The organism is Halopenitus persicus, assembly GCF_900107205.1.
GTDB lineage: Archaea > Halobacteriota > Halobacteria > Halobacteriales > Haloferacaceae > Halopenitus > Halopenitus persicus.
Genome location: NZ_FNPC01000006.1, coordinates 110,755 through 165,403 on the forward strand (window position 1 = coordinate 110,755; position 54,649 = coordinate 165,403).

Annotated in this window: 55 protein-coding genes and 1 tRNA gene (1 of these 56 cut by a window edge); 28 read left to right on the forward strand and 28 right to left on the reverse strand. The window is 70.1% G+C overall.

The genetic code is table 11. The features are described 5' to 3' along the window. Positions 1-580, reverse strand: partial view of a TVP38/TMEM64 family protein gene (locus tag BLV25_RS11105; protein ID WP_021075309.1) — the 5' portion only. Its footprint begins 71 nt before the window's first position; 580 of the gene's 651 nt are visible here — the first part of the coding sequence; it begins with the start codon at positions 578-580; its stop codon lies beyond the left edge, outside the window. Positions 581-743: 163 nt separating this feature from the next. On the opposite strand from BLV25_RS11105, the gene BLV25_RS11110 reads away from it, so the two are divergent. Further along, entirely contained in the window at positions 744-1,139 is a 396-nt protein-coding gene (locus tag BLV25_RS11110) for a DUF5830 family protein (protein ID WP_092733230.1), read from the forward strand. Positions 1,140-1,184: 45 nt separating this feature from the next. On the opposite strand, the gene BLV25_RS11115 is transcribed toward BLV25_RS11110, so the two are convergent. Next, on the reverse strand, positions 1,185-2,471 hold the full coding sequence (locus tag BLV25_RS11115; RefSeq protein ID WP_092733233.1) for a DUF7115 domain-containing protein: 1,287 nt from the start codon (positions 2,469-2,471) through the stop codon (positions 1,185-1,187). 138 nt (positions 2,472-2,609) lie between these two features. Here BLV25_RS11115 and BLV25_RS17465 point away from each other — a divergent pair. The 3 genes from BLV25_RS17465 (at position 2,610) to BLV25_RS11130 (ending at position 3,718) form a co-directional block, all read left to right on the forward strand. Beyond that, positions 2,610-2,765: transfer RNA gene (locus BLV25_RS17465), tRNA-Met, on the forward strand. A gap of 111 nt (positions 2,766-2,876) precedes the next feature. Next, on the forward strand, positions 2,877-3,203 hold the full coding sequence (locus BLV25_RS11125; protein ID WP_021073236.1) for a cupin domain-containing protein: 327 nt from the start codon (positions 2,877-2,879) through the stop codon (positions 3,201-3,203). A gap of 2 nt (positions 3,204-3,205) precedes the next feature. Then, positions 3,206-3,718, forward strand: coding sequence for a rhodanese-like domain-containing protein (locus BLV25_RS11130; RefSeq protein ID WP_092733236.1), 513 nt, complete (start codon positions 3,206-3,208; stop codon positions 3,716-3,718). A gap of 52 nt (positions 3,719-3,770) precedes the next feature. Here the strand turns inward: BLV25_RS11130 and BLV25_RS11135 are convergent, their stop codons facing one another. Continuing rightward, positions 3,771-5,885 (reverse strand): CARDB domain-containing protein, encoded by a 2,115-nt coding sequence (locus BLV25_RS11135; RefSeq protein WP_092733239.1) that lies wholly within the window; start codon positions 5,883-5,885, stop codon positions 3,771-3,773. Positions 5,886-6,062: 177 nt separating this feature from the next. On the opposite strand from BLV25_RS11135, the gene BLV25_RS11140 reads away from it, so the two are divergent. Next, a complete protein-coding gene (locus BLV25_RS11140; protein WP_021073239.1) occupies positions 6,063-6,467 on the forward strand; it encodes a ribbon-helix-helix protein, CopG family in 405 nt (134 codons plus the stop codon). Between the two features lie 68 nt (positions 6,468-6,535). On the opposite strand, the gene BLV25_RS11145 is transcribed toward BLV25_RS11140, so the two are convergent. The 3 genes from BLV25_RS11145 to mch all read right to left on the reverse strand — a co-directional run bounded on the left by BLV25_RS11145 (position 6,536) and on the right by mch (position 9,502). Next, entirely contained in the window at positions 6,536-7,741 is a 1,206-nt protein-coding gene (locus tag BLV25_RS11145) for a potassium channel family protein (protein WP_021073240.1), read from the reverse strand. Between the two features lie 83 nt (positions 7,742-7,824). Beyond that, complete coding sequence (locus BLV25_RS17470; protein WP_176819480.1) at positions 7,825-8,508, reverse strand: hypothetical protein; 684 nt, start codon at positions 8,506-8,508, stop codon at positions 7,825-7,827. A 34-nt stretch (positions 8,509-8,542) separates the two neighbouring features. Then, positions 8,543-9,502 carry a methenyltetrahydromethanopterin cyclohydrolase gene (mch, locus tag BLV25_RS11155; protein ID WP_021073242.1) on the reverse strand — a complete coding sequence of 320 codons (960 nt, stop codon included), beginning with the start codon at positions 9,500-9,502 and terminating at the stop codon, positions 8,543-8,545. A 136-nt stretch (positions 9,503-9,638) separates the two neighbouring features. Between mch and BLV25_RS11160 the strand changes: the two genes are divergently transcribed. Beyond that, on the forward strand, positions 9,639-10,310 hold the full coding sequence (locus tag BLV25_RS11160) for a hypothetical protein (RefSeq protein ID WP_092733242.1): 672 nt from the start codon (positions 9,639-9,641) through the stop codon (positions 10,308-10,310). 26 nt (positions 10,311-10,336) lie between these two features. Here the strand turns inward: BLV25_RS11160 and BLV25_RS11165 are convergent, their stop codons facing one another. From BLV25_RS11165 to BLV25_RS11175, 3 genes are all read right to left on the reverse strand, one after another. Next, the gene (locus tag BLV25_RS11165) at positions 10,337-10,672 is read right to left on the reverse strand and encodes an MTH1187 family thiamine-binding protein (RefSeq protein ID WP_092733245.1); all 336 of its coding nucleotides are present in this window, start codon (positions 10,670-10,672) and stop codon (positions 10,337-10,339) included. A gap of 175 nt (positions 10,673-10,847) precedes the next feature. Next, the gene (locus tag BLV25_RS11170; protein WP_021073245.1) at positions 10,848-11,795 is read right to left on the reverse strand and encodes an alpha/beta hydrolase; all 948 of its coding nucleotides are present in this window, start codon (positions 11,793-11,795) and stop codon (positions 10,848-10,850) included. Further along, positions 11,792-12,163, reverse strand: coding sequence for a hypothetical protein (locus BLV25_RS11175; RefSeq protein ID WP_092733248.1), 372 nt, complete (start codon positions 12,161-12,163; stop codon positions 11,792-11,794). Before BLV25_RS11175 ends, BLV25_RS11170 begins: the two co-directional genes overlap by 4 nt. A gap of 292 nt (positions 12,164-12,455) precedes the next feature. Between BLV25_RS11175 and BLV25_RS11180 the strand changes: the two genes are divergently transcribed. The 4 genes from BLV25_RS11180 (at position 12,456) to BLV25_RS11195 (ending at position 14,927) form a co-directional block, all read left to right on the forward strand. Then, the gene (locus BLV25_RS11180; RefSeq protein WP_092733251.1) at positions 12,456-12,656 is read left to right on the forward strand and encodes a hypothetical protein; all 201 of its coding nucleotides are present in this window, start codon (positions 12,456-12,458) and stop codon (positions 12,654-12,656) included. Positions 12,657-12,811: 155 nt separating this feature from the next. Further along, positions 12,812-13,762 (forward strand): selenium cofactor biosynthesis protein YqeC, encoded by a 951-nt coding sequence (gene yqeC, locus BLV25_RS11185; protein ID WP_092733454.1) that lies wholly within the window; start codon positions 12,812-12,814, stop codon positions 13,760-13,762. A gap of 46 nt (positions 13,763-13,808) precedes the next feature. Further along, positions 13,809-14,468, forward strand: coding sequence for an HAD family hydrolase (locus tag BLV25_RS11190; RefSeq protein WP_021073249.1), 660 nt, complete (start codon positions 13,809-13,811; stop codon positions 14,466-14,468). 54 nt (positions 14,469-14,522) lie between these two features. After that, on the forward strand, positions 14,523-14,927 hold the full coding sequence (locus tag BLV25_RS11195; RefSeq protein ID WP_092733254.1) for a thioredoxin family protein: 405 nt from the start codon (positions 14,523-14,525) through the stop codon (positions 14,925-14,927). Positions 14,928-15,073: 146 nt separating this feature from the next. On the opposite strand, the gene BLV25_RS11200 is transcribed toward BLV25_RS11195, so the two are convergent. Together BLV25_RS11200 and BLV25_RS11205 are read right to left on the reverse strand one after the other, a co-directional pair. Beyond that, complete coding sequence (locus tag BLV25_RS11200; protein ID WP_021073251.1) at positions 15,074-15,991, reverse strand: DUF106 domain-containing protein; 918 nt, start codon at positions 15,989-15,991, stop codon at positions 15,074-15,076. Between the two features lie 197 nt (positions 15,992-16,188). Beyond that, the gene (locus BLV25_RS11205; protein WP_021073252.1) at positions 16,189-16,815 is read right to left on the reverse strand and encodes an adenylate kinase; all 627 of its coding nucleotides are present in this window, start codon (positions 16,813-16,815) and stop codon (positions 16,189-16,191) included. A 93-nt stretch (positions 16,816-16,908) separates the two neighbouring features. Between BLV25_RS11205 and BLV25_RS11210 the strand changes: the two genes are divergently transcribed. Beyond that, on the forward strand, positions 16,909-17,787 hold the full coding sequence (locus BLV25_RS11210) for a DUF63 family protein (protein WP_092733257.1): 879 nt from the start codon (positions 16,909-16,911) through the stop codon (positions 17,785-17,787). Between the two features lie 55 nt (positions 17,788-17,842). On the opposite strand, the gene BLV25_RS11215 is transcribed toward BLV25_RS11210, so the two are convergent. Beyond that, complete coding sequence (locus BLV25_RS11215) at positions 17,843-19,729, reverse strand: aldehyde ferredoxin oxidoreductase family protein (protein WP_092733260.1); 1,887 nt, start codon at positions 19,727-19,729, stop codon at positions 17,843-17,845. Between the two features lie 200 nt (positions 19,730-19,929). Between BLV25_RS11215 and mobA the strand changes: the two genes are divergently transcribed. Both mobA and BLV25_RS11225 read left to right on the forward strand, forming a co-directional pair. Next, positions 19,930-20,622, forward strand: a complete 693-nt coding sequence (mobA, locus tag BLV25_RS11220) for a molybdenum cofactor guanylyltransferase (RefSeq protein ID WP_021073255.1) — start codon at positions 19,930-19,932, stop codon at positions 20,620-20,622. 79 nt (positions 20,623-20,701) lie between these two features. Next, positions 20,702-21,583 (forward strand): CehA/McbA family metallohydrolase, encoded by an 882-nt coding sequence (locus BLV25_RS11225; protein WP_092733263.1) that lies wholly within the window; start codon positions 20,702-20,704, stop codon positions 21,581-21,583. A 107-nt stretch (positions 21,584-21,690) separates the two neighbouring features. Here the strand turns inward: BLV25_RS11225 and carA are convergent, their stop codons facing one another. Then, positions 21,691-22,764, reverse strand: a complete 1,074-nt coding sequence (gene carA / locus BLV25_RS11230; protein WP_092733266.1) for a glutamine-hydrolyzing carbamoyl-phosphate synthase small subunit — start codon at positions 22,762-22,764, stop codon at positions 21,691-21,693. A gap of 96 nt (positions 22,765-22,860) precedes the next feature. Between carA and BLV25_RS11235 the strand changes: the two genes are divergently transcribed. Both BLV25_RS11235 and BLV25_RS11240 read left to right on the forward strand, forming a co-directional pair. Next, positions 22,861-23,274, forward strand: coding sequence for an Lrp/AsnC family transcriptional regulator (locus tag BLV25_RS11235; protein WP_021073258.1), 414 nt, complete (start codon positions 22,861-22,863; stop codon positions 23,272-23,274). Between the two features lie 93 nt (positions 23,275-23,367). Further along, a complete protein-coding gene (locus BLV25_RS11240) occupies positions 23,368-23,985 on the forward strand; it encodes an NUDIX hydrolase (RefSeq protein ID WP_092733269.1) in 618 nt (205 codons plus the stop codon). A 23-nt stretch (positions 23,986-24,008) separates the two neighbouring features. On the opposite strand, the gene gpmI is transcribed toward BLV25_RS11240, so the two are convergent. Next, positions 24,009-25,523, reverse strand: a complete 1,515-nt coding sequence (gene gpmI, locus BLV25_RS11245; RefSeq protein WP_021073260.1) for a 2,3-bisphosphoglycerate-independent phosphoglycerate mutase — start codon at positions 25,521-25,523, stop codon at positions 24,009-24,011. A 284-nt stretch (positions 25,524-25,807) separates the two neighbouring features. On the opposite strand from gpmI, the gene BLV25_RS11250 reads away from it, so the two are divergent. Together BLV25_RS11250 and BLV25_RS11255 are read left to right on the forward strand one after the other, a co-directional pair. Continuing rightward, positions 25,808-26,740 (forward strand): replication factor A, encoded by a 933-nt coding sequence (locus BLV25_RS11250; RefSeq protein WP_092733271.1) that lies wholly within the window; start codon positions 25,808-25,810, stop codon positions 26,738-26,740. Between the two features lies 1 nt (position 26,741). Then, positions 26,742-27,371 (forward strand): RPA family protein, encoded by a 630-nt coding sequence (locus BLV25_RS11255; protein ID WP_092733274.1) that lies wholly within the window; start codon positions 26,742-26,744, stop codon positions 27,369-27,371. Between the two features lie 248 nt (positions 27,372-27,619). Here BLV25_RS11255 and yciH read toward each other — a convergent pair whose 3' ends face one another. The 3 genes from yciH to BLV25_RS11270 all read right to left on the reverse strand — a co-directional run bounded on the left by yciH (position 27,620) and on the right by BLV25_RS11270 (position 29,982). Continuing rightward, a complete protein-coding gene (gene yciH / locus BLV25_RS11260; protein ID WP_021073263.1) occupies positions 27,620-27,913 on the reverse strand; it encodes a stress response translation initiation inhibitor YciH in 294 nt (97 codons plus the stop codon). A 45-nt stretch (positions 27,914-27,958) separates the two neighbouring features. Continuing rightward, entirely contained in the window at positions 27,959-29,284 is a 1,326-nt protein-coding gene (locus tag BLV25_RS11265; RefSeq protein WP_092733277.1) for a dihydroorotase, read from the reverse strand. 86 nt (positions 29,285-29,370) lie between these two features. Next, positions 29,371-29,982, reverse strand: a complete 612-nt coding sequence (locus BLV25_RS11270) for a DUF6149 family protein (protein WP_092733280.1) — start codon at positions 29,980-29,982, stop codon at positions 29,371-29,373. Between the two features lie 194 nt (positions 29,983-30,176). Between BLV25_RS11270 and BLV25_RS11275 the strand changes: the two genes are divergently transcribed. Then, positions 30,177-31,415: an NAD(P)/FAD-dependent oxidoreductase gene (locus tag BLV25_RS11275; protein ID WP_021073266.1), complete on the forward strand. Its 1,239-nt coding sequence runs from the start codon at positions 30,177-30,179 to the stop codon at positions 31,413-31,415. Positions 31,416-31,487: 72 nt separating this feature from the next. On the opposite strand, the gene BLV25_RS11280 is transcribed toward BLV25_RS11275, so the two are convergent. Together BLV25_RS11280 and argS are read right to left on the reverse strand one after the other, a co-directional pair. After that, positions 31,488-32,738 carry an RNA-guided endonuclease InsQ/TnpB family protein gene (locus BLV25_RS11280; protein ID WP_092733283.1) on the reverse strand — a complete coding sequence of 417 codons (1,251 nt, stop codon included), beginning with the start codon at positions 32,736-32,738 and terminating at the stop codon, positions 31,488-31,490. A gap of 219 nt (positions 32,739-32,957) precedes the next feature. Next, positions 32,958-34,802 carry an arginine--tRNA ligase gene (argS, locus tag BLV25_RS11285; RefSeq protein WP_092733286.1) on the reverse strand — a complete coding sequence of 615 codons (1,845 nt, stop codon included), beginning with the start codon at positions 34,800-34,802 and terminating at the stop codon, positions 32,958-32,960. A 353-nt stretch (positions 34,803-35,155) separates the two neighbouring features. On the opposite strand from argS, the gene BLV25_RS11290 reads away from it, so the two are divergent. The 5 genes from BLV25_RS11290 to mptA all read left to right on the forward strand — a co-directional run bounded on the left by BLV25_RS11290 (position 35,156) and on the right by mptA (position 39,309). Further along, the gene (locus BLV25_RS11290; RefSeq protein ID WP_092733289.1) at positions 35,156-35,995 is read left to right on the forward strand and encodes a DUF120 domain-containing protein; all 840 of its coding nucleotides are present in this window, start codon (positions 35,156-35,158) and stop codon (positions 35,993-35,995) included. Then, positions 35,995-36,672 carry a 3,4-dihydroxy-2-butanone-4-phosphate synthase gene (ribB, locus tag BLV25_RS11295; protein WP_092733292.1) on the forward strand — a complete coding sequence of 226 codons (678 nt, stop codon included), beginning with the start codon at positions 35,995-35,997 and terminating at the stop codon, positions 36,670-36,672. Before BLV25_RS11290 ends, ribB begins: the two co-directional genes overlap by 1 nt. Positions 36,673-36,807: 135 nt before the next feature. Continuing rightward, on the forward strand, positions 36,808-37,737 hold the full coding sequence (locus BLV25_RS11300) for a branched-chain amino acid transaminase (RefSeq protein ID WP_021073270.1): 930 nt from the start codon (positions 36,808-36,810) through the stop codon (positions 37,735-37,737). 102 nt (positions 37,738-37,839) lie between these two features. Next, the gene (locus tag BLV25_RS11305; protein WP_092733295.1) at positions 37,840-38,253 is read left to right on the forward strand and encodes a DUF7124 domain-containing protein; all 414 of its coding nucleotides are present in this window, start codon (positions 37,840-37,842) and stop codon (positions 38,251-38,253) included. A 114-nt stretch (positions 38,254-38,367) separates the two neighbouring features. Beyond that, on the forward strand, positions 38,368-39,309 hold the full coding sequence (gene mptA, locus BLV25_RS11310) for a GTP cyclohydrolase MptA (protein WP_021073272.1): 942 nt from the start codon (positions 38,368-38,370) through the stop codon (positions 39,307-39,309). Positions 39,310-39,318: 9 nt separating this feature from the next. On the opposite strand, the gene BLV25_RS11315 is transcribed toward mptA, so the two are convergent. From BLV25_RS11315 to BLV25_RS11325, 3 genes are all read right to left on the reverse strand, one after another. Beyond that, a complete protein-coding gene (locus tag BLV25_RS11315) occupies positions 39,319-40,128 on the reverse strand; it encodes a TrmB family transcriptional regulator (RefSeq protein ID WP_021073273.1) in 810 nt (269 codons plus the stop codon). 76 nt (positions 40,129-40,204) lie between these two features. Then, positions 40,205-41,860 (reverse strand): DUF255 domain-containing protein, encoded by a 1,656-nt coding sequence (locus tag BLV25_RS11320; RefSeq protein ID WP_092733298.1) that lies wholly within the window; start codon positions 41,858-41,860, stop codon positions 40,205-40,207. 118 nt (positions 41,861-41,978) lie between these two features. Next, a complete protein-coding gene (locus BLV25_RS11325; RefSeq protein WP_021073275.1) occupies positions 41,979-42,683 on the reverse strand; it encodes a helix-turn-helix domain-containing protein in 705 nt (234 codons plus the stop codon). 109 nt (positions 42,684-42,792) lie between these two features. On the opposite strand from BLV25_RS11325, the gene BLV25_RS11330 reads away from it, so the two are divergent. Further along, on the forward strand, positions 42,793-43,368 hold the full coding sequence (locus BLV25_RS11330) for a GNAT family N-acetyltransferase (protein WP_092733301.1): 576 nt from the start codon (positions 42,793-42,795) through the stop codon (positions 43,366-43,368). A gap of 43 nt (positions 43,369-43,411) precedes the next feature. Here the strand turns inward: BLV25_RS11330 and BLV25_RS11335 are convergent, their stop codons facing one another. Continuing rightward, entirely contained in the window at positions 43,412-44,023 is a 612-nt protein-coding gene (locus BLV25_RS11335; protein ID WP_021073277.1) for a GNAT family N-acetyltransferase, read from the reverse strand. A gap of 149 nt (positions 44,024-44,172) precedes the next feature. On the opposite strand from BLV25_RS11335, the gene BLV25_RS11345 reads away from it, so the two are divergent. Continuing rightward, positions 44,173-45,714 (forward strand): hypothetical protein, encoded by a 1,542-nt coding sequence (locus BLV25_RS11345; RefSeq protein WP_176819481.1) that lies wholly within the window; start codon positions 44,173-44,175, stop codon positions 45,712-45,714. Between the two features lie 111 nt (positions 45,715-45,825). Next, complete coding sequence (gene arcS / locus BLV25_RS11350) at positions 45,826-47,658, forward strand: archaeosine synthase subunit alpha (RefSeq protein ID WP_092733307.1); 1,833 nt, start codon at positions 45,826-45,828, stop codon at positions 47,656-47,658. A 54-nt stretch (positions 47,659-47,712) separates the two neighbouring features. Here arcS and BLV25_RS11355 read toward each other — a convergent pair whose 3' ends face one another. The 3 genes from BLV25_RS11355 to BLV25_RS11365 all read right to left on the reverse strand — a co-directional run bounded on the left by BLV25_RS11355 (position 47,713) and on the right by BLV25_RS11365 (position 50,144). Beyond that, positions 47,713-48,036: a DUF7091 family protein gene (locus BLV25_RS11355; protein WP_092733310.1), complete on the reverse strand. Its 324-nt coding sequence runs from the start codon at positions 48,034-48,036 to the stop codon at positions 47,713-47,715. Between the two features lie 74 nt (positions 48,037-48,110). Further along, a complete protein-coding gene (locus BLV25_RS11360) occupies positions 48,111-49,784 on the reverse strand; it encodes an ABC1 kinase family protein (protein WP_092733313.1) in 1,674 nt (557 codons plus the stop codon). 3 nt (positions 49,785-49,787) lie between these two features. Next, positions 49,788-50,144: an Hsp20/alpha crystallin family protein gene (locus tag BLV25_RS11365; protein WP_021074621.1), complete on the reverse strand. Its 357-nt coding sequence runs from the start codon at positions 50,142-50,144 to the stop codon at positions 49,788-49,790. Positions 50,145-50,361: 217 nt separating this feature from the next. Between BLV25_RS11365 and BLV25_RS11370 the strand changes: the two genes are divergently transcribed. Both BLV25_RS11370 and BLV25_RS11375 read left to right on the forward strand, forming a co-directional pair. Further along, complete coding sequence (locus BLV25_RS11370; protein WP_092733315.1) at positions 50,362-51,696, forward strand: molybdopterin molybdotransferase MoeA; 1,335 nt, start codon at positions 50,362-50,364, stop codon at positions 51,694-51,696. Further along, the gene (locus BLV25_RS11375; protein WP_092733318.1) at positions 51,693-53,762 is read left to right on the forward strand and encodes a molybdopterin biosynthesis protein; all 2,070 of its coding nucleotides are present in this window, start codon (positions 51,693-51,695) and stop codon (positions 53,760-53,762) included. The genes BLV25_RS11370 and BLV25_RS11375 overlap by 4 nt, the downstream gene beginning before the upstream one ends. Before the next feature lie 16 nt (positions 53,763-53,778). On the opposite strand, the gene BLV25_RS11380 is transcribed toward BLV25_RS11375, so the two are convergent. Together BLV25_RS11380 and BLV25_RS11385 are read right to left on the reverse strand one after the other, a co-directional pair. Beyond that, positions 53,779-54,171, reverse strand: a complete 393-nt coding sequence (locus tag BLV25_RS11380; protein ID WP_021074617.1) for a universal stress protein — start codon at positions 54,169-54,171, stop codon at positions 53,779-53,781. 90 nt (positions 54,172-54,261) lie between these two features. After that, positions 54,262-54,630, reverse strand: coding sequence for a hypothetical protein (locus tag BLV25_RS11385; RefSeq protein WP_092733320.1), 369 nt, complete (start codon positions 54,628-54,630; stop codon positions 54,262-54,264). Between the last annotated feature and the right edge of the window lie 19 nt (positions 54,631-54,649).

Below are 54,649 nucleotides of genomic sequence, written 5' to 3' on the forward strand. Positions count from 1 at the left end.
CCGCGACGCCGGCCATCCCGAGCAGCAGGACCGGGTCGAACGTCGCCGCGTCGCCGGCGAGGAGGCGGTCAGCCGACACCCCGACCGCAATCCCGGCGACCACCCACGGCGTCTCGCCGAGCGCGGTCCCGAGGAGGAAGGGGCGGACGTCGACACGGGCGAATCCGGCCGCGATCGAGACCGCGTCGGACGGGACCGGCAACAGCCGGCTCGCGGCGATCGTTCGCGTCGCGCCCGCGGCCGCGACGAGGCGCACGCCGGCACGCGAGAACCGACTCCCGGCCGGGTCCCAGCCGGCACGTGCGAGCGCGTACGGCGGGAGCGCCGTGGCCGTCACCAGGGCGATCCCGACCGGAATCCCCGCCCAGCCGTAGCCGTAGCCGGCGGCGACCGCGATCAGCGTCGTCGGGAGCGCGAGCGCCGGCCGGACGGCCGCGAGTCCGCACAGCGCGAGCGCGAACAGCGCCGGCTCGTCCGCGATGCGTTCGGCGGGCGCCACGAGCGCTCGCGGGTCCGTCAGCCACGCGATGAGCACGACGCCGGCGAGGACGGCCACTCCGGCTGCGAGGCGGCGCTTCACGCGACCGGCTTCCCGACCGACCGATAAACGCCTTGTGGAGCCACGGCGGGAAGCGCCGTGGAGACGCGGCGGGAAGCACCGTGGAGACGCGGCGGAACGCCCCGTCCGGACCACCCGCGGGTCGTCCTGGCAGTTTTTAAGGACCGCCGCCGAACGGACGCGCGTGCGCCGCGACCGCTCGCCCGATGGCGACTCGACGCGGGACCGGAAGCGCGAGCTCGGGATCGAACTCCTCGCCACCCTCGAGGAGGAGTCGCTGCCGCTCCCGGAGGCGATCGACCGGATCGAGACGGTGACGACGAGTCCCGCGCTCACCCGGGAGATCCTCGACGCCGCGCGCAAGCGGGGCGTCATCGACCGGGAGGACGGCCGGATCCGGACGCGACGCGGCGGGACGGCCGTCTCCCTCGACCGTGGGGTCACGGTCCGCGAGGGCGAGTTCGAGTGCCGTCGCTGCGGAGCGTCGATCTCGACCGGACACTTCCTCGAACTCGATGCCGGCGAGCTCGGTCCGTTCGGGTCCTCGTGTATCCGGGCGGTTCTCGGCCGTGACGGGTGAGGCGGTGAGGTGGCCGAGCGGACGATTCCGATGGAGCAGCTGCCGTCAGCGGCCGCGCCGAAGCTCCTCGATCAGCTGCTCGATGAGCGTGGCCTGCTCGTCGAGTCGATCGGCCTGTTTCTCGACGGCGGCGCGCAGCGCGGCGACCTCCTCGGCGAGGTCGTCGTCCGTCACCCCCGCCGGTTCGAATCCGGAATCGCCGAAGTCGGCGTCCATCGCGGCGGTCTCGCCGGACGCGTCCGCGTCGCGCGCGGACCGATCGCCGTCGGCGTCCCCACGTGCCGCCGCGCCGTCGCCCGTTTCACTGGTGGCGTTCATCGTGGCGTTCGCCGACCCGGCCTGCCGGGATCCGGATCGTGAGGACCCGGCACCACGTTCCGACGACGCCGGTACCGTTTCCTCCGACGCCGTCGAATCGGACGCATCGGCACCGGCGCGGTCGGTAGTGGTCGCGCGCGACGCCGTGTCCGAGGATTCCGGGGCGAGCGGGTCCCCGGATCCGGCCGACTGGGTCTCACCGTCCCCGTTTCTGCCCATCGACTCCATCGGGGCGTCGGTCCCGGAGTCGGTCTCGGCGTCCGCCTCGGCATCGGCCGCCGGCGACGCCGAGAGCGGATCCACGCCGACGCCGAAGTCCGGCGAGCCGTCCGCGCTCGCCTCGGCGTCCGCGTCCGCCGCCTCCGCCTCGGCCTCCTGCTCACGAACGGCCCGCAGCTCCGCGGGGCTCTCGACGCCGTGGTAGCCGCAGACGGCGTCGGTCAGGGTCTCCCGGACCTCCCTGGCCGACTCGTTCGGGGTCTTGAACCGCTCCTGGCGGTCCTGCAGGGTGAGCACGACCGAGGTCGCGACGGTTCCCTCCTCGAAGCCGAGGTCGGTGACGTCCTCGTAGTGGAACTCCTCGAACTCCTCGTCCCAGACGACCGACCCGATGTGTTTGACGAGCCGGTCGCTGGTGATGATGAGCGTCAGCTCCGAGAAGCGGAAGGTGCTGATGACCGACTCGCCCGGGTCGGTGACCCCGGCCGCCGAGAGCACGCCCGCCAGGATCGGGTGGAGGGCGTCGTCGGTTCGTTTGGCCGGGATCGTGATCGTCTCCTCCCCGTCGAGCCCGCGGTCGAGGGTGATCTTCGTCTTGCGGCGGCCCTCGGAGACGTCGACCCGCTCGGCTCCGTGTGGGTACGTCTCGACGGTCTCGTCCGAGAGCAGTCCGTCGGACCGATAGACGAGCGTCCGTGTCGGCGTCACCGCGAGGGCGTCCTCGCCGCCGAGGTCGACGTGGGCGGCGACGTCCTCCTCGCCGACTGCCGATGCGAGCAGGTCGGGAAGACTCATTTGCGAATGCATTCGCCGCGCCGGGTATAAATCCGCGGGTCGCTTCACGGCGATCCGCGGCCGCGACCCCTGTCTCGCGGTCGCAAACCGCCCGCGGATGGGAAGGTTAAAGGGTTTCATCCCGGTACGTGCAACTGCGGCCGGGTGGCTTAGCTGGACATAGCGCCGCACTCATAGGGTTTCAGAGATTCGGTGCGGCAGTCGCCTTGGAAGCGTCCGCGACCCCGCCGGGGCCCCGCCGAGCCTCGGACCTGGGCGATGCGGAGATCGCGGGTTCGGAGCCCGCCCCGGCCATACCTCGTCCCCCGTTTTCGTCCCGTCAGTTTCCCTCGTTCCGCTTTTCGTGCCGTCCGTCCCGCCGGCGAGCCGACGGTATTTATCCGTCGGGGTGCATCGATGACACGTATGAGCCTCGACCGATACGCCGACGCGATCGCCGACCTCGATCCCGACCGCGGGGAGGTCGAAACCGCCGAGGTCGTCGTGACCGACGACGTGCTGGTGAAGGCGTTCGTCCTCGCCCCGGGCGGGGAGATCACGCCGCACGAACACGGCGACGCCACGAACGTCTTTCACGTCCTCGAGGGGACCCCGACCGTCGTCCGCGACGGCGAGACGGAGCGGATCGAGGCGCCCGGCGTCGTGCACAACGAGCGCGGGGCCGTCCACGGCGCCCGCAACGAGTCCGACGACCGGGCCGTCCTGACCGCGAGCCTCTGCCCGCTCCCGTAAGTATGAGCGCGGAGATCGAGGTGGACGAACTCGCCGCGCTGCTCGAGACCGCCGCCGACGCGACCGTCACCGACCGATCCGCCGCCGATGAGGCCGCCGCCGACTCGCCCGACGACGCGACTGCTGCCGACGCGACGGGCGAGTCGCTCGTCGTGGTCGACGTCCGGTCGAAGCGGGCCTTCGACCGCGGCCACATCCCCGGCAGCCGGAACGTCCCGTTTCCGGAGCTGACGAGTCGGGTCGAGGAGCTATCCGGCGCGAGCCGGATCGTGACGGTCTGCCCCCACGGGATCGCCAGCCAACAGGCGGCCGACCTGATCACGTCGTACGCCGGCACGGCCGACGCGACGGTCGAGAGCCTCCGCGGCGGGCTCGAGGCCTGGGACGGTCCGCTCGAGGCGACGGCGCTCGGCTCCGGGTCGACCGACGGGGAGTCGGTCGATACCCGGTCGGACGACGGGGGCGCCTCGAGCCGTCCGGATCCGGACGACGAGGGACCCGAAGCACCCTTTTAAATCGTTAAACGCTTCGGATACCACTTTTAAATAATCCGGAGTCCGCCCGTCCCTACCGTCGCCGCGTACGCGCCGCGAACAGCGTCGTCGCGAGCAGCAGCGCGATCGCGGCAGCCGTCGATCCGAATCCCGGAATCCCCTCGTCGGTCGACGGGATCGGTTCGGAGCCGGGACCGTCGGAGTCGTCAGCAGGAGCGTCGCCGGCGGTGGACTCGCCGGGAGCGGAGCCGGTTCCGGCCTCCGTGACCGTGAGCGTGACGCGTTCCCCGCCGAGTTCGACCGTCGTCTCGCCGGATTCAGCGGGCGTGACCTCGAACCGAAGCTCGCTCCGCTCGCCCGCGTCGAGGCGGATCTCGCGCGTTTCGGCCGCCTCGCCGTTCACCCGGAGCGTCAGCGAGCCGCCGGCGGGGATCGGCGCCGAGTTCTCGACGACGGCGGTCACGGCGACCGTCTCGCCGCGGGCGACCGTCCCGGGATCGACCGCCAGGTCGTGAACGCTCACCGAGGCGGGGTCCATCACCGACACCTGAAGCGACTGCCCGCCGACCGTCAGGTCGTGCGTGCCGGGGTCCTCGAACCGGTGCTCGACGGTTTCGACCGTGCTCCCGCCGGCAGCGAGTCGCCCGGTTCTCGTCGCCACCGCGTCGCCGTCGACCCGGACGGCGAGGTCGTAGTCGCCGGCCGTGCCGCCGTCGTTCGAGACGGACACCCGGAGACGGAGCGTCTCGCCGACGACGAGCCGAACCGGGTCTCGATCGACCGTGCGGTTGCGGTAGGCTCCGGTCACGCGGACCGCGTCGGGGTCGGCGATCGAGTAGCCGATCCGGGCCGGCAGCGTCCCGAACGCGGCGTCGTGGGCGTCGCGGTCCCAGGCGGTCGGCGCTCGGTCGGTCGTCGTGAACGTCCGCGCCGACGTCCGGACGTCGGTCCCGCCGGCCGCGGCGACCGCCGCGAGGACGTCGTCGTTCGTGACCGGATCCTCGGCGGCGTTCAGCTCCCGCAGCACGCTCGTGAAGGCGTCCTCGCCCTCGGTCGCCAGCCGGATCCGACGGTCGATCTCGCCGGCGACGAGCGCGCCCTTCCAGTAGTTCGCGTCGTTGCGCCAGGTGGCGGGTTGTGAGAGGGTCGCGCCGGCCTGCGGGTCCCGCTCCCCCTGCCGAAGGGTCCGCTGAAACGTCGCGAAGTCGACGTCGCCGCGCTCGAGCGCGAGCAGGGCCGCGTAGTAGGTCGCCACCGCCTCGACCGTCCATCGACCCGACGCGGTCGTCCGGTAGTCCTGTCGAGTGTGGACGTACTCGTGGGTCCAGACGTCCGTCGCGGCGTCGACCGATTCCGCGTCCCGAACCCACATATCAGCCGGTCCGCTCTGGAGTCCCCGAACGCCCCAGCCGACGTCGCTCGTCGGGGCGGCGATCACGAACACCTCGGCGTCGCGGTCGCCGACCCGAAGCGCGCCGGAGGCGTGGCCGAGCGTTCCGAGGATCGCATCCGGCGAGGAGGCCAGCTCGGCACGCTCGGGAACGATCAGTCGGAACCGCTGGCCGTTCGCCGACCTGACGTGCTCCTCGAAGGGGCCGAGATAGGCCATCGAGTCGCTCGCGACGCCCTCGCCGGCGACGACGTTCCCGCGCTCGAATCGGACGGGAGCGACCGACTGCGCGCGGAGTTGGACCTGCGGCGGGTTCACGATCGCCCACTCGCCGGCGTCGACGAACAGGTAGCTGCCCTCCCCCTGGAGCGGCCCCCCGTCCTCGACCGTCCGATTGGCGGGCATCCGGTACGCCAGGCTCGGACGCTCGGTTCGCCCGTCCCAGGTCCACGTCGTCGCGTTCTCACGAGTGAATCCGTCCGCCGACACGTCGGTGGCGCGGTCGGGGATCCGGAGCCGGAGTTCGACCACGCGGTCCGGGATCTCGACTCGAGTCCGGACGCCGTACTCGCCGACGGGAGCGACCTGCCGAAGGTGGTTCCGGACGTGGATCGTGGCGGTCGTCGCCGCCGGCGCTGGCGAATCAGTCACCGCCTCCGCCGCGCCGGACGTCGCGGTGGGTGAGGCGTCGGTCGCTGCGGCCGACGCACCGCCCGCCAGGGCGGGGGCCGTCACGGCGCCCGCGAGGAACAGCATCGAGAGGACGAGGGCGGTCGTCCGGCGAGCGTGCTCGCGCATATCCCGTACACACGCCACGAGCGACCTAGTAGGTCGGGGATCGGCGACCGTCCGTGACGTCCGACGGCGCGTCGACGGCCGCGTCCGAGCGTTCTCCGGACCGTGCCGGTCGATTTCGGCCGTCTCACGGCATCGTCTGACAAACGCTTAAGTGAACGGACCGACCATTAGCCGGTGATGGGCAACAAGAACAAGACCATCTCGTTCCGCGTCAACGAGGACGCCTTCGAGACCCTCCGCGAGATCGCCGAGCAGCGCGACATCTCGCTGTCCGCCGTGTTCCGCGATTACGTGGACACGCTGGTTGCCCACGACGGCAAGGTCCGGGTCGTCCCCGAACACGAACTCGAGGGCACCGGCGAGGCCGACGACTCCTTCCCGCCGAAGGTGGAGGTGCCCAAGAGCTTCATTCGCGAACACGAGCGCCTGGAGCTCGAGGCGGACCACCTCCGCGAGCAGCTCGAGGAGCACAAACGCTACGTCACCTACCTCCGCGAGCAGCTCGAGGACGAGGACGAGGAGGTCATCCAGCTCGAGGACCTCGACGGCGACGCCGACGAGCCCTCGTTCCGGCTCGGGTAGGCGCTTTTCGTCCGGCTCGAGTAGGGGACGGACCCGGATCGAGCGGCAGCCTCACCGCCCAGCGCCCGCTAGGCCGCCCGGTCGGAGAACTCCGCGGCCGACGTGCGCGTGCCCTTCGTGATCAACACGTCGCCGGCCCGCAGCGTGGTGTCGATGTCCGGACCGACGAGCCAGCCCTCGCCCGGACGGCGGACCGCCAGCACGCTCGTCGAGATGTCGGTCTCGGGGACGCCCTCGCGGATCACCGCTCCCTCGAGGTCGCTGTCCGGTTCGATCGTCGTGCGCGTGATGATCTCGTCGGACTCCTTGACCGCAAGCTCCACGACCGGATGGACCTCGAGGTCGCGGAGGACCCCCTCGGTGATCTCCACCGCGGCGTCGGAGATGACTTCGGTCGCGACGCCCAGGTGGATGAGCCCCCGAAGCGCGACCGGATCGGACGCGTCCCGGGCGGCCCGCAACGTCCAGGCCTCGAAGCGCGACTGGAGCGCGTCCACCTCGACCTCGAGGTTGCTCACCTCCTCGGCCAGCTCCTCGGCGTCGAACAGCACCGACCCGTAGGCGAGGTCGACGCCGAGCTCCGAGAGGTTCTTCATCAACACGATGGAGTCGACCGCACGCTCCAGGTCCGAGACGTCCGGCTCGACCGGATCCTCGGCCACGTAGGGCTCGTCGGTCGCGGCCTCGTGGACGTCCGGAATCGACGCCTCGGGGCCCCGGAAGATCGCCACGTCGTCGGGACACAGCGTCGTCGTCGGCCCGGGATTCAGGATCCAGTCGTCGGAGCGACGGATCGCGATGATCCGGACGCCGGTCTCCGACTCGAGGTCGATGTCCTGTAGCGTCCGCCCGGCGTACGGCGATCCCTCCGCGATCGTCCCGCGGACGAGCAGCTCGACCGCCTCCGAGAGGGCGCCCCGCATCGCGTCGGGAAGGCCGATCTCCTCCAAGACGATCTTCGCGATGTCGCCGGCGGCGTCGCTGATCTTGTCCGCGCCGGCGATCACGCCCAAAACGGGCGCGAGCTGCTCCGCCTCGTTCGGATTTCGGGCGGCGAGCATCAGACTCATCCGGGCACGCATCTGGAGGACGTCCATCTTGTGCTCGAGCTCGAGCACCTCGTGGGCGACGTCGGTGCTCTGGTGGAGGACGGCCGAGTACGAGAGGTCGATGAGCAGCTCCGCGGTGTCCTTCATCTCGACGAGCAGGTCCTTGACGCTCGCCGGCTCGTATTCGACCGTTTCGGGGGTCCGACGCCCCTCGAATCGTCCCATACGCGGACACTCACCGGCGCGTGGCAAAAGCCTTGCCACGTCGCCGACCGGGAGTTCGCGAGCGCACCTGCGGAGCCGGACCCTCACCCCTCGGCGTCGAGCGTCGCCCGGCCGCGGTCGGTGAGGACGTACCGGTCGCCGTCGGCCGCATCACCCGCGTCGGCGACGCCATCCGCGCCGGCATCGGCCGCATCATCCGCGTCGACGTCCACGGACTCGAGGAACCCGAGCAGCGCCAGCCAGCCGAGCAGGTCGGCGGTCCGATCACGCCAGATCGACTCCCACGTGTCGGGGTTTTTGTGGTGTTCGTAGGTCGGCACGGCCTCGCGGATCCGGCCGAAGACCGCGTCCACGGACGCGCCGCGTTGCGCGGTCGGGTCGACGTCCGTCTCTGCGGTCGAGTCGACATCCGTCTCCGCGGTCGAGTCGGTATCCATCTCCGCGGTTGAGGCATCATCCTCCCCGCCCGTCGTGACCGCCGCGACGGCCGCGAGGGTCTCGGGCGCGAGCAGCACGTGGTCGAGAAACGATCTCCGGAGGTGCTCGACGGTCGGCTCGCGGTCGGTTCGGGAGAAGCCGGCGTCGGTCTCCCGCGCCAACTCGAGGGCCCGCAGGAAGGTGAGCCAGGTGCGGGACACGTCCCGGCTCGGGAACCCGAGCCGGCGCTGAAGCCGTGCACAGCAGTCCTGCTCGTCGCCGGGCACGAGCGGGACCGCCCGCTGCGCCTCGCGGACGCGGTCGAGGTCGGCGGGCGGTGCGGGAAGCATCTTGAAACGCATCGGCGGTATCGGGGCGGACCGGCTACTCGAAGCCGTGTCCGGCGGTGTCGGTCATGCCGAACGACTCGGCGAGCATCGTCTCGTCGGTGCCCCCGTGACTGTAGGTGGGACCGTCGACGACGTCGACGGTGACGCTGGCGGGCGCGAACACCGTCTCGGGGACGTCATAGAAGTCCCAGTCGGCGTCCTCGAACACCTCGATGAAGGGGGTGCCGTAGTCGTCGCGGACGGTGGAGACGAGTTGGTCGAACCGGTCGTCGTCGCGGGCGACCTGGAGGTAGACCTCGCCGCCGTACGCGAGCGCGTCGTTCGTCCGCCCCATCGCGACGTCCTCGTCGTAGCTCACCGGGGCGACCGGCGCCGAGCCCGCGGCGGTGAGGACGTCGGTCGGGTCGTAGCCGATCTCGAGCAGCCGGAACATCGCGAGCTCCGGCGCGCGGGCGGCCATCGTGACCGATCCGACGACAGATCCGGTCGCGAACGTCGGCAGGAAGACGCCCGAGGCGTCGACGCCGGCCAGGTCCGCGACGTGCTCGGCGACCGTCGCGTCCGGAAGCGTCGCCGACTCGACCGCCAGGGTGGCGAACTCGGACTCGTCGTAGTAGCCGACGCGCTCGAACTCGGTCTCGCGACCCACCAGCGCACGGGCCGGCCCCGATCCGAGCCCCTCGAAGTCGTCGAAGGAGAGCTCCCAGCCGGCCTTCTGGGAGCACAGCAACGCGATCGCGGGATGGTCGGTCGTCACCTCCACGTACGGACGGGGCGTCCCCGATATTCGGCCCATCCGCGTCGTGACGTTTGCCAGGCCGGCGGTCTGGACCTCCGCGAGCAGGATGCCCGCCTCGATGCCGCCGTCGGCCGCCACGCCGAAGTCGATGACGGTGGCCTCGTCGTCCAGCTCGTGGGGCTGGATCTTGAGCTCGCCGGCGAACTCGAGCGCCTCGTCGACGAGCTCGATCGCGGTCCGATTGATGCTGTCCATACGGGTCCTGCGTCCTCCTCGCCTAAGGGGTTTATCAAGCGACGGTCGCATCGGGATCCCGATCATCCCGCCCCGTCAGCAGTGACCGTTCCGCCGCCGGAGGTTTATCCCGGATACCGACGCAGTCCGCGCCACGATGTTCGACGAACTCACCCGACGCCCGAGCTCGGTAGTCTCCCGACGGTCGCTCCTCGCCGGAACAGCCGGCGTGCTCGGCGCGTCGGCAGCCGGCGGCGCCCTCCTGACGGCGGGGTCAACCACCGCCAGCGCGGCGATCGACGGCGATCCGGCGGCGCTTGAGGCCGGCGACACGCCGACGGTCGTCAGCAACGACGGCCGGATCGAGTCGGTCTATCTCACGCCGGCGATCGACGTGGAGTGGGCGGACTTCGGGAGCGGCGTGCGGACGATCGACGTCACGGTCGCGGTCGGGAACGACGCCGGCGTGGACACGATCGTCGAGGAGACGCTGACCACGGCCACGGACACGCCCGGCCCGATCGCGGAGGCGACCCCCGTCGACGGGACGAGCGGGTTCGCTGACGTCGCCGGCGCCCTCTCGCTCACCCTCGAACGGCTCGACGCGACCGCCATCGGCGACGCCGTGACGAGCGACGCGTTGAGCGACGCGACGCTGCAGGCCGGGGAGACGGCCGCGACCGTCCTCGACGTGGTCCTTCGGGCGGACCTGGCCGGTCACGAGGGCGAATCCGAAACCGTGCTGCGAACGACGAGCTTCGAGGTCACGGTCCGAAACCCCGAGGGCAGCGCCGACGCCGGCGGAACCGCGAACACGGAGGCGGTGTGAACTACCCGACCCCACCCTACTCTGCCCTACCTCGATCGGTCCGACTCCGACCCGTGCTCCCGCCTCGCCTCGCGGCCGAGGTGCTCCTCGACGGCGGCGACCTTCTCGGCGGCCGGAGCGTCGACGGCCCGTTTGTCGTCGATCTTCAGGACCGTCGAGACGCGGTCGGCGTCGACCGCCGTGTGTGCGGCCTCGACCGCATCGAACAGCGTCCCGACGTCGTCGGCCTCGATCACCGTCCCCATCGGATTGGTCTCGTAGCTCACCGGGAAGTCGTCGAGGGCGGCGACGGCCGCCGCGACCTCCTCGGACATGCTTCCCTCGATCACGGGCGCGACGCTCAGCAGGGCAACCACGGTCATACGCGGTCGATCGTCCCGCGTCGGCTTAAAAGGGAGCGGGCAACTGACGTCGCGTCGACTCAAAAGGGCGCGCGACGGGCGTCGTGTCTGCTTAAAAGCGACCGGAACGGGCGTCGCGTCGGCTTACAAGGAAGCGGGCGAGGAGGGAAGGCGACGTCGGCGAGGGACGGCGAGGTCAGTCCTCGAAGACGTCGGTGAGGAAGGCCAGCTGGTGGCCGACCGCGGGTTCGAAGTCGGTGCTGTAGATCGACCAGTGGTCGGCCGGGAGCCGGACGTAGGTCCCGCGAGGGAGCCGGTCGGCCGCCGACGCGACGGACTCGGCGGGCGCGAGCGCGTCGTCGGCGCCCGCGAGCACGAGCGTCGGGACGCGGACGTCGGCGAGGCGGTCGCCGAGGTCGGTCCGGGCGATGGAGAGCAGCGAGCCGGCCGGCGTCTCGTTGCGCCAGTCGGAGTCCCGGTCGACGAGGTCGAGATACGCGCGCTTGGCGCCGGGGGCGGCGACCACCGCACGCTCCTCGGCGTCGCCAGCGATCGGGACCGTGCGACCGCCGGTGATGCCGCCCGGGATCGCGTCGCCGATCCGGCCGCGGAGCCCGGTCCCGACGGCTCGGGCGAACGGACCGAGCCCGCGCCGTCGAAGGTACGCGCCGCCGTCGAGGATCGGGGTGATCGCCATCGCCGCGTCGACCGCGCGTCGCTCGCCGGCGACCCACAGGGCGTGTGCCGCCGCGAAGCCGGCGCCGTAGGCGACGACCGACGACCCGAGGTCGGCGACCTCGCCGACGCGGTCGACCGCGGCCGCGTACGCGCGGCGGTGGCTCGCGGGATCGATCCGCTGGTCGTCGCCATCCGATTCGCCGAATCCCGGGTAATCGAACCGGAACGCGGCGTAGCCCGCCGCGGCGAACCGTTCCGCGATCGCCGGCAGGCCGAAGCTCGCATCGGCGCCGACTTCCGGACCCATCACGACGACCGGCGGATCCGTGGTCGCGGAGGGAAGGTACAGGCGACCGCGACAGCTGCCGGCGCCGCAGTCGGCGGTCAGCGTCCGGGTCGCGAAGCGCTCGCGGGCCGGGCGGTCGAGGTCGCGCTGGGCCCGGTTGCGGGGGATCCGCCGGGTCATCGGTCGTCACTCCCCGAACCGTCGTCGGGGGCGGGATGGTCGATCGTCTCGACCACCCGCGTCGAGAACTCGGTCTCGGTGAGGTCATCGGCCACGATCGCCTCGATCCACGCCGGATCGACCGACCACCATCCGAGCACGTCGCCCGGCGCGCGGACGACCGTTGCTTCCACCGGTTGCGGCTCCCACCGACCCTCGTCGGCGAGGTCGATGAGGGCGTTACAGGCCCGCCCGACCTCCCGTTTCGGGACCGTCTCGCCGGGGAAGGCGGTCAGATACGTCACGTCGACGGTTCCCTCCTCGACGGCGATCGACTCGACGCTGACCCCGTGGCTTCGCAGCTCGTCGGCGAGCGCGTCCGCGTCCATACCGACCGGTAGCGGCCGCCGGGGTAAATCGGTACCGGCACCGGACGGCGGCCCCGTCACGGGCGGCTGGAAGCCGGCGGCTCGCCGGTTACGGGGTCACGAAAAGCCGCGGACGGGGGGGATCGTCGGGGGGACGACGAACCAAAATCGGTTGTCAGAGGCACACGATTTGGGTTTCCCGCGCGGCATCCGATCGTAGTGGATCGAGAGATAATAACCTTTCTGTCGTGTGGGACGATCACATATGACGGATCCGCGGGATTGATGCGACTGCGAGCGGTGGGTCCGAGACGTGACGCTTCGCCGCCCACACGACTGCGTCCGCTGTGGGAAGACGATCGATCCGGGCGAGGAGTTCGGCGCCGTGGACGTCCTCGATCCGGCTGGTGAGCTTCGGGTGTTGCTGTGCGTCGACTGCGCGGAAGCCCTGCGGACGTTTCTCGGTGGAACGGACAACGGCGGAGCGGACGGAGCCACCGAAACGCCCGAATGACGCCCGACAGAGCCACCGAAACGCCCGAGTGACGCCCGACAGAGCCGCCGAAACGCCCGAATGACGCCCGACAGAGCCGCCGAAACGCCCGAGTGGCGAACCGGTCACCGGGCGTCGACATCCCTTTCGGCGCCGGACGCGAACGCCGGGACGAGATGGATCCGATCGAGGCGTTCCGGGCCGACGGCGCCGCCGTGGCGGTCGTCGGCGCGGGCGGCAAGAAGACGACGATGTACGCGCTCGCGAACCGGCTCGACCGCGCGGTCGTCACCGCGACCGTTCGGATCCCGATCTTCGATCCGCACGTCGCGACCGTCTCGGTCACGCCGGACCCGGTCGAGCGACTCGAACGGAGTGCGGCAGGGGCGGGAACGGCGGGATCAGATGCGGCGGGAGCAGACGCGGCGGGATCGGAAACGGCCAAACCGAACCCGGAGTTCCCGCTCGGGCTGGTCCCGGCCCGCGAGCGCGAGGATCGGTATCTCGGCTACGACCGTGAGACGGTGAGTCGCATCATCGACTCCCACGACGGCCCCGTCCTGATAAAGGCGGACGGGGCACGGACCCGCGAGTTCAAGGCGCCCGGCGAGTCGGAGCCGCAGATCCCCGACGCGGCCGACGTGGTGGTGCCGGTCGCGAGCGTCGCGGTCGTCGGCGAACCGCTGACCGAGGACCTGGTTCATCGACCGGAGCGCGTCGTCGACGTCGCCCGCGGCGCGGGGCTCGACGTCGCGATCGGCGACGCGGTCACCCCCGAACTCGTCGGCACGGTTCTCGCGAGCCCCGCGGGCGGACTGGCCGGCGTCCCCGACGGTGCGTGCGCGATTCCCCTCCTCAACAAGGTCGACGACGCCGACGCGGCGGCGACCGCCCGCGAGATCGCTGCGGTCGTTCGGGAGCGGATGGCCGAGCAGCGACGTGAGACGCGGGACGGGACGTCGCTCCCGTCGGTTCCGCACGTCGTTCTCGGGCGCCTGGTCGACGAGGCCGTCGTCGACGTGGTTCCGGTCGAGGACGCGAATCCGGTCGACGACGCGAGCTCGGTCGAGGATACGAGCCCGGTCGACGACGCGAACCCGATCGACGACGACCCGCCGGCCGGCTGACCCGACGAGTTGAAACCTTTTTGGGCGTGTCGCCCCGAAAGCGGCCGTGTACGACGCTGTCGTCTTCGACAACGACGGGGTGCTCGTGGGACGGACCCCGTTCGATACCCTCCGGGAGGCCGCCTGGAACGCCTTCGAGAGCGTCGGCGTCGAGGACCCCGACCTCGCACACGTCGAGGACCTCGCGATCGGCGTCACGCCGGCCACCCTGACGGACGTCTGCGAGCGGTACGGCGTCGACCCGAGCGAGTTCTGGCGCGTCCGCGACCGGACCGCAAGCGACGCGCAGATCGACGACGCGCGGGCGGGGCGGAAAACGCCCTACGAGGACGTCGGCGTCCTCGACGACCTCGACGCGTCGCTGGGCGTCGTCTCCTCGAACCAGCAGGCGACCGTCGAGTTCCTGCTGGACCACTTCGACCTCGCCGGACGCTTCGAGGCCGTCTACGGTCGGGAGCCGTCAATCGTCAGCCTCTCGCGGAAGAAGCCCTCACCCTACTACCTCGAGCGAGCCCTCGAGGACCTGGAGGCGGAGACGGCGCTGTTCGTCGGCGACAACGAGTCGGACCTGGAGGCCGCCGACAACGCCGGCATCGACTCCGCGTTCATCCGCCGCCCGCACCGCCGCGAGTTCGAGTTGAGCCGGACCCCGACCTACGAGATCGACGACCTCCACGACCTCGTGAGCATCTGCGGTCGCCGGTGACCGGTCGTCCCGGCCCCCGACGAGGCTTTCCGCGTCGCGACCCTCGGATCACGTATGACCGCCGACCCATCCACCGCCACGGGCGACGCCGCCGCAGGCGACGCCGTCGCCGCCGGGGATCGACCGATCGACCTGGACACCGGCGACGAGCTGGACGCGTTTCTCGCGGAGCACGACGTCGCACTCGTTGAGTTCTACACGAAGGGATGCACCCTCTGTCAGTCCGTCGAGCCGGTTCTCGGGACGGTCGCCCGGGCGGCGGACGTCGCGGTCGCGACGGTCAATCCGCGAACCGACCTCTCGCTCGTGGAGGCATACGACGTCCGGAGCGTGCCGACGCTCGTTCTGTTCGTCGACGGATCGCCCGTCGACCGGCTCGCGGAGGGGTTCGTCGGCGTCGAGCGCGTGCTCGATCTGATCCGGGAGCACGCGCCCGAGCGCGTTCCCGAGGCCGCCTGACGGTCTCCCGAGGACGCCCGACGTTCGGAGGCGGGGAGACGCGGCGCTCGTGGCTGACGAACGGGCGACAGTGAGGCGAACGGGCGACAATGAGGCGAACGGAGACGAAAGCGACAAACGAACCGAACCGGGTGCGGCGTCGGCGACTACGCCGACGTCGGCGACATCTGGATGTTGAGGCTCTTTTGGATGATCTGGGTGAACGCCATCGAGCAGAGGAAGTACCAGACGATCCAGATCTGGATCGGGCCGAGGATCGGCTCGGTCCACTCCACGGCCCGACCGGCGATCGGGATCACGAGCTCGCCGATCTGGTAGTTGGCCTCGGAGCCGCGGTAGCCGACGGCCCAGAACATCCAGAGGAACGCCGGAATGGTGAGGAACATGATCCACACCATCGGGCGGAACTGCTCTTTGAACATCCCGAGCTGGTCGCCCATCGCCTCCATCTGTTCGTCCTGGATCGCGTCGAGCGCCTCCTGGTCGTCCCGCTGTTTCGCCTCCTTGCGACGCTCCTGGATGTCCTTCATCCGCTCCTGATACTGGCTCATCTTCGACATGTCCATCAGGCCCGCACGCAGGAGCGTCGAGTAGAGGCCGGTCGCGAGCGCGACGACCATCACGACGACGTAGAAGGGAACGAGGTTCATCAACGGGCCGAACACGACGTCGACCGCGCCCGCGATGACCGTCCGGACCGGGGCCCACGCGTAGCCGGCGAAGAGGCCGACGGTGGCCAGCCCCGCAGCCTTGTCCCACTTCGACCAGGAGGTTCCCTCGGGGGTCTCCACGTCGCCGCTCGATCCGGATCCGGATCCCGACGCGTCGGCCGATTCGAGGCCGTCCTCGATCGCGTCGCGGTCGGCGAGCGCGAAGCCGGACTCGCCGTCCGTGAGGATCCCCTTCTCGATCAGCCGTCCCCACTGGCCGCTCGAGATCTTCTCGCGGACATCGACCCACTTGACCTCGCCGTCGGCGGCGTGCTCGAGGACGACCTCGATCGCCTCGCGCATCCCGTCGTCCTCGGCGACGAGGCTTCTGACCTTCCGTTCGACCGTGCTCATTGTCACGCGGTAGGAAACGGACCGTTAAGAACCTTTTAGCTTGGCCCCGAGACGGCTCCTCGATCGAGACGAGGACGGCTCACCTCTCGAGGCCGGGACGACCGACCGTTCGGAGCCGAAACGACCGGCCGATCGGAGCCGAAACGACCGGCCGATCGGAGCCGAAACGACCGGCCGATCGGAACGGAACTCGGGAGCTACTCCTCCTCGAGGACGTCCGTGATGCGGTCGAAGACCTCCTCGGGCGAGGCCTCGCCGTCGATCTCGACGAGATCGCCGGTCTGCCGGAAGTGTTCGATGACGGGCTCGGTGTTCTCGCGGTAGACGGAGAGCCGCTCGCGGGCGGTCTCCTCGGTGTCATCCTCGCGCTGGACGAGCTCGCCGCCGCAGTCGTCGCAGACGCCCGGCTCCTCGGGCGGGGCGAACTCGACGTGGTAGTTCGCGCCACAGTCGTCACACACCCGTCGGCCGGTCAGCCGGTCGACGAGGACCTCCTCGTCGACGTCGAGGAATATCACGGCATCGAGGTCGGTGATCTCGGAGAGGTACTCCGCCTGCTCGAGGTTGCGCGGGTAGCCGTCGAGGACGTAGCCGTCCGCGTCCGAAAGCGCCGCCTCGACGATCTCGTTCACGACCGGGTCGGGGACGAGCTCCCCAGCCTCCATATACTCCCGCGGCGTGCCGTACTCGGTCTCCATGTCCTTCCGGGCGCGCAGCGCGTCGCCGGTCGTCACGTGCTCGAGGTCGTACTCCGCGGCGAGCTTCTTGCTTTGGGTTCCCTTGCCCGCACCGGGCGCTCCGAGCAGCAGAACGTGGTGGCTCATACCGGAGGCGTCGGCATCCGCACGTAAAGAGTTGAAGATATCGGGCTCGGGGTCGACCGAAACGCTTTCCGATCGCCGCGCCGGTGGCGAGGTATGGTGCTTCTCCCCGAGGGATTCGGGCTGCCCCCGCTCCCGCATCTCGTCGGACTGCTCGTCGCCGTCGCGCTCGTCGCCGCGGGAATCGCCCGGCGGCGACCGGCGGTGAGCGAGCGACACGTGGTCGCGTTCGCGCCCTGGATGGCCGTCGGGTCGTGTCTGCACGTGCTGTACGTGATGGGCGGACTGCCCCCCGCCGTCCGCCCGCTGGCCGGCACGCCGGCGGTCTACCTCTCGGTCGCTGCGCTCGCGGGGGCGACGTGGCTCGCGATCGACGCGGGAGCCGCCGCGCTCGCCGCGGACGCGGAGCCGGACGCGGACACGGACGACGCCGACCGGGTCGCCACGAACCGGGTTCCCAAAGCGATCGCCGCGATCGGCGTGCTCGCGCTGCTCCCGGTGATCGCGACGGCGCTCGCGGTCGGCGCGGACGGCGGATCCCTGACGCCACGCTGGCCGGCGATCGCGCTCGTTGGCTCGATCGTCGTCGGGGCCGCCGCGTGGGTCGGACTCGTCAGACTGGTGCCCCGCGCATCAATTACGGGCAGCGTCGGTGCGCTGGCCGTCCTCGGACACGCGCTCGACGCCGTCTCGACCGCCGTCGGCGTCGACGTTCTCGGCTTCGGCGAGCGAACCCCGCTCTCGCGGCTGATCATGGACGCCGCCGCCGCGCTCCCGACGGCGGAGGCGCTGGGCGTCGGCTGGCTGTTCGTGCTCGTGAAGCTGGCGCTCGTCTGCGGGATCGTCGTCCTCTTCGCCGACTACGTCGAGGCCGACCCGACCGAGGGCTACCTCCTGTTGGGATTCATTGCGGCCGTCGGGCTCGGTCCCGGCGCGCACAATCTGTTATTGTTCACCGTCGCCGGCGGCGCCTGATCCGGTTCTCGGCGCCTGTAGCGCGGCCGGTCACGTTCCGGCGGCGTCGGAAGGCTCACTCGGACGCGTTCGCGAAGGGGGTTCCGACGGGAGTGTCGGGATCGCGAACGTCCGCGAGCCCGAGCCGGTCGAGCGTCTCCCGCGTCGGAAGTCCGTCGCGCCCCCAGCCGCGAGCGCGATAATAGCCGTCCAGCAGCGCCGCGAACTCGTCGGGGTCGATCCGGCTGCCGGCGGCGGGACCGTCGGCGATCGGTTCCGTGAGGACGTCCGGGAGCGCGTCGGCCGCCCGGTCGGCCCCCTCCCGCGCGTTGAACAGCCGGACGAGCGTCCAGATCCGTTCGCCGGTTTCGTCCAGTTCCGCGGCCGTGGTCGGGTACGCCAGGCCGGTCGCGTTCGAGAGCGCCCGAAGGAACGCGACGCCGTCCTCGCCCCGGAGCGTCTCGCCCGCGAAGTCGTCGGCGACGAGGCTCCACGACAGCGACCGCGCGTTCTGTGCCGCGATCACCGCCTCGATCCGGTCGGCGTCGCTCCACGCGCCGAACACCTCGCGCTCGATCGGACGCGCGCGTCGGTGACAACCTCCCCGGTCGCTCGTGGCGTACGCGAGCGCCATTCCGACCGCAGCCCGGGGATCGTAGGCCGGCAGCTCCATCGATTTGACCGTCGGGATCCCGTCGACGCCGAACCGGTCGGCGGCCGCCTCGACCCCGAGCCGGAGCGTCTCGATCACCGCCGGATCGAGGTTTTCGACGGGGTCCGCCGCGGAGTCCGACGCCGAGTCCGTCGCGATATCGTCCGCCGGCTCCGACGCCGAATCCGTCGCGGAAACCCCGGCGAGGCGGCGAATGACGGCTCTGGCGGCCTCGGGATCGCCGAACTCGATCGCCGCGTCGACGGCGCCGCGTTCGCTCGCGCGGGCGAGCCACGCAACGGCGTTGCCGGCGGAGATGACGTCGATCCCGAGCCGGTCACAGCAGCCGCCGAGGGCGGCCACCGCGTCGAAGTCGTCGACGCCGAGCCCGGCCCCAAGCGTCATCTGGGTGGCCCCGCGGGGCACGGTCTCGCCGTCGTCGGTTTCGATCCGGAACCCGCCCGGAACCGGGTCATCGGGGTTCTCGCGGCCGACGGACGCCTCGCGGGCCGCGTCGATCCCGACCGCGTCCGTCCCCTCGAAGGTCCCCTTGCGCCAGCCCTCGGTGGCGAGCGCGCCGACCTCGTCCGCGAAGTCGATCGACTCCAGCGTCTCGCCGGCTGCCTGCCAGCGTCCGGTATCGGCGTCGGCGTATCGCTCGGCGTACTCCTCTCGGAGCCGGGCGAGCTCATCGCTCGGGGGCTTCGCGGGGTCGCCGCGGGCGATCACGGCCTTGAGCCCCTTCGCGCCCATCACCGCGCCGGCGCCGCCGCGGCCGGCGTGGTGCTCGCCGGCGTCGGAGGCGATCGTCGCGTACCGGACCTCGGCCTCGCCGGCGGGACCGATACACGCGACCGCCGAATCGGGATGCGCCGCAGCAGCGTCGACCGTGTCCGCTCCCCACTCAGCCGAGGGCCGGATCCGGCCCTCGCCGTTCTCGAGCTCGATCCGGACGGGCTCGTCGCTCGCGCCGGTCACGAGCAGCGCCAGGCAGTCCTCGAGCGAGCCGGCGAGCCGCTCCGGGAACGTCCCGCCGGCGTAGGAGTCGAGGAAGAGCCCGGTCAACGGCGACTTCGTCACGGCGGCGTACCGCGTCTCTCCGGGCAGCGACCCGGACAGCGGGCCGACGCAGAACGCCAGCACGTTGGCCGCGCCGAGGGGATCCGCGTCGGGGTCGAGTTCGGAGTAGAGATACCGCGCGCCGAGTCCCTTCCCCCCGAGGTAGCGGCGTCGCCACCGCTCGGGAACGCGCTCGCGCTCGACGGTCCCCGCCGAGAGGTCCGCCCGCAACACGTGGGTCCGCCCCGTCATCGTGATCCCACTTGCGCGCCCCGACGTATATGCCGCCCGGTCGATCGTGAACCGGCGGCGCGAACGCGAACGATCGATCACGAACGCGGGATGAACGCGGGCAGCGACCGCACCGACCGATCGTCCCCGATACGTATGAAGCATCGCGACGCCGCCGCGGCGTCGACAGCGTATTCCCGCCGGAACACGCAGCGATCGGTATGTCCGATTCGAGCGACGCCGGGACCTGCACCGGCGTGATCCTCGCCGGCGGCCGATCGACGCGCTTCGGCGACCGGGACAAGGCGCTCGCGCCGCTCGCCGGAACGCCGATGATCCGACGGGTGGCGAACCGACTGGCCGGAACCGACGATCCGGTCGATCCGGGCGGCCAACGCGCGAGCGACGGCGACCCGGTCGTCGACGATCTCGTGATCAACTGTCGGGCGGACCAGCGGTCGGCGATCGCGGACGCGATGGCGGGATACCCGCTGGCGGTGACCTACGCCGAGGACGAGGAACCGGACCGCGGCCCGATGGCCGGCATCCGAGACGGCTGTCGGGGCGCCACGGGCGAGTACGCCGCCGTGGTCGCCTGCGACATGCCGTTCGTCGATCCGACCCTGATCGCTTACCTGCTGGACCGGTGTCGCGACCACGACGCCGCGGTCCCGCGACTCGACGACCAGTGGTACCAGACGACGCAGGCGGTGTACCGCGCCACGCCGATGGCCGAGGCCTGCGACCGGGCGCTGGCGGCCGGCGAGCGAAAGATCGTCGAACCCCTGTTCGACCTCGAGTACGTCGTCGTCGACGAGCCCGAGATCCGGCGGATCACGACCGATCGGACGTTCCGCAACGTCAACACGCGCGAGGAACACGCCGACGCCGAGGCGTGGATCGCCGGGGTGTGACCGGCATCAACCGAGTAGAGCGCGCGTGTGACGGAGACCGGCACGTGCGCTTATATATCCGTCCCCCGTATTCGAGGGCGTGTCGAACCAGAACCTCACCCTCCGGATCGATCCGCACGTCCACTCCGAGGACTCCTACGACGGCCACGAGCCCGTCGAGTTGATCCTCGAGCACGCGGCGGACATCGGACTCGACGCGGTCGTTATCACCGACCACGACGTGATGGGTGAGTCGCTGCGGGCGGCCGAGCTGGCCCCGGAGTACGGGCTTGTCGGGATCCCCGGCATCGAGGTCTCCACGGCCCACGGCCACCTGCTGGCGATCGGCGTCGACTCGATGCCGCCCCACCGGGAGCCGTACGCGGAGACCGTGGCGTGGATCCACGACCACGGCGGGGTGGCGATCGTTCCCCATCCGTTCCAGCGGTCACGCCACGGCGTCCGCCGGAAGCACATCCCGATCGACGATGCGACGTCTTCGGCGGACGGGACGGAAGCGGCACCGGCGAAGGCCGGTTCCGGCGGCGTCGACGCCATCGAGGTGTTCAACGCCTGGCTGTTCACCGGCTACCGGAACCGGAAGGCGCGCCGGTTCGCGGCCGAAACCGACGTCTCGGCGGTGGCCGCCAGCGACGCCCACACCCTGGAGTACGTCGGCCGGGCGTTCACCGAGGTGACGATCCCGGACGCGGAGTCGGTCGCGGCGGTGACCGCGGCGGACGTGCTGGACGCGCTCCGGGCGGGATCGACCTCGGTCGCGGGGCGGCGCGCGCCGGTCCCGATGGCGGCCCGCCACTACGCGATCGCCGCCGCTCGGAAGTCCGGCTACTACGCGCGGACCGGCGCGATCCGGAGCGCCGCGGCGGCGCGATGGGGCGCCGTCACCGCCGCCTCGACGGCCCGCGTCGGCGCCGTGCAGGGTGCACACCGGATCGCGCGGGTCGCCGCCTGGCTGCGATAGCGCGGCTGCCGAGTTCCGCGAACGAGGAGAGAAAGCCACGAGAAGCGGAGTGAAAAGGCCGCGATGGAGTCCGTTGAGGGACGCGTGACGGGAACCGAACGCGGACCTCAGTCCGCGGCGATCTCCGTCGTCGAGTCGGCCATCGCGAGCACGTCGTCGAAGAAGTCGAGCGAGTCGTGCGGTCCGGGGTTCGCCTCGGGGTGGTACTGGCGCGTGAGGATGCCGAGCTCCTCGTCCTCGAGCCCCTCGGCGGTGTCGTCGTTGACGTTGATCTGGGTGACCTCGAGCGGCCCGGGGTCGGCGACCGTGTAGCCGTGGTTCTGGGTGGTCATCACGACGCGGTCGGTCCGGAGGTCCTTGACGGGCTGGTTGACGCCGCGGTGGCCGAAGGTCATCTTCTCGGTGTCGCCGCCGAGCGCGCTCGCGACGATCTGCTGGCCGAGACAGATCCCCGCAAGCGGCAGCTCCCCGGCGAAGGCGTCGACGACCTCCTTGGCGGCCACGAAGTTCTCCGGGTCGCCCGGCCCGTTCGAGATGAACAGCACGTCCGGGTCGACGGCGGAGACGTCGGCGGGGGCGGCGTCGTACGGGAGCACGTGGACGTCCGCGCCGCGAGCGTTCAGCGACTCGATGATCGAGCCCTTCGCGCCGCAGTCCAGCAGCGCGATCCGGGCGTCGGCCTCGCCGGCCGTGTCCGCCTCGTGGAGTTCGGGCTCGGCGACGGAGACGCCCGCGCCGATGTCGACGTGGTCGCTCATCGGCTTGCACGCCTCCATCTCCGCGATCGCGTCCTCGGGCGTGACGTCCTCGCCCGCGGCGATCCCGCAGGCCATCGCGCCCTCCTCGCGGACCGTGGTGACGAGCTCGCGCGTGTCGAGGTGGTCGATGGCCGGAACGTCCTCCCCGGCGAGCCACTCGGCGACGTCGTCGGTGAACTCGCGGGCGATCGCCGCCCGGGGCTGGACGGTCTCGGACTCGAATCGCTCGGACCGGACGCCGTAGTTGCCGATCAGGGGGTACGAGAACGTGAGGACCTGCTCGGCGTAGGAGGGATCGGTCAGCGATTCCTCGTAGCCGGTGTAGGCGGTCGTGAAGACCAGTTCACCGCGTGTCCGCCCGGGCGCACGGGCACGTGCCTCGAGCACGCGACCGTCCGCCAGCGCGATGTAGGCGTCCGACATTACGAGAAACGTACGGAGCTACGCTAATAAGTGCGTCGTTCGTAGATGAGTTACGAAATTCGTAATCACTAACTGCCTGCCCGGCCTCGACGCGGTATGGACGAGCTCGACCGGCAGATCCTCTCCGTCCTCCGACGGGACTCCAGAACGCCGTATACGGAGATCGCCGACCAGGTCGGCACGTCGGAGGGGACCGTTCGCAACCGCGTCGAGCGGATGAACGAGGAGGGGATCATCGAACGGTTCACGGTGACGACCCGGACCGGCAACGTGAAGGCGATGATCGAGATCTCCGTCGAGGTGAACGTCGACACGAGCGCGGTCGGCGAGCGGATGGCCGACTGGGAGGAGGTGGACTTCGTCTGGCAGGTCTCCGGCGAGGAGGACATCGTCCTCGTCGTCGACGCCGTCGACACCGGCGCGGTCAACGAGCTGATCACCGAGGCCCGCGAGATGGACGACGTGAAGTCGACGAAGACGCGGCTCATCCTCGACGAGCGGCTCGGCTAGGGCGCCACAGGGCGTTCGACCCGAGCTCCCGTGACGTCCGAAGGGGCTCCAGCGATCGAATTCTTATTAGGGTGGCTCGCCGTCCCCTTCCGTATGAACCGAGACAACGCAGCCGACGGTCGACCGATCGCCGACGGCGGGGCGGGAGCGGCCACGAACGCGGCCACCGAGGCGCACGCGAACGCCGACCAGGACGTCATCGCCGTCGATCCCGACGACACGGCGCAGGGAACGGTCAACCGCCTGGAGGCGCACACCGGCGACGGGATCCGCCACCGGGCGTTCACCTGTCTCGTCTTCGACGGCGACGGGAAGATCCTGCTGGCACAGCGGGCCCCCGACAAGCGGCTGTGGGACACCCACTGGGACGGCACCGTGGCCTCCCACCCGGTCGAGGGACAGTCCCAACGGGACGCGACCGAACAGCGCCTCGAGGAGGAGCTGGGGATCGGTCCGGACCAGTACAACGACCTCCGGGTGACCGACAAGTTCGAGTACAAGCGCTACTACGAGAACGCCGGCCTGGAGTGGGAGGTCTGTGCGGTCCTGAAGGTCACCCTCGACGACGTCAGCCTCGACCCCGACGAGGACGAGATCGCGGGAATGCTGTGGGTGGAGTACGACCACCTCCACGAGCATCCCGAGTGGTACCGCCAGCTCCGGCTCTGTCCCTGGTTCGAGATCGCGATGCGCCGCGACTTCTCCGAGTAAGGAGACCGCTGCGCCGAAACGGGTTACTCCAGCAGCGACTCGCCGGTCATCGCCGCGGGCTGGTCGAGCTCCATCAGCTCGAGGACCGTCGGCGCGACGTCACACAGCGATCCGTCCTCCCGAACCGTTCGGCCGTCATCGTCGCCCGCCGGCGAGAGATAGACGAACGGAACCGGATTGAACGTGTGTGCCGTATGCGGTTCCGCCGGCGTACCCATATCGTCGGCGTTGCCGTGGTCCGCGGTGACGATCGCGTGGCCGCCGGCGTCCGCGACCGCCTCGAGCAGCCGAGAGAGCTGTGCGTCGACGGCCTCGACGGCGGCCACCGCGGCCTCGAAGTCGCCGGTGTGACCCACCATATCCGGGTTGGCGTAGTTGAGCACGAGCAGGTCGGGGTCGTCGGCCGCGATCACCGAGACGGCCTCGTCGGTGACGCCGGCGGCCGACATCTCGGGTCGCTCGTCGTAGGTCGCCACGTCCGGACTCTCGACGATCGTCCGGATCTCGCCGGGGAACTCGACCTCCCGGCCGCCGTTGAGGAAGTAGGTGACGTGGGCGTACTTCTCCGACTCCGCGATCCGGAGCTGGGTACAGCCCGCCTCGGAAACGACCTCGCCGAGCGTGTCCTCGGGGATCTCCGGCGGGAACGCGACCGGGAACTCGAAGGTCTCGTCGTACTCGGTCATCGTGACCAGGCGTATCTCGGGCTGGTCGAGCTCGAAGTCCCACGTCGGCGAGGTGTCGGTCAACAGCCGGACGAGCTGGCGGGCGCGGTCCGCCCTGAAGTTAAAGAAGACGACCGCGTCACCGTCGGCGAGGGCGGGCTCGTCCGCGACGCACGTCGGCTCGATGAACTCGTCGGTCTCCCCGCGGTCGTGGGCGCGTTCGACCGCCTCGACGCCCGAGGCGGCGGTGTGTGGCGCCTCCCGGTTCACGATGGCGTCGTAGGCCGCCCGCGTTCGGTCCCAGTTCTCGTCCCGGTCCATCGCGTGGTACCGTCCGGTCACGGTCGCGACCGCGCCGGTTCCGACGGCCGCCGCGTGCTCCTCGAGGTCGGCCAGGAACGTCTCGGCGATCTCGGGCGCGGTATCGCGCCCGTCCGTGAACGCGTGGGTGCTCGCGGGAACACCGGCGTCCGCCGCCGCCTCGATCAGGGCGCGCAGGTGCGCGATATCCGAGTGCACGCCGCCGTCGGAGACGAGTCCAAGGAAGTGAACGCGCCCGTCGTGCTCGCGCGCGTACGAGAACGCCGACCGGATCGCGTCGTTGTCGGCGAGCTCGCCGGCGGCGATCGCGTCGGAGATGCGCGTGTACGCCTGCTTGACGACGCGGCCCGCGCCGATGTTGAGATGGCCGACCTCCGAGTTGCCCATCTGTCCCTCCGGGAGGCCGACGCGGCGACCGTGTACCGTTAGTCGACCGAACGCGCCGCGGTCCGAGACGTCGTCGAACGTCGGGGTGTCGGCGGCGTCCACGGCGTTCAGCCGGTCGTGATCGCCGAGTCCCCAGCCGTCCAACACGACGAGCGCTGTTCGCATATCCGACGAGTAGGCGGCGACCGTCAACTACCCTTCGTTGTGGCGCCGAGCCGGGAGTGGCCCGATCGACGGGGACTGACGGTCCCCGTCATCTCCACCCGAAACGGCGCCCGCGTGCGTCGGACGGTGGGCATACGATCGGATCGAATGGATCCGCATATCGTCGGATAGGAGGCTTCTATTCCTCGATCGTTCACTTTCACTCCGGTCACGGAACCTTTTACAGGATGCCGACCCAAGGGGCGTACGCCTCCCATTGAAAACACGCCGGAGGCGACACAGCCATGACGGACCTACGAGACCACGCGGAAGCGATAGCGGAACAGTTCTCGGACCACCTTGAACCGAGTCCCGACGTCGACGAGATCGAGGCCAAACTCGACAACCTCGTCACCGACTACCGAGTCCCCGTCGAGGAGGCCCGGCGCAGCGTCACCAACAGCTACCTCGACGAGGCCGGCCTCGAGCGCGACGAGCTGGGCCGCGGCGGGAGCGAGCGCGTCGACGTCGCCGAGATCGACGACGACGAGCAGTGGGTGGACCTGCGGGTGACCGTCGTCGACCTGTGGGAGCCCCGCAGCGACGCGGTCGCCCAGGTCGGACTGCTCGGCGACGAGTCGGGGACGATCAAGTTCACCGCCTTCGAGACCTCGGATCTCCCCCTCCTCGAGGAGGGCCAGGCGTACGAGCTCTCGAACGTCGTCACCGACGAGTACGAGGGGCGGTACTCGGTCAAGCTCAACCGGACCACGTCGATCACGCCGATCGACGCCGACATCGAGGTCGGCGACAACGCCGTGACGGTCGAGGGCGCCCTCGTCGACGTCCAGTCGGGGTCGGGGCTCATCAAGCGGTGCCCCGAGGAGGACTGCACCCGCGTCCTGCAGAACGGCCGCTGCAGCGAACACGGAAAGGTCGAGGGCGAGTTCGATCTCCGGATCAAGGCCGTCCTCGACGACGGCACCGAGGTCCACGAAGTCATCTTCGACCGCGAGGCCACCGAGGACCTGACGGGAGTCACCCTCGAGGAGGCCAAACAGGAGGCGATGGACGCGCTCGACACGACCGTCGTCGCCGACGGGATGGCGGAGGACGTCCTCGGGCGGTATTACCGGGTGACCGGACCGACGCTGGGCCGCTACGTGCTTGTCAACGAGCTCGAGGAGCCCGGCCCGGTGGACGTCGAGCAGGCGCTGATCAACGCGAGGTCGATCTAACATGAGCCAGAGCGGATCCACACCGACCCGAGAGGTCGCCCGGCGCGTCTTCGCCACGGAGTTCAACGACGCCGGCTACACGTTCAAGGAGTCCGAGGACGAGCGCGCGCCCGTCTACTCGCTGTTGCCGACCGGCGAGTCCGCGAACCGCGTGTTCTTCGTCGGGACGCTGACCGAGAAGGACGACGTCGGCGAGGACAACGAGTACTGGCGCGGTCGGATCGTCGACCCAACCGGGACGTTCTTCGTCTACGCCGGCCAGTACCAGCCCGAAGCGGCCAACACGCTTCGGGAGCTCGAGCCGCCGGCGTACGTCGCCGTGGTCGGCAAGCCGCGGACCTACGAGACCGACGACGGCTCGATCAACGTCTCCGTCCGGCCGGAGTCGATCACCCGCGTCGACGCCGTCGTCCGCGACCGGTGGGTCGCCGAGACGGCCGAACGAACCCTCGAGCGGGTCGCCCGGTTCGACGACGAGGGCAACGAGTACGCTCGGATGGCCGACGAGCAGTACGACCGCGACCCCGAGACCTACAAGGCGGCCGCGCTGGCCGCCCTCGAGGACCTCGACGAGGCGGGCGAGGGATCCGACGGGAGCGATCCCGAGTCCGAGACCTCGCTCGAGGCATAGGACCTCACAAAAACTGCGGGCCACCGCGCCCGCGGCTGATCATCCGACCGTTTATACCGGGGCGTTGAACCGTTTATACCGGGCGTTTACTCCGGTTGGGCGGCCGCGTTTTCGCCGATCCATAGCTCATTCGTCGATTCTCCAGCCGATCCGCTCTCCCCGTCCGACTGACGAAGAACGGACTGACGCGTCGCTGGCGGTCGAACACGCTGAAGAAACCGGCTCGACGGCGGGAGGTTAGGTGACGGTCACGCGACGTTGAACCCCTTCTCGCTGAGGAACTCCTCGACGCGCCCGGAGTGGTTCCCCTGGAGCTCGATGGCGCCGTCCTCGACGGTGCCGCCGCAGGCGAACTTGGACTTGAGATCCGACGACAGCGAGTCGAGATCGACGTCCTTGGGGTCGAATCCTTCGATGACCGTTACCTCCTTTCCGTATCTTCGCTCGTCGATGCGGATGCTGATCTGCTGGGACTCCTTGGCGACGTCCTCGCAGACGCAGAGTTCCTGGGGCAGCCCGCACGTCGAGCAGACTTCCGACATTACAGCCTGAACCTACTGGACGGCGGTATTAAATAGTGTCGGGAGTCAGGGCCCGGCCCGCGGTCGGACCGATTCGCCGAGCGGCTCGCCGAACGACTCGGCGCCGGTCGCCGGATCCCGCTCGTAGACGGTCCGGCCGCGGACCGTGGTCAGCTCCGGGAAGACGCCGGACCGACCCTCGAACGGCGTCCAGCCGCACGCCGAGTGGAGCGCGGCCGCCTCGATCTCGCGGTCGTCCTCGAGGTCGACGAGGACGAGGTCGGCGTCCCGACCGGTCTCGATCGCGCCCTTCCGCGGGAGATCGAAGATCGCGGCCGGGGCGGCCGCCGTGACGTCCCGAACGCGCTCGAGCGTGAGCTCCTCACGCCGAACCGCGTCGAGCAGGAGCGGGAGCATCGTCTCGACGCCGGGAACGCCGCTCGGCGCGTCCGTGAGCGGCTGCCGTTTCTCCGCGACGGTGTGGGGAGCGTGGTCCGTCGCGACGACGTCGATCCGCCCGTCACGAAGTCGCTCGAGAAGGGCATCCCGTCGGTCGGGATCGCGAAGCGGGGGATTCATCCGCCCGAACGTTCCGAGCCGGTCGCAGTCGGCCGTCGACAGGAAGAGGTGATGCGGCGTGACCTCGCAGGTCGCGTCCGTCCCGTCGGTCGCGTCGACGCCCTCCGGCGTCGAGGTGTGCGCAATGTGGACCTGCCCCGCGGCACGCTCGCCGGCGTCGACCGCTCGCCGGACCGCTTCCGCCTCGGCTTCCGGCGTCCGAAAGGCCGACCAGCGGTCGCTTCGCGCTGCACGTCCCACACCACCGAGATCGCCGTCGAGAGCGTCCCGGTCGAACAGGGTCGCGTCCTCCGCGTGGACGGTCACGGGAACCTCGGCGGCCGCCGCCCGATCGAGAGCGTCCTCGAACAGCGGGAGGTCGATCCCCATCTCGCCGGTCGAGTCGGCGAGGAAGACCTCACCGAGCGCGAACAGCGGGCAGTCGAACAGGGACTCGGGGTCCCACTCCGGAACCACGCCGCCGTTGATCCCGTAGTCGACGAGCGAGGCGTCCGCCGCCAGCCGCGCCTTCGCGTCGAAGGCCGCGCCGTCGACGGTCGGCGGGTCGGTGTTGGGCTGGTCCACCACGGTCGTGACGCCCCCGGCGGCGGCCGACCGGGAGCCGGTCCGCCAGGTCTCCTTGTGGGAACCGCCGGGCTCCCGGAAGTGGACGTGGACGTCGATGGCGCCCGGAAGAAGGCGTTTTCCGTGCGCGTCGATCACCCGTTCGTCGGCCGCCGGGTCGAGGTCGCGTTCGACCGCGGCGATCGTCTCGCCGGTCACGCGAACGTCGCGAACGCGGCCGTCGACGAGCGTGCCGCCGGTGATGAGCATACGCGGAGGTCGACCGGGAACGGAAAAACGGTGCTGGTTCGAGTCGGAACGGGTTCGGCTTCGAGGCGAGAGCGTGACCGGACTGCTCAGGCGGTCGAGGTCCCGTCGTCGGCGGTCGCGTCCTCGTCGAGGCCCGGCGCCGCGGTCGGGTCGACGTCCTCCGGCTCGCCGCGGTCGCCGCGCATCGTCTCGCCGTCCTCGGTCTCGACGTAGACGTCGTCGGCGAAGCCGGCCTTGGCGTTCTCGTATTCGGGATCCGCGAGCTTCTCGGGGGTCGGCGGGGCGTCGGTGATCCCGTCCTCGGGATGGAACTCGCCGAGGGGATCGTCGATCGTGATCCCGTGGTCGGCGAAGAACTCCTCGTAGCGCCGGTAGTGAGGCTCGAGTTCGTCGCCGGGGATCTCCATCATCTCCGTCCAGCCGTGGTTGAAGAAGTCGAAGTTCGCCTGGATGTGGGTGATCTCGCGGGCCTCGGCCTCGGGATAGCCCGCCTCGAGGGCGGCCACGTACGCGTCCATCGTCGCCTCGAAGAAGTCGTCGAGATGTGCGCGCCGCTGTTCGCGGCGGTCATCGTCGGCCTTGTTGAGGAAGATCGTCGTGTGCAGGTCGACGAGCTTGTCGTGTGCCACCTCCCCGATCACCGGCGTCGTGAGCGCCTTCTTGGCGGCCCAGTGGCGGACGTTCTGGCTGATCTTCATACCGGTGATTGCGGACGTACGACCTTGAATCTGTGGCGTGCGTCGGGCGTTCGCCGGCGGAGCGGCGGGCGGGAGCCGTGCGTGAGGTCCTGAAACGTCCTAAAGGACCTCTCGATCGCACAATATGCGATGGATCCTCACGATTCCTCATTCAAATGGCAACCGACATTAACCCCGAAGCCGAAGCCCGGGTTATGACCGACTCGTACGTGATCGTCGGCGACGGGGTCGCTGGCTCGTCGGCCGCGGAGACGCTCCGGGAGGAGCGTCCTGACGCCGAGATCACGGTCATCACCGACGAGGGGGAGGCCCTCTACAACCGGATCCTCATCAAGGAGTACGCGAAGGGGAAACTGCCCGAGGCGCCGATCTCGATCCACGACGAGGAGTGGTACGAAGAGCGGGAGATCGACCTTCGGCTCAACACCCTCGTCGTGGACATCGACGTCGAGAACGACGCGGTGACGACCCACGAGGGGGAGACCCTCGAGTACGATTCGCTGCTGCTGGCGATCGGCGGGACGCCCCAACAGCTCCCCGTGGAGAACGCCGACGCCGACGGCATCCAGCATTTCTGGACGTTCCAGGATGCCCGCCAGATCAAAGAAAGCGTCGAGAACGCCGACGCCGGCGTCATCGTCGGGGCCGGCCTGCTCGGGATCGACTTCGCGGCGATCTGCGGGGCCCAGGACGTCGAGGCGAAGTACCTGATGCGCGGGAACGCCTGGTGGCGCTACGCCCTCTCGGAGGAGGGCGCCGAGATCATGCACGAGGCGATGCGGGAGCGCGGCGTCGAACCCGTCTTCGATTCGGGGGTCGACCACTTCGAGGTCGACGACGACGGCCACGTCGAGGCCGCCGTGGATCCGAACGGCGAGCGCTACGAGTGCGACTTCGCCGGCGTCGCCATCGGCCTCAACTTCAACACCGAGATCGTCGAGGAGACGCCGATCGAGACGGCTAACGGCGTCATCGTCGACGAGTACATGCGCACGAACGTCGACAACGTCTTCGCGGCCGGGGACATCACCGAGTTCCACGACGTCATCCTCGGCGAGCGCGCCCAGAACGGCGCGTGGGGATCCGCCAAGGAGCAGGGAACGATCGCCGCGAAGAACATGGTCGAGTACGGCTCCGAGGAGTTCCGGTGGGTCTCCTCGTACTCGATCACCCACTTCGACTTCCCGTTCCTCTCCTTCGGCCATCCGACGCTGGGCGACGAGTCGATCGAGGCGACGACCGGCGAGGGCGAGTGGCGCAAGCTCGCGCTCAAGGACGGGAGGATCGTCGGCGGCGTCCTGATCGGGGATCTGGCGCCGCAGTCGGCGTATAAACAGCTGATGCGCGAGGAGCGCTACGTCGGCGACCAGGCGGAGGCGCTGCTTGCGGAGGGCTTCTCGGTCGACGACCTCGCGCACGCGAGCGAACAGTAAGCGGACACGAATCGGCGGACACGAGTGAATCGCCTCGGGGTCAAGTGGTTCGAGAGACTTCGTCTCTCGTCATCACGAGACGGCTTCGCCGTCTCGGACGACCCCGAGGCTTCCTGCTTCGATGACGCGCTTTGCAGACACCTGAGTGGTGTCCGTAGGGAGCGCGGTCTCCACGGGCGTGTCTTCGGGCCATCCCAGCCCTAATTCAGAAAAACCACGTTGCAGGACATTCATCGCCGCATTCGCGTCACGGTCACACTCAAACCCACACGCCGGGCAAGAGTGTTCCCGAGCCCAGATTGGCTTTGCTGTCTCCACACCGCACGACGCACACTCCTTCGTCGTTCCTTCCGCTTCAACTTGAATGACGTGCGTGCCGTACAGGTCGCCCTTGTATTCGAGGAGCATAATGAACTGTCGCCACGCTGCATCCTGCTTGTTGCGAGCGTTGTGAGACTGCTCCAACATCCCCTTCACGTTCAGATCTTCGACGAATACGGCGTCGTACTCGCGGACGAGCCACGTCGTAATCTTGTGCTGGTAGTCCAGCACCTTCCGCCTGATGTGACGCTTGACCTTGGCAACCTGTTTCCGTTGTTTTTCGTAGTTGTTCGACCCTTCTTCCTTCCGCGACAACTTGCGTTGTTCGCGGCGAAGACGCTCGTACTCGTCTTCGAGGTCGAGCCAATCCACTGTCTTGCCGTCAGACGTGTGGATATAGTTCAGGATGCCGAGGTCAATTCCGACACTGTTGCTCGCGTCAAGCGTGTTCGCGTCGGGTTTCTCGGGCAGGTCGGCGTCGTCGGTTTCGAGGCCGAAGGAGACGAACCACTCGCCGGTCGTCGCTTTCTTGATGGTGACTTCCTTGATGTCGGCGGTGTCGGGAATTTCGCGGTGGTAGCGGATTTTGATGTCGCCGATTTTGGAGAGCCAGAGCGTTGCACGTCGGCCACTCGTGTTTTTGAGTTCGAAGCCAGACTGCGAATACGTCATACTCTGGAACTCCCGTGGCGACTTCCACTTGAGTTTGCCGACCTTACGCCCGTTCTGTTTCTGCTCGGAAAGGCCGTCGAGGTTCTGGTAGAACCGCGTGACGGTTCGTTGCAGGGCCTTCGAATTGACTTCCGAGAACACAGGGAACTGGTCTTTCCAACCGGGGAGTCGGTAATGGTGTTTGTACGCGGAGCCGATGTCGTCGGCATCCACGTTCTCGTACTCGTACCGAGTGTAGTTGTACGCTTGGCGATGAATGTCGATGTGACGTTCTAGTTCACCGGCTACCTCTTGTGTCGGGTATACAGGGTAGCGGTGACTGTACTCCATCGCTGTATCTCGATTAGAGATGTGTTTACTTAATGGTTTATGTCACGAGTTGTCGGCTTCAACCCCGGGGTCAAGCCCCGGGGCATTCGCCTTGACCGCCTGTAAACGGACACGAATCGGCAGATACACCGATGATCCGCCGTGGATCGGCTGACACAACGGAGATTCTGAGCCGGCAGTCGAAGGCGAGCACGAGCTCCGTCGGCGATCCGACGACGACTACATCGACTCGGGAGCCTCGACGCCGAGGACCCCGAGCGCGTTCGCGACGGTGTGTTTCGAGGCCGCCACGAGCGCCAGCCGCGCGTCACGGAGCGCCGGCGATTCCGCCGACAGGACCGGACACTCGCGGTAGAAGACGTTGTACGCGTCGGCGATCTCGCGGGTGTAGGTCGCGACGACGTGCGGCTTGAGCTCCTCGGCGGCCTCCTCGATCACGGCCGGGAAGCGGGCGATCTCCCGGAGGAGGGCTCGCGCTTCCTCGGTTTCGAGGACGCCGGCGTCGATATCCACGTCGGCGGTTGCGCCGCCGGCTGCACCGTCCTCGCCGGCACCGGCGACGATCGCGTCGGTCGCGAGGTCGGGAACCGACACGTCCGCGGCCGCGGCCTCCTCGAGGATGCCGCAACAGCGTGCGTGGACGTACTGAACGTACGGGGCGGACTGCGCCTCGAAGTCGAGCGCCCGGTCCCACTCGAAGGTGATCGCCTTGGTGGGCTGTTTGGAGACGACGTCGTACCGGACCGCGCCGATCCCGACCTGGTGGGCGATGCGCTCGACGTCCGCCTCGTCGAGGTCGTCGTCGCGGATCCGGTCGTCGAGGCGGGTCTCGACCTCCTCGCGGGCGCGGTCGATCGCCTCGTCGAGGAGGTCGTCGAGCATCACGCCGGTGCCGCGGCGGGTCGACATCTTTCCCTCGGGGAGGTTGACGTACGAGTAGATGACGTTCTCGAGCTGGTCGACGTCGTTGCCGAGGAGGTCGAGGGCCGCGTTGAGCTGGTCGGCCTGTAGCTTGTGGTCCTCGCCGAGGACGGTGACGGCGCGGTCGTAGTTATCGAACTTCCACTCGTGGTGGGCCAGATCGCGGGTGGTGTACAGCGAGGTGCCGTCCGAGCGGAGGAAGACGAGGTTCTTGTCGATCCCCCACTCGTCGAGCTCGAGCTGCCAGGCGTCCTCCTCGTAGACCGCCTGGTCGGCCTCCTTGAGCCGGGCTGCGACCTCGTCGGTCGAGCCGTCCCGCATGAACCGCGTCTCCTTGACGAACTCGTCGAAGTCGGCGGGCAGGCGCGCGAGACACTCCCGCATCCCCGAGAGGACCTGGTCGACGACCGTGCCGACGCGCTCGTAGGTCTCCTCGTCGCCGTCCTCGAGCCCCTGCAGGATCGACCGGATCTCGTCCTCGGCCGCCTCGACGGCCTCGGGATCCGCCTCCTCGAGGTAGCTGTTCCCCTTGCGGTAATACCGGACGAGGTCGTACTCGATCCGGTCGCGTGCGGGCGGCTCCTCGAGGTCGGACTCGTCGAAGGTCTCGTAGGCCCACGTGAACACCGCCATCTGGCGACCGGCGTCGTTCACGTAGTAGTGGCGCTCGACGTCGTAGCCGGCCGTGTCCAGGACGTTCGCGACGGCGTCGCCGACGATCGGGTTGCGCGCGCGGCCGACGTGGACCGGTCCGGTCGGGTTCGCGCTCGTGTGCTCGACGACGATCGAGGTGTCCCGGTCCGCGAGCGCGCCGTAGTCGGCATCGGCGCCGGCAACGAGCGTGTCGGCGAGATACGCGTCCGTCGTCCGGAAGTTGAGGTAGGGGCCGGCGGTCTCGACCGCGGCGAGGTAGTCGTACGCCTCGGCGGCGATCGTTTCCGAGACGGCGTCGGCGAGTCGGGCGGCGACCTGCGGGGGCGCCTCGCCGAGTTCATCCGCCAGCCGGAAGGACGCGCTGGAGGCGAGCGTGGCGTCCGTATCGGCCGGCGGTTCCTCGATGCCGAGATCGTCGGTCGGGAGATCGAGGTCGGAAAGCGCCGCCGAAAGCGCCGCCTCGACCTCCGACCGGAACTGTCGGAACATATTCCCCGTTCGAGAGGCCGGCTAAAAGGCCCTTGCGAAGCGGATGCGGCGGGGCGGCGGGCGGCGGGCGGCGGGGCGGCGGATGCGACGGCGGCGGATGCGACGGCGGCGGATGCAACGGGGCGGCGTCGCGGGACGAGGACGGTGAAGGAACGGAGCGAGCACGAAACGACGGAACCGAGGTACGGGCGGCTTTCGTCGTGACCGACGTTCCTTTATATGTCCCGCGGAATGTGAGGATAGAGGCGTCCGGTAACCGGTATACATCACGGTCGTGTGACACACCATCACGATTCTGTGATGTATACCGTATTCGTTATACTTTTACCAGGCAGGCACGAAGGGAAGTACATATGCCAGACGCGGCGACGGTACCCGAACGGACGAGTCCCGACGAGATCGCGGCGCTCAAAACGATCGCCCTCGCGGGCGGACTCGCGGAGACGAAGGTCTCGTGTGCGGGGCTCGCGGCGGACCTCGACGCGTCGACGCAGACCGCCTCCAGGCGGCTCCAGCGGCTGGAGGAGGGCGGTCTGATCGAGCGGGACGTGGTCGGCGACGGACAGTGGGTCCGCGTGACCGACGCCGGCGAGTCGGTCCTCCGCGGCGAGTACGCCGACTATCGGCGGCTCTTCGAGACCGAGACCGAGCTCGCCCTGACCGGCGTCATCACGAGCGGAATGGGCGAGGGGCGACACTACATCACGCTCGAGGGGTATATGTCGCAGTTCCGGAGCCGGCTCGGCTACGAACCGTATCCGGGAACGCTCAACGTCGAACTCGACGAGGCGAGCGTCCGGAAGCGCGGCGAGATGGCCGGCATCGCCGCCGTGGACATCGACGAGTGGGAGGATGACGACCGGACCTACGGTGCTGCCTCCTGCTACGCCGCAACCGTCGTCGCCGGGATCGATGATTCGGCGACCGGTGGGTCGGCGACCGACGATACGGAGACCGATGGGTCAGAGGCCGCCGATCCGGAGACCGATGATCCGAAGGCCGTCGATCGGGAGACGCGCGAGTACGAGGGCGCTCACGTCATCGTGCCCGACCGGACCCACCACGACGAGTCGCAGCTCGAGGTGATCGCGGCAGACAAGCTCCGCGAGGAGCTCGCGTTGCACGACGGGGAGACGGTGCAGGTCCGGATCCAGCCGACCGACGGTGCGGTCCCCACGGGAGGCGAGCAGTGATGCGGACGGACGCGGAGGCCGCTCTCGAGAACGCGCTCGAGGCCTTCCGCGCGGGCGAGCCGGTCTGCATCCACGACTTCGCGGACCGGGAGGGAGAGACGGATCTGGTCTATCCCGCCCGCGCGGTCACCCCGACGGCCGTCTCGCGGATGCGAAACGACGCCGGGGGGCTGATCTGCGTCGCCGTGAGCCACCGCGTCGCGGAGGCGTTCGAGCTGCCGTTCCTCGCGGACGCGATCGACCATCCGGCGGTCGACGACGACCCGGCCTACGACGCCCGGTCCTCGTTCTCGCTGCCGGTGAACCACCGGGAGACCTTCACCGGGATCACCGACGTCGACCGCGCGCGGACGATCACCGAGCTGGGAACCGCGGCCGCCGCGGTCGAGCGCGACCCCGATGCGTATACCGCGGAGACCTTCGCCGCGGAGTTCCGGTCGCCGGGCCACGTCCACGTGCTCCGCGGGGCGGAGGGACTGCTGGCCGAACGGACCGGCCACACCGAACTCGGACTCGCGCTCGCGGCCGCGGCCGGGGAGCCGCCGGCCGTCGTCGTCTGCGAGATGATGGACGACGAGACCGGCACGGCCGTCACCCCCGAGGACGCCGCGGCCTACGCCGAGCGGCAGGGGATCCCCTACGTCGAGGGGAAGACGCTCGTCGAGGCGCTCGCCTGACGCGCTCGTGGGCGGACGGGCAGCTCTTTCGTGACGCGGTCGACGGCTTCGTGAATCGATCGGCGGCAGCCCCCGAATCCGGTAGCCCGTCGCGTGTTCCGCCTGATTTATGACGGACGCCGACCACGAGCGAGTATGAGCTTCGAGGAGATGGACGTCGACACGATCTGGAAGAACGGGTCCTTCGTCGACTGGGAGGACGCGACGACCCACGTGCTCACGCACGCGCTCCATTACGGGACCGGCGTCTTCGAGGGCGCCCGCTGTTACGACACGAACGAGGGGCCGGCGCTGTTCCGCTGGGAGGAGCACCTCGACCGCCTGTTCGACTCCGCGAAGATGTACGACCTCGACATCGGGCACTCCCGCGAGGAGCTCACGAACGCGACCCTCGAGCTGCTCCGCCGGCAGAACCTCGAAAGCGGCTACATCCGGCCGATCGCCTATTACGGGTATAACTCGCTGGGCGTCTCCCCGAAGGACTGCCCGACCGACGTCGCGATCGCCGCCTGGCCGTGGGGAACCTACCTCGGCGAGGAGGCGCTCGAGGACGGCGTCGACGTGATGGTCTCCTCCTGGCGGAAACACGCCTCCTCGCAGGTCCCGACGAACGTGAAGACGACCGGCCTCTACGTCAACTCGATGCTGGCGGGCGAGGAGGCCCGCCGGAACGGCTACGTCGAGGCGATCGTCCTGAACAAGGAGGGCAACGTCGCGGAGGGGCCCGGCGAGAACATCTTCCTCGTCGACGACGGGGAGATCTACACCACGGGTCGCGCGGAGTCCATCCTCGAGGGGATCACCCGTGACACCGTCATCACCCTTGCCCGCGAGAACGGCTACACCGTCCACGACGAGGCCACGCTCTCGCGCGGGCAGCTGTACACCGCCGACGAGCTGTTCTTCACCGGCTCGGCCGCCGAGGTCACTCCGATCCGGACGGTCGACGACACGGAGATCGGCGCCGGAACGCGCGGGCCGGTGACCGAGGAGCTCCAGGAGGCGTTCTTCGACCTCGTCGAGCGGCGCACCGACGCCCACGACGACTGGTTCACGTACGTCTAGCCCGCCCGTTCTCGCCACATATCGGACCACGACGCGCGAGGACGACGCCACGGTGAGGGCGGAAACGAAGCCGTTTTCGGCCGGCGAGTCGAACGCGAGCGTATGGACAGTGGCGGATCCAGCGACATGACGCTGGCGTTCGAGTTGGCGGCCCTGCAGCGGCTCGCGGACCCCAACGCCGTCTTCAACAACGCCAGACAGTGGACGGAGTACGTCGGCGTCGTCAGCGAGAAGCCGACCTACGTCGTCACCAACTTCACCCGGAAACACCGCGTTCGCCAGGACTTCTTCTCGGGCCCCCGCGGGGTCGAGGAGAGCCTCGAGAACATCAAGACCCAGTTCGAGACCGACCGGCACGTCTTCGTCGGCATCACCGAGGAGGACGAGGCGGTCGCGGAGGCGGCCGGCTGGGAGTTCCTGCAGGTCGAGGACGCAGCCGAGGCGGCCGGCTGGACCCTCGGCGAGGCGGACGCGGAGGCGGACGAGGACGCCGACGAGCGGGACGACTGGCCGTAGGACGGATCCCGCAATCGATCGGGTGGCCGGACCCTACGAGACCGGACCCCGATCAGCGGTCACAAACCACACCTTTCGAAAGCCCTAATCGGGTCTCGCCCCTCAACACGGGTAATGAGCCACCAGCTCCCCGACGTGCAGGCGTCCACGCCCGACGTCTCCGTCGGCCTCTCCCAGGTGGGCGTCACGGACGTACAGAAGCTCGTGAAACTCGCGCGGGGCCAGAACCGGCCGATCGTGTTGATGGCGGAGTTCGAGGTGTTCGTCGACCTCCCGAGCGGGCGGAAGGGGATCGACATGTCCCGGAACATGGAGGTCATCGACGAGATCCTCGAGGACATCACCCGCGATGAGGCCTATCGCGTCGAGGACGTCTGCGGTGACGCCGCCGAACGCCTGCTCGAGAAACACGAGTACACCTCGCGGGCGGAGGTGAAGATGACCGCGGACTACATCACGCGCGAGCGGACGCCGGCCTCCGACCGCCCGACCCAGAACACGGCGACGATCATCGCCTCCGCCGAGGCGACGGAGGAGGGGACCCGCGAGGAGATCGGCGCCGAGGTGACGGGAATAACCGTCTGTCCGTGCTCGCAGGGGATGTCCGAGGAGCGAGCCCGCCAGGAGCTCCACGATCTGGGCGTCGACGAGGAGACGACCGAGGCCTTCCTCGATGCCGTCCCCCAGCCCGGCCACTCACAGCGCGGCCACGCGACGCTGACCGTGACCGCCGACGGCGACCCGGACGTCGACCTCCGGGAGATAATCGACATCGCCCGGAACGCGATGAGCGCCCGGATCTACAACATGGCCAAGCGGCCGGACGAGGACCACATGACCTACCACGCACACGCCAACGCGAAGTTCGTCGAGGACTGCGTCCGGTCGCTGGCCGACCAGACGGTCTCCGCGTTCGACCACCTCCCGGACGACGCCACGATCCGGATCGCCCAGTCCAACGACGAATCCATCCACGAGCACAACGCCCACGCCGAGCGGGAGGTCACGATGGGGCAGCTTCGCTCGGAAGTGAACGGGAGCGGTTCCGAGCGGTAGCGAACACAGCTACGCGGAGAGTTCGAGCGGCGTCGCCTCCGCCCACCGCGGCTCGAACCGCTCGCGAACGTCGGCCGCGAACTCGGGATCGGTCAGGTCGATCATCGCGAACGGCTCCGCCGCCGCGAGCGGATTGGGCACCTCGAGACACACCTCGACGCCGTCGAAGAGGTTGAACGCGCCCTCGATTCCCTCGACCGTCCGAGCCGTGAACGCCTCGCGGTCGGCCAGCCGATCGGCGTATCGACGACGGACGCGACCCGGGAGCCGGTCGACGATCTCCGGGGACAGGAGGACGCGCGTCTCGACGCCCCGACCGAGCGCCTCGACGATCGCGTCCATCACGCGTTCGCCGACGGCCCCCAGATCGAGCCCGGCTGCGGGCGTGTCGGCGACGATCACGATCCGGTCGGTCGCGGCGGCGATGCGCTGGAGGAGGAGGTCGATCGTCTCCTCGGTGCCGACCGCGGCCGTCCAGAACCGGTCCTCGACCCCGTCCTCGGCCTCGAGTTCGGCCGAGAGCGTGTCGACGACGGACTCGTACTGCGCCATCCGCTCGTCGAACTCCCGGCGCTTCGTCGCGAGGAGCCGGTCCAGCGCCGCGTCCGGATCGACCGCGACGTACTTTTTGGGCCGGTTCTCGGTCCGGCTGCGAATCAGATCGTGGTCCTCCAGGCCGTTGAGGACGTCGTAGATCCGACCCATCGGGACGTCGCTCGTTCGGGAGAGTTCCTTTGCGGTCGTCGGCCCGGTTCCCAACAGCGCGCGATAGGCCCGCGCCTCGTACTCCGATAGTCCCAGATCGCGAAGGCTCGCCATAGTCCCGTTCCACACGCGGGTGGTATAAACGCGGCGGCGGTTCACGACCCCACCGCCACAAGACGCCGTGAACGACCTACTCGAGCAGCGCCGAGACGCGCTCCAACAACTCGTCGGGCGTTCCCGCGGGATCGGAGCGGTCGTCGGCGACGCCGACGATCGCCTCGCCCGCGTTCGGCGTCCACGGAGTGGGCACGGTCTCGCGATGCGCGTTCGCCACGACGACCTTTTCGTGGTCGGCCACCCGCCAGGCCGCGCGGTGGAGGTCGGTTCCCGGTTCGGTGCCGACGAAGACCGCCGGCGTGCCGTGACACAGCCGCGCGGTCAGGCTGCCGTAGCTCGCCAGCTGGACGCCGTACCGGTCGGTCGCGCCGGCGAAGGCGGCCGCCGTCTCGCGCGCGACGTCGACGTATCGGTCGGTGCCGGTCGCGACGCCGAGATCCAGCAGCGCGGTGGCGGCCTCGACGTTCGTGTCGAGCGGCCGGAAGGGGTGGTCGAGCAGCCCGGCGCCGTCACGCGGCCCGTCGAGGAACGACCCCTCGACGAACAGCGTCTCGATGGCCCGGTCCGCGACCGTTCGCGCCAGGTCGATCCCCTCGCCGAGGACGCCCTGTGCCCGGGTGAACGCGGCGACGACGCGGGCGAGGTCCTCGAGGACGTCGGTCTCGCCGCCCGGCTCCTCGGCGAGGAACCGGGTCACCTCGCCCGTCGAGGCGTCGACGAGCTCGCGTTCGAGGGTTCCGAGGATCCGCTCGGCGTACTCGCGGGCGCGGTCGTCGTCGGTGTAGGCGGCGTGCGTCAACAGCGCGTCGGCGGCGAGCGCGTTCCCGCCCGCGAGGACGGTGTGGTCCCGGCGGGGAGCGGTCATCCCGGCCCGACCGTCGGCGTCGCGGGCGTAGTAGGCGCGCCCCTCGCCCGGACCGATCGACCCGCCGACGCCGATGCCGGTCCAGAGATCGTCGGTGAGGAACCCGACCGCCTCGCGGGCGATCTCCTCGTAGGCGGCGTCGCCCGTGTGGAGGTAGGCGTTCGCGAACGCCCGCGTCAGCGCGGCGTTCGTGTCGATCGGCTTCTCGTGGTGGACGTCGCTCCAGTCGCGGGTCCCGGCGTACCGAAAGAAGCCGCCAGCGACGTCGTCCCGGAGGTTCGTCGATATCGCATCGAGGGTCCGCAGCGCCTGCGACTGCTCGCGCTTGAGCGCGAACTCGACGGTTCGGGGCAGCGGGAACTTGGCGTCGTCGCCCCAGCCGGCGTGGTCGGCGTCGAACTGGACCTCGAGCTGGCCGGCGAGGTGCTCCTCGATCGCCCGGGTGACCTCGCCGGACGGCGGGAGGTCGCCGGCGAGCGCTCGCGGGACGCGCCCGGCCGCGGCGCCGTCCTCGGCCCACCGGTCGCGAACCGACTCGAGCACCTGCCGCATCCCGTCGGGGCCGAGGTAGCCGGCGCCGGTGAGCAGCTCCCCGTCCGGCGTGAGGAAGACGGTCGAGGGGAACCCGCCCATGTTGTACCGCTCGCGGATCCGGGGCCAGCGGTCGACGTCGACCCGGATCGGAACGAACGACTCGTTGATGTTGGCGGCGATCCGCGGCTCGCCGTACGTCTTCGCGTCCATCTCGTGACAGCCGTCACACCACGTCGCGGTGAGCGCGAGCAGCACCGGGCGGTCGGTCTCGGCGGCCGCGGCGAAGGCGTCCGGGCCCCACTCGCGCCACTCGACGTGCGTCTCGGTCATAGCAGGCGGTCGGGCGGCCGGGAGGGTAAGGGCTTCGAGACGGACGATGGGGTGGTGAAACTGGCGTCGGTAACGGACGTTATGGGTGAGAAACCGACGTCGTCGTCTCGAAGCGCCGCTAGAGATCGCGGAGGTCCTCGAGCGCGTCGTCGATGTCGCGGTCGGCGACGGCCAACGAGAAGCCGTCCGCACGCGCGAGGTCGTCGGCGTGGTCCCACAGGTCGTCCTCGTCGATCCCGTGGAGCACGACGGCGTTGGGAGTGGGCGTGACGACCCGGAGCGCGACCAGCGGGGACTCCCCGCGCGTCACGTTCGTGAACACGAGCGCGCGGTTCGTCGACTGGCCGTAGAGGCGGTAGAACTCCTCGCTGGAGAGCCGGGAGATCGCCTGGATGGAGTTGATGACGGTGTGGCCGTAGATCCGGTCGCGGTCGCCCGCGACGATCTCGGTGGCGTCCATCGCGTCGTGGAACGTCGACAGCGGGACGGCGGTCGTGTACTCCCGGAGATCGAGGACGACGTCGCTCTCGAAGCCCGCGGAGATGACGCGCGCGTACTGTCGGAGCCGGTCGCCGCCGCGGTCGGCGTCGATCGCGATCAGCGCCTCGACGGTCCGCCGGACGACCCCGATCCCCGGGCTCTCGCGGCGGCCGCTCTCGTAATCGGAGACCACGGAGGAGGAGACGCCGAGCTGGCCGGCCAGCTCGGTCTGTGAGACGTCGAAGTCCGTGCGCCACTTGCGAAGGGTCGCGCCCGGATCGTCGCTGAGGGTGATCTCGCCGGCGATCCGCCGCGCCAACTCCTCGCGCGCGCGCTGACTCATCGTCACCACGTCCGGCCGAGCCGCCCAAAAGGGTATCGAAACCGGGGTTCGGCGATCGTCGATATCCCGCGGCCGAAACCGTGAGAAGGGCGGCCGCTCGAGGCAGCGTATGGAGATCCGACCGTACGATCCCGACGACCCGGACGACGTCGCGGCGCTGTGGAACCACAAGCAGGCCTTCGAACGCGGGCTCGGCGAGGGGACCGGCGGCGAGGGGAAGGCGGCCACTTATAAGGCGAAACTCACCGAGTCCTACCGGTCGGAATGGCTCGACTGGGTCGACCGGTGCGTCGCGGCCGACGAGCGGTGCGTGACGGTCGCGGCCGTCGGCGATGACGACCGGAACGACGCCGTCGCCGATGATGCCTTCGACACCGCCGCCGACGATGCCTCCGACACCGCCGCCGAGGACGGCGGGATCGTCGGCTACGTCTTCGTGCTCCCGGAGTCACATCGGTTCATCTGGGACGCGGCGGTGTTGAACGAGCTCTTCGTTGCGCCGACGTACCGCGGCACCGGCGTCGCCGACGATCTGATGGACGCCGCGCTGGCGTTGGCGGCCGACCAGAACCTGCCGATCGACCGACTCGTTCTCGACGTCGACGCCGACAACGAACGGGCGCGCCGGTTCTACGACCGGTACGGGTTCGAGGAGTGGGGCGATCTGGTGGCGCGGCCGGTGTGAGGACCACGACCGAGTGGCTGCTCGGCTCCGCTACACCGTGAGGTCACAGTATCTCGGTCCCGCCGTCCGTCGCGGTTCGCCACTCGTCCCGGCTGATCGTGTAGCGGACGCGGTCGTGGACGCTCCCGTCGGGGAACGGCAGGTCGTTCCGCAGCCGGCCCTCCCGGCGGCCGCCGAACCGGTCCACGTATCGCTCGATCGCCCGCCGTGCCGGGTCGTTCTCCGGATGGTGCGAGACGGCCACAAGCTCCAGATCGAGTCGGTCGAAGGCGAGTTCGAGCAGCGCCGCGGCGCGCTCGCCCGCGTAGCCGCGGCCCTGGAACCGCTCACGAAGCCAGATCCCGGGTTCGGCGAGCCGCCGGTCCCAGTCGATCCGGAGGTCGGTACACCCCGCGATCGCGCCCGCACCGTCCTCTCCGTCCGCGGGGCGGATCACGTAGGTCGCGGCCTCCCGTTGCTCCCAGGTCGACCGGCTTCGGTCGAGAAACGCCGCGGTCTCGTCGATCGTCTCGTGGGGATCCCAGGCCACGTAGGCGGTGACGGTCTCGATCCCGGGATCGGACGAACAGATCCGATACAGCTCGCGCAGGTCGACCCGGTCCGACCACAGCGGCGTGAGCCGGAGGCGGTCGGTCGCGATCCGCTCGGGGAACATACCGTCTCCATCGCCGCCAGGGTTTAAAAGAGATCGCGGGTGGACGGCGCGATCGACCGGGTCACGGGTCAATCGTCCAACCGTTCACGGCGGTGAACGGTGCGAACGGAGTCGAGCGTTTATGTGTGGCCGTCCCGTCCCCTCGCCCGATGAGGGTTCGTGTCGCCGCGATCGCGGTCTGTCTCGCGGTCGCGGTGGGAGTCGGGGGGCTCGGGACCGTTGCGGTCGCCGGGGCGGACGCGGCCGCGCCGGCGACCGCGACGGACAGCACGGCGAACGGAATCCATACCGATACCCGCCTCCCGCAGGTCTCCGACGACGAACCGACGACCGAGAACGGAACGGAGACCGGGAACGGCACCGAAACCGGGACCGGGAACGGCACCGAAACCGGGACCGGGAACGGCACCGAAACCGGGACCGGGAACGGCACCGAAACCGGGACCGGAGCCACGACCGATGACGACGCGACGAACGGGACGGCAGGAACTGACGGGGGGGCCGGGTTCGGAGCCAGCCTGAGCGGCTTCGTGCAGTCGACGTCGGCCGGGATCGGGACGACGGTCGACCAGGAGATGTGGGAGGCGAGCGTCGGCGAGTCGGTGAGCGACGAGGAGGGGCTCGACCGGGCGACCGAGCTGGCCGAGCGGGTCCGGTCGATCCACGCGGAGCGTCGAGCGCTCGCGCGGAACCGCTCGAACGGAACCGTCGACCCGACCCGATATCGCGCCGCCGACCGGCGGCTCGAGGCCCGGCTCGAGGCGACGCGCGCGGCAGCCGAGTCGGCACGCGAGGTGACCCCGGCCGACTCCGACTCAAGCCGTGCGTTCGCGGCGGTCGAGAACGCCGCCGCGGTCGCCGTCGCCCGGGGACCGCCGGAGGTGCCCGGGAGCGGCAACGGACCGCCGGATGGCGTGCCCGGGAACGCGACCGGCCCCGGCAACGCCACCGGACCCGGCAACGCCGGCCAACCGCCCGGCGCGGGCGGCGGGCCGCCACGGAACGCGACCGGACGACCGGACGAAGTGCCCGGAAACGGAGCCGCAACCCCGTGGGATGGGCCGATCCTGCCCGACACCGGCGGTTCGGACGTCGAGGCTCCGGGGAACGCGAACGTGGACGATGAAAACGAAAGCGACGGCGGAGCCGACGGAAGCGGACCGCCGGGGAACGCCGGAAACTCCGGAAACTCCGGAGGGGCCGAATCACCCGGGAGCGAACGCGGCAACGGCGGCGGACCCGGATCCGACCGCGGGGAGCCGGGGAACGACGAGCCGGAAAGCGATACCGGACCGGGATCCGGCGCCGACGGAGATGACGGACCCGGCAACGACGACGCACCCGGGAGCGGCAACGGACCGGGTGACGGTTCCGAGGACGGGACCGGCAACGCGCCGGCCGATCCGGGGTCGGACGACGGCGGCGAAAGTTCCGGCAGCTCCGAGACGGGGAATTCCGGAAACGACGACCCCGGAAACGACGGCGCCGGAAACGGCGGATCCGGAACCGGCGCAAGCGACGGGGAGAACTCGGGCGGGCAAGCACCGTCGGACGGCGGATCCGGAACCGGTTCCGGAAACGACGGGAACGACGCCACTGACGGGACCGGCCCCGAAAACGGCGGATCGGGCGGCGAGCCCGGAAACGGCGGTCCGCCGGAGGATCGGCCCCACGTCGCCGCGTTGGAGTGACCGTCGGTCGGCGACGCCCGCCGCGGGAAAACCGCTCCCGGTCGCTCACGAGGCGTCGGCCACCTCGGTCCGGAACGCAATCTATTCGGCCGTCGACGGCCGATGCGACGTATGACCGACTACTTCGAGGTTCACGAGCGGGACGGCGCCGCCCGCCTCGGCGAGCTCCGGCTCGCGGACCCCGTCCGGACGCCGGCCAGGGCGGACTCGTTTCTGGAGGATGCCGGCAGCCTCTGGGCGGCCGACCGTCCGGTGCCCGATGGCGACGAGAGCGCGCTGACGGTGCTCCCACACCGCGGGTTTCCGGCCGGCACCCGCCAGGAGGTCCGGGACGCGTTTCGGGTCGACCACCCCGACGTCGAGTTCCCCAGCGCGGCGGTCGCCAGCGCCGCCGACCCGGTCGACGCCGGCGCCGACGCGTACGTCATCTCGGAGGCGCCCGCGCTCGTCGGACACGCGCAGGCGTTCGTCGAGGCGATGGTGCGCATCAAGCGGTCGCTCCCGGCGGATACCGCCGTGCTGCTGTCCGGGGTCGCGACGCCGTTGAACGTCGCGACGCTCGCGTACGCCGGCGTCGACCTCGTCGACGGGACGCTCGCGCGCGTGAAGGGCTCGCAGGGGAAGTACCTGACCGCGGACGGCGAGCACTTCCTCGAGGACCTCTCGGAGCTGCCGTGTGCGTGTCCGGCGTGTGCGGGTCCCCGCGAGGAGTTCACCCGCGAGGACTGTGAGGAGCACAACCTGAACGCGCTCGACGCCGAGCTGCGGCGGATTCGCCACCGGATCCACCGCGGCCGGCTGCGCGATTACATCGAGGGGCAGGCGCGTCACGACCAGTGGCTCACCGCCACGTTCCGCCGGCTCGACGACGAGTGGGGATTCCTCGAACGGCGGACGCCGGTGATCCGCGATGCGGAGATCACCGCCGCCAGCGCCGAGACGCTGGACAGGGTCGAGATCCGGCGGTTCGCCGACCGGGTGACCAGCCGGTACCGCTCGCGGTTCGACGCGCCGCTGGTGCTCGTTCCCTGTTCGGCGACGAAGCCGTACAGCGACTCCCAGAGCCACCGACAGTTCCACGATGCGATCCAATGGCGGGGGCACATCGCCTCGATGACCTCGCCGATCGGGGTGGTGCCCCAGGAGCTCGAGACCACCTATCCGGCCCAGCACTACGACGCCGTGGTGACGGGCGACTGGTCGAGCGAGGAGATCGAGTTCGTCGCCGAGGTGCTCCGGCGGTACCTCGAGCGGAACGACTACCCCCGCGTGATCGCGCACGTGCCCGAGGACGGATACCGGGAGATCTGCGAGCGCGTGGCGGACGCGGTCGACGTGCCCTTCGAGTACACCTGCGGGGACCATCCGACGACCGACGACTCCCTGGCGGCGCTCGCGGCGGCGCTCGAGGGCGAGCCGGCCTACAGCAAGCGCGAACGCGAACACAACACGGTTCGGGCCCTCGCCGACTACCAGTTCGGCCCGGCGGGGAGCGGAGACCCGGCGGAAGGCGGACAACCGGCGGGTGACGGGGGTCCGATAAGTGACGAGGGCACGGACGCGGGACTCTTCGGCGACGACCTCCACACGACCGGCCGCTACCCGAAGCTGCAGGCGTGGTCGGGGCCGGCCGGGGACGCGGGGACGCAGCTGGCGACGATGGTGCCCCAGTACGGCGTCCTCTCGCTCACGCTCGCGGGCGCGCGGCGCTGGGTCGACAGCGACGTCCCGACGAAGCGAGTCGAGATCGACGGCTTCGTCCCCCAGGGCTCGGTGCTCGCCCCCGGCGTCGTCGACGCCGACGACGCGATCCGCGTCGGCGACGAGGTCGTGGTCGAGGGACCGGCGGCGTTCGCGGTCGGCCGCGCCGAGATGCACGGCGCGGAGATGACCGACTCGACGCGCGGGATCGCGGTGACGGTCAGACACGCCGAGGAGCGGTGACGTCCGCCTCGTGAGGAGCGGTGCCCCCGGCCTCAGCGTGACTGGAGGGGCGAACTACCACGTCTCGATGCGGCCCTCGCGAACGTCCTCGAGACAGCCGGCACAGTCCGGATGGTCGGCGTCGAAGCAGGCCGGCGTCCCGTCCTCGGCGACCGGAACCGCCCGGGTCTCGGCATGTCGTCGGCAGACGATCCGGGCGTTCCCGTCCGCGTCGGTCGGCAGGTCGAACCTGTCGGCCCCCGATCGGTCCGCCGCCGGATCGTCGGCTCCGGGGTCGGCGTCCTCGACTCCCGACCGATAGGCGCGTCTCGCCGTCTCGAACTCCCGGCCGGCCCGCCTGAGTCCCCGGCGAAGCGCACGTTCGAGGCCGTCGTCCATACCGGCGAATGGGGCGGCTGACCAATCAGTCTTCGGACGACCGGTCAATCAGCATTCGGACGGTCGGAACGTCATCACTCGTCTCGCCGCTCCCGCATGCTCTGTCGGGTGAACTGCGGGCGGGCGCGGATCCCCTTCCGCGAGCGGAACGACCGATACAACGCGATCGCGAGCGGCGTCGAGAGACCCAGCGAGAGCGCAGCGAGCTCCCAGGCGTTCGCGAACGAGTAGAGGATGGTCGCCGAGAGGACGCCGACGGCGAGCAGCACCGAGTAGGCGATCCGCATCGCCAGCTTGTCGAGCACGTGGGTGTCGTCCTCGATGGTGACGTTGAGGTGGACGTCCCCGCGCTCGGCCCGGTCGAGGACGCGGTCGAGCTTCGGCGGGACGGTGACGAGCGACCGGGCGGTCTCCTCCAGCTGGTCGCCGGCCGCGGCGGCCATATCGCGGGCGGTCTGCTCGTAGTAGCCCTCCTCGCGGAGGTAGTCGGTCGCCGTCTCGATGAAGTCGAACTCGGGGTCGAGGGTGACGCAGACCCCTTCGACGACGGTCGCGACCCGGAGCACCAGCGCGAGGTTCCGGGGCAGCCGAAGCGGGAACTCGTAGATCGTCGATTCGACCTGCTCGATGATCTGGTTCACCCGGTACTGCTCGATGTCCTCGCCGCGGGCGTCGGCGATCGCCAGCTCCATCACCTTGCCCATCACCTCGCGGTCGGCCTCCGGCGAGAGGGTCCCGATCGCGATCAGCGTGTCGAGGATGGCGTCGATGTCCTGGTTCGCGACGGCGACGTAGAACTCGACGATCTGCTCCTGCACGTACGGGTCGACGCGGCCCGACATCCCGAAGTCGTAGAAGACGATCGAGCCGTCCTCGGCGACCGCGAGGTTCCCCGGATGCGGGTCGGCGTGGAAGACGCCGTCGTCAATGATCATCTGCAGGTACGCGCGCTGGAGCGTTTCCGCGACCGCGGTCGGATCCAAACCGCTCGCCTCCAAGTCGTCGATCCGGTCGATCTTGGTTCCCGGGATGTACTCCATCGTGAGGACGCGCTCGCCGGACGCCTCGGGATACGCCGCGGGGATCCGGACCGAGTCGTCGTCCGCGAAGTTGCCGCGGATCTCCGCGAGCATCTCGCGCTCGCGGTCGTAGTCCATCTCCTGGCGGATGGTCTTCGCGAACTCCTCGGAGAGGTTCTCCAGCGAGAAGGCCCGACCGCTGTCGATGAACCGCTTGACGATCGGCAGCGACCACCGGATCACGCGCAGGTCGGCGTTCACGAGGGGTTCGATCCCGGGGCGACGGACCTTGACCGCGACCGGGTCGCCCTCGTATGTCGCGGTGTAGACCTGACCCAGGCTCGCGCCGCTTATCGGGTCGGCGTCGAACTCGTCGAAGACCGAGTCGACGGGCCCGAGCTCGTCCTCGAGCACCTCCCGTGCCTCATCCCACGGGGCCGGCGGCACGTCGTCCTGGAGCCGCGAGAGGACTTCGATGTAGACGGGCGGCAGGACGTCTGGGCGGGTCGACAGCAGCTGCCCGAGCTTGATGAACGTCGGGCCGAGCGTGAGCAGGACGTCCAACAGGGTGGCGGCGCGCTCGCGCTGCGTCTCGGCGTCGACCTGGCGGGAGCCGCCGAACAGGAGAAACCGCCGTCTGTCGCGCCAGTAGGCGATGATCAGCGGCGAGAACCGCCGCAGGACGACCCAAAAGCGCCAGTATGCGCGGAGAACGACCAGCGTGATCACCCGTCAGCGCTCGTCGATCGCGATCGGTTGCCCGTCCGCCGCGCGGCGTTTCGGGACCGTGAGCTCGAGCACGCCCCGGTCCATCGTCGCCGCCGCCTCGGCGCCGACGCCGTCGGGGGGCAAGGGGAGGTCCACGTCGAGGAACAGCGGCCGGTCCTCCCGAACGTACCGATACCCCTCCGGAGTCGCCTTCTCCCGGCGGGCCTCGATGTCGATCCGACCCGCCTCGGCGACGACCTCGGTCGTCTCGCTGGTCGCCCCGGGGAGGTCGACGACGAGGACGTAGGCGTCCTCCGACTCGAGGAGGTCGGCGAACACCGCCTCGGGAAGGTCCCGAAGCGCATCGCGGAGCGCGGACATACCCGCCGATACGCGGGGGAGGTCGAAAAAGGGTGTGGTCGAGGGCCAACGGGACGGAAGCAGGAACGCGGTCGGACCGACGAGACGCCGACGCAGGAACGCGGCCTGGCCGACGAGACGCCGACGCAGGAACGCGGCCTGGCCGACGAGACGCCGACGTGGGACGCGCCCCGGCCGACGGAGACGGCCTTTTGCCCCCCGAGCGGAAAGGGGGCGTATGAACACGAATCGACACGAGGCCGGGTTCAAGGACCGAACCCGCGTCGCGGCCGCGCGATCGACGCTGCTCGAGGCCGTGCGGCCCCACGAGCGGAGCGAGCGAGTTCCGGTTGCGGACGCCGACGGGCGTGTCGTCGCGGAACCGATCACGGCGCCGAACCCGGTGCCGGGCTACGACCGGGCGGCGATGGACGGCTACGCGGTCCGCGCCCGCGACACCTTCGGAGCGAGCGACCGATCGCCGGCGGTGCTTCGGGAAACGACCGGGTCGGTCGGCCCCGAGGAGGCAGCCCGCGTCCACACCGGGAGCGACCTCCCGGCGGGCGCCGACGCCGTCGTGATGATCGAGCAGGTCGAGACGGTGGAGGCGACCGACGAGATCGAAACCTTCGACGCGGTCGCCGAGGGGGAAAACGTCGGCGCGGCCGGCGAGGACGTCGCCGAAGGGGCACACCTCTACGATCCCGGCCACCGTCTCCGTCCGTCCGATCTCGGCCTTCTGAAGTCGGTCGGGCTCGAGACGGTCCCGGTCGCCGAGCCGCCGCGGGTCGCTGTGATCCCGACCGGCGAGGAGCTCGTGCAGGCGGATCCGGATCCCGGGGAGGTGATCGAGACGAACGGCCTCACGGTCTCCCGGCTCGTCGACCGGTGGGGCGGCGACGCACGGTACCACGACGTCGTCACCGACGACGAGTCCCTGCTTCGGGCGGCGATCGAGGACGCGATCGATGCCGGCGCCGACCTCGTCGTCACGACCGGCGGCTCGTCGGTCGGCGAGCGCGACCTCCTGCCGGAGGTGATCGACGACCTCGGGGAGGTGCTCGTCCACGGGGTCGCGCTCAAACCCGGGCATCCGGTCTGTCTGGGCGCCGTCGATGGGACGCCCGTGGTCTCGCTGCCGGGGTACCCGGTGGCCTGCATCGTCAACGCGGTGCAGTTCCTCCGGCCGGCGGTCAAACGGTCGCTCGGCGCCACGGTCGACCCCCACCCGACGCGGCGGGCCCGGCTCGCACGCAAGATCGCAAGCGAGCCCGGAACGCGGACGTTCGCTCGGGTCCGGATCGAGGAGCCGGCCGGCGAGGGGACGAGCGCCGGGACGAACGGCGGGGATGCGACCCCGGAAGACGGTAGGGATGCGACCCCGGAAGACGGTAGGGACGTGACTCCGGCGGATCCCGACGCACTCCCCGAGGCGACGCCGACGCGCGCGAGCGGGTCGGGCGTGCTCTCGAGCGTCGCGCTCGCGGACGGCTGGGTCGTCGTTCCCGAGGAGCGCGAGGGGATCGACGCGGGAACGGTCGTCGAGGTCGAGTGCTGGGAGGGCGCCGAATGACCGACCGCAAGGAGTTCCGCGATCTCGCAGCGCCGGCAGCCGCCCACGGGGCGATCGACTCGCTCGATCTCGATCCGGGGGTCGAGGAGATCGCGCTAGCCGACGCGCGCGGGCGAGTGCTCGCCGAACGGATCGACGCGGACCTCGACGTCCCGGGGTTCGACCGGGCCTCGATGGACGGCTACGCGGTCCGCGCCCGCGACACCTTCGGGGCCGACGAGGCGGACCCTGCCGAACTCGACCTCGTCGGAGCGGTCCACGCCGGGGAGGAACCGGCCGTGACCGTCGAGCCCGGGACGTGCGCCGAGATCTCGACCGGCGCGGTGATGCCCGACGGCGCGGACGCGGTCGTGATGGTCGAACGGACCGACGTGATCGACGACGACGGAGAACCGCCCGCCGGCGATTCCGACGATTCCGGCGATTCCGACGGAGACCGGATCGCGATCCGGACGTCGGTCGCGCCGGGGGATCACGTGATGGTCGCGGGCGCGGACGTCGCCGCGGGCGCCAGGGCGCTCGGTCCGGGCACGCGGCTCACGCCCCGCGAGATCGGGCTCCTGTCGGCGCTCGGGATCGAGACGGTGCCGGTACGGGGACGCCCCCGCGTCGGGATCGTCTCGACCGGCGACGAACTGGTCCGCCCCGGCGAGCCGCTCGACAGCGACCGGGGGCAGATCTACGACGTGAACTCGACGACCATCGCGGCGGGCGTCGAGGAGGCGGGCGGCGAGCCGGTGTTGTACCCGCACGCCGGCGACGACTACGAGGAGATGGAGCGGCTGCTCACCAGGGCGGCCGACGAGTGCGACCTGGTCGTGTCCTCCGGCTCGACCTCCGCGAGCGCGGTCGACGTCATCTACCGCGTGATCGAGGACCGGGGGGAGCTGCTGTTACACGGCGTCGCGGTCAAACCGGGCAAGCCGATGCTCATCGGGCGGCTCGACCAGTCCGCCGACGACGACCAGTCCGCGGGCGATGAGCGGGGAGAGTCGGCCTACATCGGTCTCCCCGGGTATCCGGTGTCCGCACTCACCATCTTCCGGACGTTCGTCGCGCCCGCGATCCGGGAGGCGGCGGGCCAGCCCGAACCGCGGACCGCGACGATCGAGGGGGAGATGGCCGTTCGCGAGCGCTACGGCGAGGGCCGGCTCCGTCTGATGCCGGTGGGGGTACTCGAGCGGGACGAGGGCGCGAGCGACGGATCCGACGGGAAAGCAGGTGAGAGAGGAACGGAGCGTCCCCTCGTATACCCCGTCGACAAGGGGTCCGGGGCGACGACGAGCCTCGTCGAGGCCGACGGCGTGGTGGCCGTGGATCCGGACACCGAGTACCTCGAGGCGGGCGAGCCGGTCACGGTGCAGCTGTTCTCGCCGGACGTCCGACCCCCGACGCTGCTCGGCGTCGGCGAGGACGACCCGGCGCTCAACCGGCTGCTCGACCGGCTCGATCGGCCGCGATACCTCCCGGTCGGGACGCGGGAGGGCCTGCGACGCCTGCGCGGCGGGCTGCCGGACGTCGCCGTCGCGGCCGGCCCGACCGACCGCGCGGGCGATGCCGTCGATCTGGGCGGCTGGACGCGCGAGTGGGGGCTGATCGTCCCGGACGGCAACCCGAAGGGCGTCGATGGGCTGGCGGACCTCGTCGATCCGGAGCGCGACCTGCGGTTCGTCAACCGCGGCACCGACTCCGGGCTGCGTGCGAGCCTCGATGCCGCGCTGGATGAGGTTGCCGCCGATCGCGGGACGGACCGACGGGAGCTGGAAGCCGCGATCGACGGCTTCGACCTGACTGTTCGTGCCTTCGAGAGCCCGGCACGGCGGGTGCTGTCCGGGGATGCGGACGTCGGCCTCGGCCTCCGCGCGACCGCGGAGCGGCTCGGAACGGGGTTCCGGCCGGTCGGGACACAGGACGTTCGGGTCCTTGCGAATCCGGACCGGGTCGGGTCGGACGCCATCGACGAGCTCGAGGCGGTGCTCACGGCGGCGATCGGGGGGCCCGATGGGGACCGAACCCGCCCGACGATCCTCGACGATCTCGCGGGATACGCGCCCCGCGAGGAGTGAGGCGCGGGGTACCCGGCTACTCCCGCGGCACGGCCACGACCGGACGGTCGGAATCGAGCAGGATCCGCTGGGCGACGCTGCCGAACAGCGCCTTGCCGACCGGCGATCGGTTGCCGACCGCGAGGACGATCTCGTCGGCGTCGAACTCCGCGGCCGCCGCGAGCACGTCCTCGCCCGGCTCGTTTCCGCGCACGAACTGGTGGGTCTCGACGGTGGCGTCCGCGAGCCTGGCGGTCACGACGTTGAGCGCCTCCTCGCCGTCCCGGACGTCGTCGGCGCTCGTCTCGTCCCCGCCGCGCAGCGAGTTGACGGCGTGGACGGTGTCCGCCGCGGTGACGCGGCCGGCGAGGTAATCACAGCTCGCCGCGCTGGCGTGAACCGAGTCGGTCGGGACCAGGAACGTGGTCATGGCTCCGATCGGTTGCCGAGGGGGCTTAACCGTTTCCGCGGACGCCCCGGTTCGCGGCCGCGAGTTGGCGTCACGCCCCCGGCAGTCGGGTCACTTCCCCGGCAGATCGTCGGCTGCGGTGGGAACCTCCTCGACCTGGCCGGCGAGCGTCGCCGCGTCGCCCGCGACGGTCGAGGGCTCCACGCCGGCCTCGTTCGAGACGAGCCGGAGGTGCGCCGCAAGCAGCGCGAGCGGCTGGAGCGCCTCCTGCTCGCGGTCGTCGGCCCGCTGGGAGAAGGTGGTCTCCACCTCGCCGTCGTTGACGACGCCGACGAACAGCGCGTCCGCGTCGGTCGAGAGGAGCTCGCGGGCGCGGTCGACCTCCCTGGCGAACGCGTCCGAATCGGCGTCGGGACCGTCGTTGTCGTCGGAAGCACGGTGGGAGGTGTCCGGGTCGGCCTCGGCGTCGGAGTCAGTCATACCGATCGGTCGCGGCCGA

Excerpts from the sequence above, each read along its gene's own strand:
- BLV25_RS11115 (WP_092733233.1), bottom strand. The coding sequence starts at position 2,471 with ATGAGTCTTCCCGACCTGCTCGCATCGGCAGTCGGCGAGGAGGACGTC.
- BLV25_RS11125 (WP_021073236.1), top strand. The coding sequence starts at position 2,877 with ATGAGCCTCGACCGATACGCCGACGCGATCGCCGACCTCGATCCCGAC.
- BLV25_RS11130 (WP_092733236.1), top strand. The coding sequence starts at position 3,206 with ATGAGCGCGGAGATCGAGGTGGACGAACTCGCCGCGCTGCTCGAGACC.
- BLV25_RS11135 (WP_092733239.1), bottom strand. The coding sequence starts at position 5,885 with ATGCGCGAGCACGCTCGCCGGACGACCGCCCTCGTCCTCTCGATGCTG.
- BLV25_RS11140 (WP_021073239.1), top strand. The coding sequence starts at position 6,063 with ATGGGCAACAAGAACAAGACCATCTCGTTCCGCGTCAACGAGGACGCC.
- BLV25_RS11145 (WP_021073240.1), bottom strand. The coding sequence starts at position 7,741 with ATGGGACGATTCGAGGGGCGTCGGACCCCCGAAACGGTCGAATACGAG.
- BLV25_RS17470 (WP_176819480.1), bottom strand. The coding sequence starts at position 8,508 with ATGCTTCCCGCACCGCCCGCCGACCTCGACCGCGTCCGCGAGGCGCAG.
- mch (WP_021073242.1), bottom strand. The coding sequence starts at position 9,502 with ATGGACAGCATCAATCGGACCGCGATCGAGCTCGTCGACGAGGCGCTC.
- BLV25_RS11160 (WP_092733242.1), top strand. The coding sequence starts at position 9,639 with ATGTTCGACGAACTCACCCGACGCCCGAGCTCGGTAGTCTCCCGACGG.
- BLV25_RS11165 (WP_092733245.1), bottom strand. The coding sequence starts at position 10,672 with ATGACCGTGGTTGCCCTGCTGAGCGTCGCGCCCGTGATCGAGGGAAGC.
- BLV25_RS11170 (WP_021073245.1), bottom strand. The coding sequence starts at position 11,795 with ATGACCCGGCGGATCCCCCGCAACCGGGCCCAGCGCGACCTCGACCGC.
- BLV25_RS11175 (WP_092733248.1), bottom strand. The coding sequence starts at position 12,163 with ATGGACGCGGACGCGCTCGCCGACGAGCTGCGAAGCCACGGGGTCAGC.
- yqeC (WP_092733454.1), top strand. The coding sequence starts at position 12,812 with ATGGATCCGATCGAGGCGTTCCGGGCCGACGGCGCCGCCGTGGCGGTC.
- BLV25_RS11195 (WP_092733254.1), top strand. The coding sequence starts at position 14,523 with ATGACCGCCGACCCATCCACCGCCACGGGCGACGCCGCCGCAGGCGAC.
- BLV25_RS11200 (WP_021073251.1), bottom strand. The coding sequence starts at position 15,991 with ATGAGCACGGTCGAACGGAAGGTCAGAAGCCTCGTCGCCGAGGACGAC.
- BLV25_RS11205 (WP_021073252.1), bottom strand. The coding sequence starts at position 16,815 with ATGAGCCACCACGTTCTGCTGCTCGGAGCGCCCGGTGCGGGCAAGGGA.
- BLV25_RS11210 (WP_092733257.1), top strand. The coding sequence starts at position 16,909 with ATGGTGCTTCTCCCCGAGGGATTCGGGCTGCCCCCGCTCCCGCATCTC.
- BLV25_RS11215 (WP_092733260.1), bottom strand. The coding sequence starts at position 19,729 with ATGACGGGGCGGACCCACGTGTTGCGGGCGGACCTCTCGGCGGGGACC.
- mobA (WP_021073255.1), top strand. The coding sequence starts at position 19,930 with ATGTCCGATTCGAGCGACGCCGGGACCTGCACCGGCGTGATCCTCGCC.
- carA (WP_092733266.1), bottom strand. The coding sequence starts at position 22,764 with ATGTCGGACGCCTACATCGCGCTGGCGGACGGTCGCGTGCTCGAGGCA.
- BLV25_RS11235 (WP_021073258.1), top strand. The coding sequence starts at position 22,861 with ATGGACGAGCTCGACCGGCAGATCCTCTCCGTCCTCCGACGGGACTCC.
- BLV25_RS11240 (WP_092733269.1), top strand. The coding sequence starts at position 23,368 with ATGAACCGAGACAACGCAGCCGACGGTCGACCGATCGCCGACGGCGGG.
- gpmI (WP_021073260.1), bottom strand. The coding sequence starts at position 25,523 with ATGCGAACAGCGCTCGTCGTGTTGGACGGCTGGGGACTCGGCGATCAC.
- BLV25_RS11250 (WP_092733271.1), top strand. The coding sequence starts at position 25,808 with ATGACGGACCTACGAGACCACGCGGAAGCGATAGCGGAACAGTTCTCG.
- BLV25_RS11255 (WP_092733274.1), top strand. The coding sequence starts at position 26,742 with ATGAGCCAGAGCGGATCCACACCGACCCGAGAGGTCGCCCGGCGCGTC.
- yciH (WP_021073263.1), bottom strand. The coding sequence starts at position 27,913 with ATGTCGGAAGTCTGCTCGACGTGCGGGCTGCCCCAGGAACTCTGCGTC.
- BLV25_RS11265 (WP_092733277.1), bottom strand. The coding sequence starts at position 29,284 with ATGCTCATCACCGGCGGCACGCTCGTCGACGGCCGCGTTCGCGACGTT.
- BLV25_RS11270 (WP_092733280.1), bottom strand. The coding sequence starts at position 29,982 with ATGAAGATCAGCCAGAACGTCCGCCACTGGGCCGCCAAGAAGGCGCTC.
- BLV25_RS11275 (WP_021073266.1), top strand. The coding sequence starts at position 30,177 with ATGACCGACTCGTACGTGATCGTCGGCGACGGGGTCGCTGGCTCGTCG.
- BLV25_RS11280 (WP_092733283.1), bottom strand. The coding sequence starts at position 32,738 with ATGGAGTACAGTCACCGCTACCCTGTATACCCGACACAAGAGGTAGCC.
- argS (WP_092733286.1), bottom strand. The coding sequence starts at position 34,802 with ATGTTCCGACAGTTCCGGTCGGAGGTCGAGGCGGCGCTTTCGGCGGCG.
- BLV25_RS11290 (WP_092733289.1), top strand. The coding sequence starts at position 35,156 with ATGCCAGACGCGGCGACGGTACCCGAACGGACGAGTCCCGACGAGATC.
- ribB (WP_092733292.1), top strand. The coding sequence starts at position 35,995 with ATGCGGACGGACGCGGAGGCCGCTCTCGAGAACGCGCTCGAGGCCTTC.
- BLV25_RS11300 (WP_021073270.1), top strand. The coding sequence starts at position 36,808 with ATGAGCTTCGAGGAGATGGACGTCGACACGATCTGGAAGAACGGGTCC.
- BLV25_RS11305 (WP_092733295.1), top strand. The coding sequence starts at position 37,840 with ATGGACAGTGGCGGATCCAGCGACATGACGCTGGCGTTCGAGTTGGCG.
- mptA (WP_021073272.1), top strand. The coding sequence starts at position 38,368 with ATGAGCCACCAGCTCCCCGACGTGCAGGCGTCCACGCCCGACGTCTCC.
- BLV25_RS11315 (WP_021073273.1), bottom strand. The coding sequence starts at position 40,128 with ATGGCGAGCCTTCGCGATCTGGGACTATCGGAGTACGAGGCGCGGGCC.
- BLV25_RS11320 (WP_092733298.1), bottom strand. The coding sequence starts at position 41,860 with ATGACCGAGACGCACGTCGAGTGGCGCGAGTGGGGCCCGGACGCCTTC.
- BLV25_RS11325 (WP_021073275.1), bottom strand. The coding sequence starts at position 42,683 with ATGAGTCAGCGCGCGCGCGAGGAGTTGGCGCGGCGGATCGCCGGCGAG.
- BLV25_RS11330 (WP_092733301.1), top strand. The coding sequence starts at position 42,793 with ATGGAGATCCGACCGTACGATCCCGACGACCCGGACGACGTCGCGGCG.
- BLV25_RS11335 (WP_021073277.1), bottom strand. The coding sequence starts at position 44,023 with ATGTTCCCCGAGCGGATCGCGACCGACCGCCTCCGGCTCACGCCGCTG.
- BLV25_RS11345 (WP_176819481.1), top strand. The coding sequence starts at position 44,173 with ATGAGGGTTCGTGTCGCCGCGATCGCGGTCTGTCTCGCGGTCGCGGTG.
- arcS (WP_092733307.1), top strand. The coding sequence starts at position 45,826 with ATGACCGACTACTTCGAGGTTCACGAGCGGGACGGCGCCGCCCGCCTC.
- BLV25_RS11355 (WP_092733310.1), bottom strand. The coding sequence starts at position 48,036 with ATGGACGACGGCCTCGAACGTGCGCTTCGCCGGGGACTCAGGCGGGCC.
- BLV25_RS11365 (WP_021074621.1), bottom strand. The coding sequence starts at position 50,144 with ATGTCCGCGCTCCGCGATGCGCTTCGGGACCTTCCCGAGGCGGTGTTC.
- BLV25_RS11370 (WP_092733315.1), top strand. The coding sequence starts at position 50,362 with ATGAACACGAATCGACACGAGGCCGGGTTCAAGGACCGAACCCGCGTC.
- BLV25_RS11375 (WP_092733318.1), top strand. The coding sequence starts at position 51,693 with ATGACCGACCGCAAGGAGTTCCGCGATCTCGCAGCGCCGGCAGCCGCC.
- BLV25_RS11380 (WP_021074617.1), bottom strand. The coding sequence starts at position 54,171 with ATGACCACGTTCCTGGTCCCGACCGACTCGGTTCACGCCAGCGCGGCG.
- BLV25_RS11385 (WP_092733320.1), bottom strand. The coding sequence starts at position 54,630 with ATGACTGACTCCGACGCCGAGGCCGACCCGGACACCTCCCACCGTGCT.